Annotated in this window: 49 protein-coding genes (1 of these 49 cut by a window edge); 24 read left to right on the forward strand and 25 right to left on the reverse strand. The window is 69.2% G+C overall.

Translation table 11 applies throughout. The features are described from left to right. The 4 genes from D7X96_RS14505 to D7X96_RS14520 form a co-directional block, all read left to right on the forward strand. The coding region (locus D7X96_RS14505; protein WP_121769976.1) for a UTP--glucose-1-phosphate uridylyltransferase at nucleotides 1-843 on the forward strand (843 nt) is incomplete at its 5' end. 239 nt (nucleotides 844-1082) lie between these two features. Then, nucleotides 1083-2360, forward strand: coding sequence for a carboxypeptidase-like regulatory domain-containing protein (locus tag D7X96_RS14510; protein WP_147468303.1), 1278 nt, complete (start codon nucleotides 1083-1085; stop codon nucleotides 2358-2360). 235 nt (nucleotides 2361-2595) lie between these two features. Further along, nucleotides 2596-3366, forward strand: a complete 771-nt coding sequence (locus D7X96_RS39970; protein WP_158626581.1) for a P-loop NTPase family protein — start codon at nucleotides 2596-2598, stop codon at nucleotides 3364-3366. A gap of 1174 nt (nucleotides 3367-4540) precedes the next feature. Next, nucleotides 4541-5848: an agmatine deiminase family protein gene (locus D7X96_RS14520; protein ID WP_158626582.1), complete on the forward strand. Its 1308-nt coding sequence runs from the start codon at nucleotides 4541-4543 to the stop codon at nucleotides 5846-5848. Nucleotides 5849-5896: 48 nt separating this feature from the next. On the opposite strand, the gene D7X96_RS14525 is transcribed toward D7X96_RS14520, so the two are convergent. Together D7X96_RS14525 and D7X96_RS14530 are read right to left on the reverse strand one after the other, a co-directional pair. Next, a complete protein-coding gene (locus D7X96_RS14525; protein WP_121769979.1) occupies nucleotides 5897-6616 on the reverse strand; it encodes a lysophospholipid acyltransferase family protein in 720 nt (239 codons plus the stop codon). Nucleotides 6617-6773: 157 nt separating this feature from the next. After that, a complete protein-coding gene (locus D7X96_RS14530) occupies nucleotides 6774-7454 on the reverse strand; it encodes a MotA/TolQ/ExbB proton channel family protein (RefSeq protein ID WP_121722754.1) in 681 nt (226 codons plus the stop codon). 315 nt (nucleotides 7455-7769) lie between these two features. Between D7X96_RS14530 and D7X96_RS14535 the strand changes: the two genes are divergently transcribed. The 4 genes from D7X96_RS14535 to D7X96_RS39545 all read left to right on the forward strand — a co-directional run bounded on the left by D7X96_RS14535 (nucleotide 7770) and on the right by D7X96_RS39545 (nucleotide 10807). Continuing rightward, nucleotides 7770-8648, forward strand: coding sequence for a zinc metalloprotease (locus D7X96_RS14535; RefSeq protein ID WP_147468305.1), 879 nt, complete (start codon nucleotides 7770-7772; stop codon nucleotides 8646-8648). Nucleotides 8649-8998: 350 nt separating this feature from the next. Continuing rightward, nucleotides 8999-9307 carry a hypothetical protein gene (locus D7X96_RS39975; protein ID WP_158626338.1) on the forward strand — a complete coding sequence of 103 codons (309 nt, stop codon included), beginning with the start codon at nucleotides 8999-9001 and terminating at the stop codon, nucleotides 9305-9307. A gap of 89 nt (nucleotides 9308-9396) precedes the next feature. Next, the gene (locus tag D7X96_RS39980; RefSeq protein ID WP_158626583.1) at nucleotides 9397-9564 is read left to right on the forward strand and encodes a hypothetical protein; all 168 of its coding nucleotides are present in this window, start codon (nucleotides 9397-9399) and stop codon (nucleotides 9562-9564) included. A gap of 904 nt (nucleotides 9565-10468) precedes the next feature. Further along, the gene (locus tag D7X96_RS39545) at nucleotides 10469-10807 is read left to right on the forward strand and encodes a hypothetical protein (protein WP_147468306.1); all 339 of its coding nucleotides are present in this window, start codon (nucleotides 10469-10471) and stop codon (nucleotides 10805-10807) included. Here the strand turns inward: D7X96_RS39545 and D7X96_RS14545 are convergent. Together D7X96_RS14545 and D7X96_RS14550 are read right to left on the reverse strand one after the other, a co-directional pair. After that, entirely contained in the window at nucleotides 10767-16856 is a 6090-nt protein-coding gene (locus D7X96_RS14545; protein ID WP_370450122.1) for an ATP-binding protein, read from the reverse strand. The two genes, D7X96_RS39545 and D7X96_RS14545, sit on opposite strands and share 41 nt — an antisense overlap. A 129-nt stretch (nucleotides 16857-16985) precedes the next feature. Further along, nucleotides 16986-17477 carry a DUF2867 domain-containing protein gene (locus D7X96_RS14550; RefSeq protein WP_121769981.1) on the reverse strand — a complete coding sequence of 164 codons (492 nt, stop codon included), beginning with the start codon at nucleotides 17475-17477 and terminating at the stop codon, nucleotides 16986-16988. A gap of 84 nt (nucleotides 17478-17561) precedes the next feature. On the opposite strand from D7X96_RS14550, the gene D7X96_RS14555 reads away from it, so the two are divergent. Next, nucleotides 17562-18893, forward strand: coding sequence for a carotenoid oxygenase family protein (locus tag D7X96_RS14555; protein ID WP_121769982.1), 1332 nt, complete (start codon nucleotides 17562-17564; stop codon nucleotides 18891-18893). Between the two features lie 247 nt (nucleotides 18894-19140). On the opposite strand, the gene D7X96_RS14560 is transcribed toward D7X96_RS14555, so the two are convergent. Next, entirely contained in the window at nucleotides 19141-19527 is a 387-nt protein-coding gene (locus D7X96_RS14560) for a winged helix-turn-helix transcriptional regulator (RefSeq protein WP_120549493.1), read from the reverse strand. Between the two features lie 97 nt (nucleotides 19528-19624). On the opposite strand from D7X96_RS14560, the gene D7X96_RS14565 reads away from it, so the two are divergent. After that, entirely contained in the window at nucleotides 19625-20446 is an 822-nt protein-coding gene (locus D7X96_RS14565) for an alpha/beta fold hydrolase (protein WP_121770007.1), read from the forward strand. A 31-nt stretch (nucleotides 20447-20477) separates the two neighbouring features. Here the strand turns inward: D7X96_RS14565 and D7X96_RS40925 are convergent, their stop codons facing one another. Beyond that, nucleotides 20478-21413, reverse strand: coding sequence for a GNAT family N-acetyltransferase (locus D7X96_RS40925; protein WP_244219585.1), 936 nt, complete (start codon nucleotides 21411-21413; stop codon nucleotides 20478-20480). 74 nt (nucleotides 21414-21487) lie between these two features. Here D7X96_RS40925 and D7X96_RS14575 point away from each other — a divergent pair, with 74 nt between their 5' ends. The 4 genes from D7X96_RS14575 (at nucleotide 21488) to D7X96_RS14590 (ending at nucleotide 26642) form a co-directional block, all read left to right on the forward strand. Then, nucleotides 21488-22663 (forward strand): trypsin-like serine protease, encoded by a 1176-nt coding sequence (locus tag D7X96_RS14575; RefSeq protein WP_121769983.1) that lies wholly within the window; start codon nucleotides 21488-21490, stop codon nucleotides 22661-22663. 59 nt (nucleotides 22664-22722) lie between these two features. Next, nucleotides 22723-24453: a DNA primase gene (dnaG, locus tag D7X96_RS14580; protein ID WP_121769984.1), complete on the forward strand. Its 1731-nt coding sequence runs from the start codon at nucleotides 22723-22725 to the stop codon at nucleotides 24451-24453. A 75-nt stretch (nucleotides 24454-24528) separates the two neighbouring features. Then, nucleotides 24529-24840 (forward strand): MazG nucleotide pyrophosphohydrolase domain-containing protein, encoded by a 312-nt coding sequence (locus tag D7X96_RS14585; RefSeq protein ID WP_120549496.1) that lies wholly within the window; start codon nucleotides 24529-24531, stop codon nucleotides 24838-24840. Between the two features lie 77 nt (nucleotides 24841-24917). After that, entirely contained in the window at nucleotides 24918-26642 is a 1725-nt protein-coding gene (locus D7X96_RS14590) for a phospholipase D-like domain-containing protein (RefSeq protein ID WP_121722760.1), read from the forward strand. Between the two features lie 40 nt (nucleotides 26643-26682). On the opposite strand, the gene D7X96_RS14595 is transcribed toward D7X96_RS14590, so the two are convergent. The 3 genes from D7X96_RS14595 to D7X96_RS14605 form a co-directional block, all read right to left on the reverse strand. Continuing rightward, on the reverse strand, nucleotides 26683-26919 hold the full coding sequence (locus D7X96_RS14595) for a hypothetical protein (RefSeq protein ID WP_120549498.1): 237 nt from the start codon (nucleotides 26917-26919) through the stop codon (nucleotides 26683-26685). Between the two features lie 144 nt (nucleotides 26920-27063). Continuing rightward, complete coding sequence (locus tag D7X96_RS14600) at nucleotides 27064-28416, reverse strand: GON domain-containing protein (protein ID WP_121769985.1); 1353 nt, start codon at nucleotides 28414-28416, stop codon at nucleotides 27064-27066. Between the two features lie 189 nt (nucleotides 28417-28605). Further along, entirely contained in the window at nucleotides 28606-29553 is a 948-nt protein-coding gene (locus D7X96_RS14605) for an AraC family transcriptional regulator (RefSeq protein WP_120549500.1), read from the reverse strand. Between the two features lie 114 nt (nucleotides 29554-29667). Between D7X96_RS14605 and D7X96_RS14610 the strand changes: the two genes are divergently transcribed. The 4 genes from D7X96_RS14610 to D7X96_RS14625 all read left to right on the forward strand — a co-directional run bounded on the left by D7X96_RS14610 (nucleotide 29668) and on the right by D7X96_RS14625 (nucleotide 33507). After that, nucleotides 29668-30105 (forward strand): DUF4267 domain-containing protein, encoded by a 438-nt coding sequence (locus tag D7X96_RS14610; RefSeq protein ID WP_120549501.1) that lies wholly within the window; start codon nucleotides 29668-29670, stop codon nucleotides 30103-30105. A 42-nt stretch (nucleotides 30106-30147) separates the two neighbouring features. Next, nucleotides 30148-30402: a hypothetical protein gene (locus tag D7X96_RS14615; protein WP_120549502.1), complete on the forward strand. Its 255-nt coding sequence runs from the start codon at nucleotides 30148-30150 to the stop codon at nucleotides 30400-30402. Between the two features lie 183 nt (nucleotides 30403-30585). Continuing rightward, on the forward strand, nucleotides 30586-32307 hold the full coding sequence (locus D7X96_RS14620; protein ID WP_121769986.1) for an NADPH-dependent F420 reductase: 1722 nt from the start codon (nucleotides 30586-30588) through the stop codon (nucleotides 32305-32307). A 21-nt stretch (nucleotides 32308-32328) separates the two neighbouring features. After that, nucleotides 32329-33507, forward strand: a complete 1179-nt coding sequence (locus D7X96_RS14625; RefSeq protein WP_147468307.1) for a hypothetical protein — start codon at nucleotides 32329-32331, stop codon at nucleotides 33505-33507. A gap of 25 nt (nucleotides 33508-33532) precedes the next feature. Here the strand turns inward: D7X96_RS14625 and D7X96_RS14630 are convergent, their stop codons facing one another. The 4 genes from D7X96_RS14630 to D7X96_RS14645 form a co-directional block, all read right to left on the reverse strand. Beyond that, nucleotides 33533-36373 carry a phospholipase D-like domain-containing protein gene (locus D7X96_RS14630; RefSeq protein ID WP_208647318.1) on the reverse strand — a complete coding sequence of 947 codons (2841 nt, stop codon included), beginning with the start codon at nucleotides 36371-36373 and terminating at the stop codon, nucleotides 33533-33535. Between the two features lie 57 nt (nucleotides 36374-36430). Next, nucleotides 36431-37681 (reverse strand): Tat pathway signal protein, encoded by a 1251-nt coding sequence (locus tag D7X96_RS14635; RefSeq protein ID WP_121769988.1) that lies wholly within the window; start codon nucleotides 37679-37681, stop codon nucleotides 36431-36433. Nucleotides 37682-37769: 88 nt separating this feature from the next. Next, nucleotides 37770-39689, reverse strand: coding sequence for a serine/threonine-protein kinase (locus D7X96_RS14640; RefSeq protein WP_120549506.1), 1920 nt, complete (start codon nucleotides 39687-39689; stop codon nucleotides 37770-37772). Between the two features lie 53 nt (nucleotides 39690-39742). After that, a complete protein-coding gene (locus D7X96_RS14645) occupies nucleotides 39743-41083 on the reverse strand; it encodes a trypsin-like peptidase domain-containing protein (protein WP_121769989.1) in 1341 nt (446 codons plus the stop codon). Between the two features lie 258 nt (nucleotides 41084-41341). On the opposite strand from D7X96_RS14645, the gene D7X96_RS14650 reads away from it, so the two are divergent. Then, the gene (locus D7X96_RS14650) at nucleotides 41342-42349 is read left to right on the forward strand and encodes an ATP-binding response regulator (RefSeq protein WP_121723181.1); all 1008 of its coding nucleotides are present in this window, start codon (nucleotides 41342-41344) and stop codon (nucleotides 42347-42349) included. A gap of 5 nt (nucleotides 42350-42354) precedes the next feature. Here D7X96_RS14650 and speB read toward each other — a convergent pair whose 3' ends face one another. Further along, nucleotides 42355-43392: an agmatinase gene (gene speB / locus D7X96_RS14655; protein WP_120549509.1), complete on the reverse strand. Its 1038-nt coding sequence runs from the start codon at nucleotides 43390-43392 to the stop codon at nucleotides 42355-42357. A gap of 77 nt (nucleotides 43393-43469) precedes the next feature. Between speB and D7X96_RS14660 the strand changes: the two genes are divergently transcribed. Beyond that, on the forward strand, nucleotides 43470-43838 hold the full coding sequence (locus D7X96_RS14660; RefSeq protein WP_121769990.1) for an MmcQ/YjbR family DNA-binding protein: 369 nt from the start codon (nucleotides 43470-43472) through the stop codon (nucleotides 43836-43838). A gap of 6 nt (nucleotides 43839-43844) precedes the next feature. On the opposite strand, the gene D7X96_RS14665 is transcribed toward D7X96_RS14660, so the two are convergent. Beyond that, nucleotides 43845-44834 carry an NAD(P)H-quinone oxidoreductase gene (locus D7X96_RS14665; RefSeq protein ID WP_121770010.1) on the reverse strand — a complete coding sequence of 330 codons (990 nt, stop codon included), beginning with the start codon at nucleotides 44832-44834 and terminating at the stop codon, nucleotides 43845-43847. A 46-nt stretch (nucleotides 44835-44880) separates the two neighbouring features. Next, a complete protein-coding gene (locus D7X96_RS14670) occupies nucleotides 44881-45036 on the reverse strand; it encodes a hypothetical protein (RefSeq protein WP_244219586.1) in 156 nt (51 codons plus the stop codon). A 53-nt stretch (nucleotides 45037-45089) separates the two neighbouring features. Here D7X96_RS14670 and D7X96_RS14675 point away from each other — a divergent pair, with 53 nt between their 5' ends. After that, nucleotides 45090-45296 carry a DNA gyrase inhibitor YacG gene (locus D7X96_RS14675; protein ID WP_121723182.1) on the forward strand — a complete coding sequence of 69 codons (207 nt, stop codon included), beginning with the start codon at nucleotides 45090-45092 and terminating at the stop codon, nucleotides 45294-45296. A gap of 147 nt (nucleotides 45297-45443) precedes the next feature. Then, nucleotides 45444-46517 (forward strand): lysylphosphatidylglycerol synthase transmembrane domain-containing protein, encoded by a 1074-nt coding sequence (locus D7X96_RS14680; RefSeq protein WP_121769991.1) that lies wholly within the window; start codon nucleotides 45444-45446, stop codon nucleotides 46515-46517. Between the two features lie 13 nt (nucleotides 46518-46530). On the opposite strand, the gene D7X96_RS14685 is transcribed toward D7X96_RS14680, so the two are convergent. Together D7X96_RS14685 and D7X96_RS14690 are read right to left on the reverse strand one after the other, a co-directional pair. Next, nucleotides 46531-46995, reverse strand: a complete 465-nt coding sequence (locus D7X96_RS14685; protein ID WP_121769992.1) for a hypothetical protein — start codon at nucleotides 46993-46995, stop codon at nucleotides 46531-46533. Between the two features lie 167 nt (nucleotides 46996-47162). Further along, entirely contained in the window at nucleotides 47163-47417 is a 255-nt protein-coding gene (locus tag D7X96_RS14690; RefSeq protein ID WP_014396286.1) for a ribbon-helix-helix domain-containing protein, read from the reverse strand. 367 nt (nucleotides 47418-47784) lie between these two features. Between D7X96_RS14690 and D7X96_RS14695 the strand changes: the two genes are divergently transcribed. Next, nucleotides 47785-48351 (forward strand): TMEM165/GDT1 family protein, encoded by a 567-nt coding sequence (locus D7X96_RS14695; protein WP_121723187.1) that lies wholly within the window; start codon nucleotides 47785-47787, stop codon nucleotides 48349-48351. Between the two features lie 54 nt (nucleotides 48352-48405). Here the strand turns inward: D7X96_RS14695 and D7X96_RS14700 are convergent, their stop codons facing one another. Continuing rightward, nucleotides 48406-49449: an NAD(P)-dependent alcohol dehydrogenase gene (locus D7X96_RS14700; protein ID WP_121769993.1), complete on the reverse strand. Its 1044-nt coding sequence runs from the start codon at nucleotides 49447-49449 to the stop codon at nucleotides 48406-48408. Nucleotides 49450-49568: 119 nt separating this feature from the next. Between D7X96_RS14700 and D7X96_RS14705 the strand changes: the two genes are divergently transcribed. After that, nucleotides 49569-50069, forward strand: a complete 501-nt coding sequence (locus D7X96_RS14705; RefSeq protein WP_121770011.1) for a DUF1579 domain-containing protein — start codon at nucleotides 49569-49571, stop codon at nucleotides 50067-50069. A 50-nt stretch (nucleotides 50070-50119) separates the two neighbouring features. Here D7X96_RS14705 and D7X96_RS14710 read toward each other — a convergent pair whose 3' ends face one another. The 6 genes from D7X96_RS14710 to D7X96_RS14735 all read right to left on the reverse strand — a co-directional run. Beyond that, nucleotides 50120-51853 carry a PA14 domain-containing protein gene (locus D7X96_RS14710; RefSeq protein ID WP_158626453.1) on the reverse strand — a complete coding sequence of 578 codons (1734 nt, stop codon included), beginning with the start codon at nucleotides 51851-51853 and terminating at the stop codon, nucleotides 50120-50122. 503 nt (nucleotides 51854-52356) lie between these two features. Then, nucleotides 52357-53361 carry a hypothetical protein gene (locus D7X96_RS14715; protein ID WP_244219587.1) on the reverse strand — a complete coding sequence of 335 codons (1005 nt, stop codon included), beginning with the start codon at nucleotides 53359-53361 and terminating at the stop codon, nucleotides 52357-52359. Nucleotides 53362-53557: 196 nt separating this feature from the next. Next, nucleotides 53558-54130 (reverse strand): class I SAM-dependent methyltransferase, encoded by a 573-nt coding sequence (locus D7X96_RS14720; RefSeq protein WP_121769995.1) that lies wholly within the window; start codon nucleotides 54128-54130, stop codon nucleotides 53558-53560. Nucleotides 54131-54140: 10 nt separating this feature from the next. Next, nucleotides 54141-54956, reverse strand: a complete 816-nt coding sequence (locus D7X96_RS14725; RefSeq protein ID WP_121769996.1) for an isocitrate lyase/PEP mutase family protein — start codon at nucleotides 54954-54956, stop codon at nucleotides 54141-54143. A 25-nt stretch (nucleotides 54957-54981) separates the two neighbouring features. Further along, nucleotides 54982-55503 carry a methylated-DNA--[protein]-cysteine S-methyltransferase gene (ogt, locus tag D7X96_RS14730; RefSeq protein WP_233610206.1) on the reverse strand — a complete coding sequence of 174 codons (522 nt, stop codon included), beginning with the start codon at nucleotides 55501-55503 and terminating at the stop codon, nucleotides 54982-54984. Continuing rightward, nucleotides 55496-56929, reverse strand: the 3' portion of a protein-coding gene (locus D7X96_RS14735) for an AlkA N-terminal domain-containing protein (RefSeq protein WP_120551693.1). The gene runs 66 nt beyond the window's last position; only the last 1434 of its 1500 coding nucleotides appear in the window; the start codon falls outside the window, past its right edge; the stop codon is at nucleotides 55496-55498. Before D7X96_RS14735 ends, ogt begins: the two co-directional genes overlap by 8 nt.

A 56929-nucleotide genomic window follows, 5' to 3' on the forward strand; every position in this document is an offset into this window, starting at 1 on the left:
GGCGTGAAGGGGCTGGTGCCGGTCCTGGGGGAGCACACCTTCCTGGACCTCAAGCTCGCCGAGGCACGCCGGTGGGGCGAGCGGCTGGGCCGCCCGGTGCCGGTGGCGGTGATGACGTCCTTTCTCACTCACGACGCCATCGCCGCGCACCTGGAGGCCCGGGGGCTGGGGCGGGACGTGTTCCTGTTCCGCCAGCAGATGCTTCCCCGGCTCACGCCGGAGGGTGCCTTGTTCCGGGAGGCGGACGGGCAGCTGTCCTTCGCCCCTTCAGGGCACGGAGACGTGTTCCGCGCCCTGCGAGAGAGCGGGGTGGGGCAGACGCTGCGCGAGCGCGGTGTGCGCTGCATGTTCTTCGCCAACGTGGACAACCTGGCGGCGACGCTGGACCCGGTCGTCATCGGGATGCACCTGCAACGGGGCTGCGACATGACGGTGGAGGTGACGCCGCGGGCCAACCCCAGTGGCGCGCTGGACGCGGGCGCCGCGCCGGTGCGCGTGGGCGGCCACCTCCAGCTGGTGGAGAAGGTGGACCCGACGCGGCATGCCTTCATCTCCACCAACAACATCACCTTCCAGTTGAAGGCGATGCTGGACGAAGCGCTGCCCATTCCCTACCGGGTGGTCCCCAAGAAGGTGGACGGCGCGCCCGTCCTCCAGTTCGAGCAGGTGACGGCGGAGGCCAGCAGCCTGACGCGGCCGGATGGCCAGCCGCTCCTGTCGGTCGCCTTCATGGAGGTAGGGCGCACGGACCCCGCGACGAGCCGCTTCGAACCGGTGAAGGCCCCGGACGACCTTCCCCGGGTGGTGGAGCGCCTGCGGCCGCGACTGGAAGCCTTGCGTTAGAGGCTGCCCGGAAACCTGGCTGACACGACTGTCTTTGCTAAGAGGAACCCCGTACCCCGTGTCAGGGTATGGACATTGAAGCCAATCCATGTCCTTTCTATCAAGGCGCGCGCCGGAAGTCTGACGCGCTGCGTGGGGAAACCCAAATCACGCAGTCTGTGAATGATCGCCTTGAGTGAGGAGATGGAATGAGAGTGCCTGGTTACGAGGCATGCAGTCGTGCGTTCTTGAAGCCCCTGGTGGCCATGCTGTTGACGGTGTCTTCCGCCGCCGCGGCGGGTCCAGCGCGCCTTGATGAAGGATTGGTGCGCTCCAAGCAGCAGTCCGGCTCCGCGGCGATGGCGCCCGCCAAGGACATCGAGGCGCCCGGGATCTCCGGCATCGCGCTTCCGCACGGCTTCGTTCCAGGGAGTGGGATGGGCCTGCAAGGCCCGAACACCGGCCCGGGCACCGCCCAGTACCTCGACCTGAACACGCAGTGGAGTGACACGCTGGACGCCCAGAACGCGCAGGGCTGGTACTACGTCTACGTCCCCGCGAACGGGAAGGTCACCGCCTTCCTGCAGACCGTCGGCAACACCAGCATCGACTACGACCTGTACCTCTATAAGTTCAACCCGGTGGACGGCACGCTGACGCCCCAGGCGCAGTCCTTCTATGCCCCCGCCCACTACGAGCAGGTCAGCACCACCGCGGCCGCGGGGGACTACTACTTCGTCATGGTGCATGCGTACCAGGGAGCGGACCCGGTCAACCCGTACACGCTGGCCGTGATGTATTCCAATACGCCCGACAGCGACGAGCCCGATGACAACCCCTGGCAGGCCAGGAGCCTCAGCACGGCGGTCAGCGTCACCCGCACCCTGGACAATGCCTTTGACGAGGACTGGCGTGTCCTCACCGTCGCGCAGCAGAATACCTTTGCGTTTTCACTGAACACGGCGGCCACGGGGACGTATCAGGTGCAGATCTTCTCGAACCCGCATGGGACGCCTGCCGCGACCGTCAGCAAGAATACCCAGTCCAACTACCAGCTTCCCGCGGGCACCTGGTACGTGCGGGTGCTCTCGCTCGACACCGTGACTCCGGGGACGCCCTACACCCTGCGCATCGGGGCCGCGGCGAGCGCGATAACGCTGACCAGCGTGGACACCAATGGCGGCTATGGGGGCTATCTCGACTATGGCGCCGGAAACGCCTGGCGCGTGTACCGGACGGCCACGGTCAACGGGCGCGTCGTCGACAAGTTCGGCAATGGTGTTCCGAATGCTCCGGTCACTGTCGTGGTCTACACCCCCAGCACCTATCAATCTCAATCGCAGGCCAGCGGGGTCAGCGGGGCCGACGGCTTCTTCTCCGTCTACGTCAACCTTCCGGCGGCCGCGGGGAGGTACTCCTATGACAACTGGGTCAGCATGCACTACTTCGACCTGGCGTCAGTCAGCATTCAGGCGGACGTCGCGAGCACAAGCACCGTGCTCTACCACTTCGCCTATTCCATCTATCAGCCCCACTGACCTTCCGGGGGCCGGGCGGGTGGGGTGAGGGAGGGCCCAAGGGCGTCGCCCGGCGCCCGTCAGGGCAGCGGCCATCTCTGAACACAACACCTGCCCCGCCCGGCGATTGGAGTTGGCCGCTTTTCGCCCTCTATTCCGGAGGTCAAGCCGTCACTGGGGGGAAGGCGACATGGACCTTGCAGACACTCCGCGGAGGCGTCGTGTCCCGGCAACGTGGCCCGGCGGGTGGCTGCTCTTGATGTTGCTCGCCTTGCCTGTCAGCGCTGAACCTCCTGCCCTCAATCCCCACCTCCAGGCCGCGTTCAGCCTCTATGACGCGCTTGAGTATGACGAGGCCCTGCGCTCGCTCGGAAGGGCCAGGCAATGGCAGTCGAACACCCGGGAGGACCGGATTGCCATTGAGTTGCTGGAAGGAATCCTGGCCTTCGAATTCAGTCAGGCGAAGCGGGGACGAAGCGCCTTCGCGCGCGCGCTCGCGTTGGATCCGAAGGCAACGCTGCCGCTACCCGTATCACCGAAAGTGACTGCCGCGCTCGAACAGGTGCGCGCCAGCCTCCCCGCCAGTGCGCCGCCACCCGTGCCCGTACCGAGCGAGCCTGCTCCGGCGCCCATTGCCGTGGTGAGCGAAGCTCCCCGTGCGCCGGTGACGCAACCACCCCTGACCGGGGTCGAGCGCGGAGCCGGTATGCGCTCCCGCCTCCGGCTGCCGGTCGCCATTGGCGGTGGCGTCGTGGCGGTGGGAGGTGTGCTGGCCTGGGGAAGGGCCCGTTCGCTCGGGGCCCAGGTGCGCGACGCGGACCCGTCCATCAAGACCCGGGCGCGGCTGGACGCCACCCTTCAGCAGGGGAGGACCTTCGAGAAGGTGGGATGGGCCCTGATGGGCCTGGGCGCCGCGACCGTCGCGGGGAGCTTCCTCTTCCTCGGTGAGAGTTCGCCGGGGGCCCAGGCGTCGCTCCTGCCCACGCCGGAAGGTGCACAGTTGTCCCTCTCCTGGAGCCTCCGATGAGCCGTCATCCGGGATTGATGCGTTGCGCGCTGTTCGCGCTCTGCCTGACATGGAGTGCCTGCCTCCCGTTTGACGAGGACCGGGATGCGTTCTGCGCGAACGTGGACCCAGGTCGTCTGGAGGAGCTCTGTCCTCCCGTGCCGGCCCCTGCCGGCGGTGCGTCGACCGATGCCGGCGCATCAGGGGATGCGGGGGCTGACGCAGGTCTTGAGGAAGACGCAGGTCCTGAACAGGACGCAGGTTCTGAACAAGACGCAGGTCCCGAGGAAGACGCGGGTGTTGACGGAGGCGCCGTCGGCGAGTGTTTCACGGCGGCCGATTGCCCGGAACGCCCGGCGACATGTCAGAACTTTCGTGTCTGCGTTGACCAGCGATGCGAATACCGACCGCAGGAAGACGGGGCACCGTGCAGCGGAACGCCCGCGGCGCAGTGCCGTGAAACCACCGGCACGTGCAAGAGTGGCGTCTGTCAGTACACGCCAAGGGTCACGGGGTCCTGCAATGACGCGGATGCCTGCACCATAGGTGACGTATGCAACGGCGCTGGCACATGCGTCGGCCAGCCGCTGACCTGCGCGAACACAGCCAATGTGACCGCCACGGGCTGCTCGGTGGGTTCCTGCACTATCACTACCTGCGCCGCGGGTTGGGACGATTGCGATGGGGTTTACAGTAACGGCTGCGAGACGAACCTCTATTCTTCGAACAGTAACTGCGGGACATGCGGCCACCATTGTAGCTGGCCTGATAGTAGCTGTGCTGGGGGGACCTGCGTGACGTCATGCAGTGACTGCAGTGGCTGCAGTGACTGCAATGGCATCGAGTGCTGCGCTCCGAAGGAGTGCCGTAGAAGGCCCACCGGCGTGGAATACTGCAATTAGCTGTGTTGAATCGGTGGAGAGGACCCGCACGGAGTGTCCGTGTGCGTCCTCCCCGGCGCCGAGCCCCACCCCTCGCCCACTCGCTTGAAGCTTCTGCGCACCCGCGGTGATGCAATCCACTCGCAGGGTTCCAGAGGGCACATTGACCCGGTTGAAGCCCTCGGTGACACTCGACCGCGTTGTATGGGGCGGGTGCGACTCCCTTCGATTTCACAACTGAGCAGGCGACCTGGCAGCGCGCGCAAGGGCCCCGTCGCGAGTGCGCTGGGGGGGACAAACGAATGAAGCGGTGGATGAGCGGTTGCCTTGCGGCCACGGCCCTGTTTTCGGGCGCGTGCGGTCCCACGGACGAGTCACAGCGCGTGGCCGCGCAGGAGGCCGCGCCGGCGGACCAGGTGCTCCCGCGCTACGAGACGGCGAATGAGAACAGGGTACGCGCGCTCGCCGCGGGTGATGCGTTCTGGGCATGGCAGTGCGACCCGAACACCTACGGCTTCACCGCCGTGAGCACCGTCGCGCGCTTCCCCACCGAGGCCGAGAGCACCACGGGCGTGTTGATCGGCTGGCCGGACTACGGCTGCACGGTGCCGGAGCTCGCTGGCCTGGTGAAGGCGGGCCTGCAGGGCAACACCCAGGTGAGCATCCTCACCGCGCCGAACAACAACAACGGCGTGACGAGCTGCCTGCGCCGTGCGGGCCTCACGGACGCGCAGCTCGCGCGCGTGGAGTACGTGCCGGTGGACGTGGACTCCGTGTGGATCCGCGACTACGGCCCGGAGATCCTCATCAAGCCGGACGGCAGCCGCCGCTTCGTGGACATGAGCTACTACCCGCTCACCTCCAGCACCTGCGGCAACATGCAGGGCCGCGTGCGTGATGACGCCTCGCCCAGCCGGCTCGCGGCGCTGTGGAACACCGAGGTGGTGCGCCCCAAGGTGCGGCTCGAGGGCGGCAACCTGCAGACGGACGGCAAGGGCACCTGCTTCCGCGCGCAGCGCAACGCCGAGGCGCGCAACAACTTCAGCGAGTGGCAGTACACCCCGGACGAGCTGAACGAGGTCATCGGCGCCGCGCACCACTGCAAGGTGCAGGTGATGGAGTCGCTGGTGGGCGGTGTCATCGACCACATCGACATGTTCATGACCGTCATCTCCTCGAAGACCCTCCTCGTGGGCCAGTACGACCCGGCGGATGACGCGACCAACGCGGCCATCCTGGACCGCAACGCCGCCAGGCTCGCGGGCCTTGGCTACCGCGTGGTGCGCGTGCCCATGCCCAAGAGCTACTGCCGCAAGGTGCTCTCCGGCTGCACCGGCCAGCCGCAGCAGATCCAGCCCTGCGACGGCACCAACGAGCGCATCTGGGCCACGTACATGAACAGCATCCGGCTCGGCAACGTGGTGGCGGTGCCCGTGTACAAGTGGGTTCCCGAGGCCGACAAGGCCACCGTCGCGGCACAGGAGGCGCAGGCGCTCTCCATCTACCAGTCCGAGCTGGACCGCGAGTTCGGCAAGGGCAAGGTCAAGGTCGTGACCGTGCAGGGGGACAGCCTCATTCCCTGCCAGGGCTCGCTGCACTGCACCACGATGACCTACAAGTGAGCCCACGCTCCGGCGCACCCAGCGCGTCGGGCGTGACGGTGAACAGCTTCACCCCCGTGCGGCACGGGGGGCTCTGTCACGCCCCGCTGAGCGTTCGGCCTCCATGCGCGCCTTCTCGCGGACCATGAGGTCGCGCACGTGGTCGCGCAGGGCGTGCACATCCCCCGCGAAGTCCGCGGGGTCGATGGGCTCCAGCACGCGCACCCGGGCGTGGACGGCCTGCTGGAAGACGCGCGCGTGCTTCGGCACGGTCAGCGCGGTACCGGTGAGGACGATGGGGATGATGGGGCAGCGCTGCTGGACGGAGAGCGTGAAGGCGCCGTCCTTGAAGGCCTTCATCTTGCCGTCCCGGGAGCGGGTGCCTTCGGGGAACATCAGGATGGGGACGCCGCGTGACAACCAGCGCTCACACCTGGCCATCATCTGGAGGACGCTCTCACGGTCTCCGCGGATGATCGGCACATAGCGGTTGAGGCGCATGTTCCAGCCAATGAGTGGCAGCTTGAAGTTCTCCGCCTTGGAGACCCACTTGAACGGCCGGTAGAGACCGAAGAGGACCAGGATGTCCCCCAGCGACTCATGGTTGGACACCAGCACCGCCGCGCCCTTCCAGGGCAGGCGTTCGCGGCCCTCCACCCGCAGGTGCCATCCCGGGTTCAGGTAGAAATACAGCTGTGCCCAGAAGCACGAGTACAGGTGCAGCGCCCGCCCGTTCGCGTCGAACGGGCGGGTGAGCGCCCACAGCAGGAGCGCTCCCAGGAACAGCACCGCGCTGGACAGCGCGAGGAAGGCCCAGAGCGCGCTAGAGAGGAGGACTCGAACGGTCCCCGGACTGTCATGGTTGGATGGCTCCACACCTGTCAGGTGTGCATTGCCACGGAATGAATAGCAACCCCCATCCCCCATGGGGGCCGAGTCGTGCTGCTCACCGCGCGGTGACGCGTGCGCGCTTGAGGGCGCGGGACGCGGCGTCGAGGAACTCGTTGCTCGCCTCGGAGAGGTCCACCGCGCGGGCGTCCACCCAGCCCTGCAGGGAGTTGTAGCCCATGACCGCGGGGATGGCGACGAGCAGTCCGAAAGCGGTGGTGACGAGCGCCTCGGAGATGCCCGTGGAGATGGTGCCGATGCCGCCCGAGTTCGCGGCGCCCATCTCCTGGAACGCGGTGACGATGCCGATGGTGGTGCCGAGCAGGCCCACGAAGGGTGCGGTGGAGCCCACCGTGGCGAGGTGGCCCAGGCCGCGCTTGAGGCTCTGGAGTTCGCGCTGCGCCTGTCGCTCCAGGCTGCGCGCCACGGACTCCATGACCTCGTCACGGCTGTCGGTGGCGCTGATGCTGTAGGCCGTCAGCCCCGCGCGGATGGTCCTCCCCAGGTAGCCCACGTCCTTCTCCGTCTTCACGTCGGCGGCGGCGTCGAAGTCGCCATTGGCGAGCAGGGACTCCAGCTGCGCGGCGTACCTGCGCGAGTGGATGCGGGAGGCGCGGAAGACGATGGTGCGCTCGGCGAGGATGAGGAGGGACACCATCGACATCACGCCCATGGCGATGACGATGAGTTGTGCGACCGGGCCCATGTGGGTCCACAGACCCGCGAGTGTGAAGTTCATGGCGGGAACGAGACGCGCCTCCGTGCGCGTGGGCCACGGTGTGGCCCCAGAGGGAACGGCGGTGACGGGAACGGTGTCCAAGGTACGCAGGCGCAGGGCCGAGAGGGTGGGCGCGCGTCCATGCGTTGGTCATCGTTCTGTCATTGCGCCCGCAGCGCGCGTTGTCCCCGCCAGCGGCTCATCGTCTCTGGCGCAAAGCCGACACCGGCCCTCCAGGGCAGGAGGCTCGTCGCGAAGCGGTGGCCATGCTCCCGCGCGCGCTCCATCCAGGAGCGGGCCCGCGGGAGCTCCTCGCGGTTCGTAGGCGGGGTGACCATGGCTCGGAAGTTTCTTACGGCAGCCGAGTGCCGGCTGTGTGTGGATCGCGTCGTACCTCTTGAGCTGAAGCGGGAGGCCGCGGCGCGCTCCATCGAGGTGAACCCGGAGAACGATCCGGCGCCCGTGCTGGCCCGGGTGAAGCGCGCGGGCGCCTCGTGGCATCCGCTCAAGCTGGCGCTCGAGACGGGCAAGCGCTGGAAGCCGGGGCAGACGCTGCGCATCCGTTTCCTCGACGGCAGCCCGACGCAGCGCCGGCGCGTCATGGAGATGGCGAACCAGTGGACGCAGTTCGCGAACATCCGGTTCGACTGGAAGGGCGGCCCGGGGGCGGAGATCCGCATCTCGTTCTCTGCGGATGCGGGCTCGTGGTCCGCCGTGGGCACGGACTGCCTCATCACGCGGTACTTCCCGAGGAACGAGCCGACCATGAACTTCGGCTGGCTCGAGGACGACACGGACGACGACGAGTTCCGCCGCGTCACCGTGCACGAGTTCGGTCACGCGCTCGGCTGCATCCACGAGCACCAGAACCCGAAGGGCGGCATCCAGTGGAACGTGCCCGCGGTCATCGCGGCCTTCAGCGGCCCGCCCAACAACTGGTCCGAGGAGGAGATCCGCTTCAACATCATCGACAAGTACTCGGTCGATCAGCTCAACGCGACGCGGTTCGACAAGAACTCCATCATGCTCTACGGCTTCCCGAAGGAGCTCATCAAGGGGCCGCCGTCACTGGTGCGCAGCGGAACGCCGGACAACACGCGGCTGTCGGCTCGGGACAAGGCCTTCATCCGGAAGATGTACCGGCCCGCGAACGGCAAGGCGCACCGGGCCGTCGGGCGGTGGACCGGCGTGTCCCAGCACGGCCCGCTGATGTAGCGGCTCCGGCGGCTCCGGAGCGGGCCGCCCGGATGCACGGGAGGTCCGCCGCCGCGTCAGGGAACGCGCGGTGGGCCGCCGCCGAGGGAGTACCGCCCGGCAATCGTTGTCACCGGTTGCCAGATTCTTGATTGACGGATGTGCGCCAGGGATTGGCCAGGCCGCGACAAGCACTGCCTGGCTCCGGGCTCGCCCGGAAAGGGCGCGGCCTCGGGCGGCACGGACATTGGGGGACGTTGACGGCCCGGGGCCGCCATCCGTCCTGAGGGTTGGCTCTCGCGCGGTGTACCTCCGGAGAATGACCGGAGGTCCTTTCCCTTCAGCCTGAGCCTTGCGGTAGATAGCCACCCATGCGCACCAACTTCTGGGTTCTCGTCCTTCTCTCCTCCGCCACCGGCTGTGCCACCGTCAGCAAGCAGCAGTATGCGAACCTCTCCGCGGGTGCCATTGGTTGCCCTGCCGAGGAGTTGGTGATCTCCGGGGAGAAGAACTCGTATGGCCTTGGCGAGATGCCGGCACCCTGGAACGCTGAATGCCGTGGGCACCGCTTCATCTGCAGCGCCGCCGGCCAGACCGTGAGCTGCAAGGAGGAGCTGAAGGCGGTCGAAGCGCCGTCGACGGCGCCGGCTGCCGCGCAAGCCGAGGAGGGGCCGCTATAGCGTCGTGCTTCGCCTTCCACCGCCGCCCTACGCTGGCTGAAGGGGCGGCCGTCCACCAGAGCGTCCACGGGGCGGTGTCCTTCTGCCGCGTGCGGTCCTGGATACCCAGGCGCTTCCTCGCCATCGCGTCCACGCGGACGGAGGTGCGCTGCATCGCGGCTTCCAGCTCCGCGTCGCGGACGCGGATCGTCGGCACCGACACGTCACCGGGCTCGCGCCGCTCGACGGAGTCGATGGGCCTGTACCGCGCCGAATGATTGAAGGCCGCCACCGACAGGCTCGCCGCCTGCACCGCCCCCCAGCGTCGCGTGCGACAGGGACAGGAAAGGGGAGGCATTGTGATCAAAAAGGAGAAGGCAATTCATTGGCAACGCCTCGCCCGACTTTGCCGTGACGAAAGACGGATGACGTGCGCACATGAACGCTCGAGACGAACCGGAATCAAAGTGGTGATTCCAGTGGATGTATTACGTCAACTGCCTTGCTTCTGACCAGCCTTCTGTTCATCCAGGCCGACATCCAAGCCCTGCCATGTCAGTCACGTGCGGCTCGCAATGGCTGTAGGCAGGTTGGGATTGATGACAGGAGGTGGCAAATGAACATGAAATCAAAAGCACGGACACTCCATTTTGCGATCGCCACACTGATTGCTCTCGCGCCCTTGCTGGCCTTCCCACAGGTCCCCAATCCCAATAAATTGAAGAATCCAAACAAGCCGAACCCTCTATTGAGCATCCCTGGGCTCGGGAGCGGTCCCTGTAAAGTGGACTGCGACTCGTGCAATTTCGGGGAATTCCAGGGATGCCTCCTGAAGAGTTGCCCAATGGCGAACTCCGGAGCTGCAGTGCCTGGCAACGCCAGGTGCCAGATCGACGCATCAAGCCAGCGCGCAATGGCAGAGGTGGCATGCAAGCAGCAGCAGAAATGCTGCAACAGAAAGGATAACACAAGTCGCGAGGGGTTCGAGACCGGCGTTGAGGCGGGCTTTGCTGAACTCAGTACGAAATCCATGTTTGATTCCTACATGGGGACTGACACACGGAACGCGCGTCATTCAAAATACCTGCGACCCCAATTCCAAGTCCCAGCTCTTTTGGGTAAGGCAGTGTTGAGTGTGCCCAGGCGTCGAAATGGGCGAGCCCAACGCAACTGCACTGGGCGGTGATTGGAGTTCCTCGTCCGAGCCCGCCGTCACAGTGGGTTCGGACGCGGAGTTCTAGTTTCGCGGCCATCCTCACCCGGCTGGACCAGCTGGTGCCCGGCCCCGGCGCCCTGGGCGAACGTGTGCAGCGCTTCCACCAACGCTTCGTCTGGTTCAAAGGCCATGCGACCAGCGTCATCCAGCGCAACACCGACCTGCCGGGCTTCATCTGGCGCGCCGTCCTGCTCGCCGCGCGCGAGGGCTATCCCAGCAACCACGTCTCCAACTCGCTGCTGGATCGGCACCTGCCACCAGACGTCAACCTACCGGGGGCACGTCCAGCGGCAACACCGTGGTGAAGGTGGCGCCTCCGCCCTCCGTGGGCTCCAGGTGGAGGCTTCCCCCGTGGGCCTCCGCGATGTGGCGGGCCATCCACAGGCCCAGCCCGAAGCCGCCGTGGTGGTTCGCGGGCACCGCGCGCTCGAAGCGCCCGAAGACGCGCTCCTGGTCCTCCTGTCCGACGCCGTCGCCGTGGTCCCGGACCGCCAGGCTCACCCGGCTCGCCGCGCGCGCCACGCGCACCTCCACGGGTTTTCCCGTCCCGAACTTGAGCGCGTTGTCCACGAGGCTGTCGAGCAGCTGATCCATCCTCGCGCGGTCGTAGTGCCCCACCACCGGCAGGGGCGCCTCCAGCGTCAGCACGCAGTCCGCGCGAAGGGCCTTCTCCCTTGAGCGCTCCACCACGGCGGCCGCGAGCTGTGCCAGGTCGACCTCCTCGCGTGAGAGGTCCAGCGGCCCGGTGACGAACTCCGACACGTCCACCAGCTGCTCCACCAGGCGCGCCAGGCGCTGGAGGTGTTTCTCCGTCGTCCGCGCCTTGAGCCGCGTGGTGTCTGGCGCCGCGTCCGCGGCCGGGACGTCCAGGCCGCGCACCAGGGACTGGATGTTGAGCGACAGGGCGCTCACGGGCGTGCGCAGCTCATGGCTGACCAGCCGGAGGAACTCGTCCCGCGTCCGCACGGACTCGCGCAGCGCGTCCCGCTCCACCTCGTTGCGGACCACCTCCCGGCGCACGCGGGCCATCTCCAGCTGGGTGCGCACCCGCCCCAGGAGCTCGCGCGCGGAGAAGGGCTTCACCAGGTAGTCATCCGCGCCGATCCCCAGGCCCTCCACCGTGGCCTCGTCGCCTGCTCGCGCGGACAGCAGGATGATGGGGATGGCGCGCGTGCGCTCGTCGGCGCGCAGCGCGCGCACCAGGCCAAAGCCATCCAGCACCGGCATCATCACGTCGGAGAGGATGAGGTCCGGCGGCCGGACGCGCGCCTGCTCCAGCGCGTCCTGCCCGTCGCGGGCGGTCTCCACGTGGCGGAAGACGTGCTTGAGCAGCCCCGTGACGTAGATGCGCAGGTCGGCGTTGTCGTCCACGAGGAGGATGCGGGAGCGCGAGAGCTCCTCGGGAACCTCCGGAGCCACCGGAGCCAGGGCCCCGGACGCGGGAGTGGCCACGGCGTCCGTGACGACGACGTCCGTGGACCAGCGGCGCGCCTCCTCCACGAACGGTGTGGCGCCCGAGGCCACCGGATGGGGCCGGGACGTGCGCTCGACGCGCTCCGGGGGCAGGTGGGCCGTCCCCCGGGGCAGCCGCACGGTGAAGGTGGTGCCCCTGCCCAGCTGGCTCGTCACCGCGACGCCGCCCCCGTGCAGCTTCAACAGCTCCTGCACCAGCGCGAGCCCGATGCCCGTCCCCTCGTGGCTGCGGCCCTGGGTGACGCGGACGCGGTAGAAGCGCTCGAAGACGCGCGGGAGTTCCTCCTCGGGGATGCCCACCCCCGTGTCCTCGACGCTCAACACGGCCTGCGCGTCCTCCCAGCGCAGGCTCACGCGGATCTCCCCGTGGTGGGTGTACTTCACCGCGTTGGAGAGCAGGTTGAGGACAACCTTCTCCCACATCTCCGGGTCCACGTAGACGGGCTCGGGCAGGGGCGGGCAGTCCACCTCCAGCCGCAGGCCCGCGCTCTCCACCGCGGACCGGAAGGCGCTCGCGAGGCTCGTGGTGAAGGCGGACAGGTCCACGGGCGCGTAGCGGGCCTGGGCCCGGCCCGCCTCCATCCGGGAGAAGTCGAGCAGCGTGTTGACCAGCTTGTAGAGCCGCAAGGCATTGCGGCGCACGAGGTCGAGCGGCTCTCCCTCCAGTGCCTTTTCAGGCTTCGCCAGCGCGTCCTCGACGGGGCCGAGGATGAGCGTGAGCGGCGTGCGGAACTCGTGACTCACGTTGCTGAAGAACGCCGTCTTGGCCGCGTCCAGCCGGGCCAGCTCCTCGGCCCGCTGCTTCTCCTGCTCGTAGGCGCGGGCACTGGAGATGCTCGCGGCCAGCTGCCGCGCCAGCAGTTGCAGGAAGCCCCGGTACTCGTCGTCCAGCGCGCGCAGCGGGCTCAGGCCGGCCACGAGCACGGCCATGGTGTCCGCCTCCGCGCCCATGGGCACCGGGAGGAGCAGGGCGCGCGTCGTGGGCTCGGGCCAGGGTCCGCCGGGGAGGGGACCGAAGCGCCGCGCCAGGTCCTCCAGCAGGACCTCCTGCCGCGCCTCGGTGACGCTCGAAAGAGGCCACGAGGATGTATCGCCCGCCGCCAGCGTCACGGGCGCGGCGGCCGCGCCGCGCTCCAGGCCCGCGCAGCTGACCAGGCGCGCCTGATCCGCCTTCACCAGGTAGAGCAGCGCGAAGGGCGCGTCGTGCGCCGCCTGCGCGAGCACGCCCTCCAGCGAGCGGAAGATGCCCTCGACCGTCTTGTCCAGCGCCGTGCGGATGGACAGCTCCCGGAGGATGGCCAGCCGGCGGTCGCCCACCACCTGCCGCGTCGTCTCGCTCGCGATGGCGAACATCCCGGCGATCTCCCCCGACTCGCCGATGGTCGGGTTGTAGGACCAGGTGAAGTACGACTCCTCCCGCAGGCCGCCGGGACGGCGCGCGAAGTTGACGTTGCCGTCCTCGATGTAGATGGGCTCGCCCGTGTCCTGGGCGCGCTTGATCAACGGGCCCAGCTGCCCCCACTCCTCGACGAGCGCCTCGCTGCCGCGCGCGCCCAGCGTCTGGGGATGCTTCGCGCCCAGGATGGGCCGGAACGGATCGTTGTAGAGCATCCGCAGCTCCGGGCCCCAGAAGAGGATGATGGGGTAGGGCGAGCGCAGCATCGTGCTGACGGACGTGCGCAGGGACTGCGGCCATTGCTCCAGCAAGCCCAGTGAGTTCGTGGACCAGTCATGGGCCCGCATCATGGCGCCCATGTCGCCGCCCTGCTGGATGAAGGGCTCCTCCGCGGCCGGTAGCGCGGACGGCATGGGCTCTCGCGGTGCAACGCGTGGGACGGGCGCGGCGAGGGCCCGGGGCCCCGGTTCGCGCGGAAGGGTGAAGTGGAAGGTGGTGCCCTGGCCGGGCTCGCTCTCCACCCAGATGTGCCCGCCGTGGCTCTCCACGATGCCCTTCGTGATGGAGAGGCCCAGGCCATGTCCGTCGCGCCGCCGCTGAGATGTGTGCCAGTAGCGGTCGAACAGGTGCGGCTGCATGCTGGGGGGGATGCCCGGGCCGGTGTCCGCCACGCTGAAGCGCAGCGCGTCCGCGCCGGGCGCGCGCTCCACCCGGAGGTGGAGGCTGCCACCGGCGGGGGTGAACGACAGCGCGTTGGCCAGGAGATTCCCGAGCGCTTGAAGCACGCGCTCCCTGTCACACTCCAGGGTGAGCCCGGGCTCCTGCTCCACGACGAACGCCAGGCCCTTCTCCGCCGCCTGGGGCTCGAAGAGCTCCCGGACGTCGCGCAGCAGCTCCTCCACCGGCTGCGGGCGGACTTCGATGGCGAGCGTTCCCGCGTCGATGCTCGCCAGGTCGAGCAGGTCCTCGATGAGCCGGTTCATCCGCTCCACGGAGCGGCGGATGGCGTCGGCCTGCTTGCGCGCGCGGGCGGTCGCCTCGGATTCGGGCGGCAGCCGCTGGAGCAGCTCCGTGGCGGCGCGGATGGCCGTCAGCGGCGAGCGCAAATCGTGGCTGACGACGGCGAGCGTCTCCTCACGCAGGCGCGTGGCGCGGCGGGACGCCTCGAGCAGCCGCTGGGTCTCCGCCGCGTGCGCGCGCTCCGCGGCCAGGGCCTCCTGGCGCAGCCGCGCCAACATGAGCTGGGCGTTGACGCGCGCGATGAGCTCGTTCGCGGAGAAGGGCTTGACGAGGTAGTCGTCCGCGCCGCTGTCGAGCCCCGCGATGGTGGCCTCCTCCCCCGCGCGCGCGGACAGCAGGATGATGGGAATGGCGCGGGTGCGCTCGTCCGTGCGCAGGGCCTGGACCAGCTGAAGGCCATTCATCCCCGGCATCATCACGTCGGAGAGGATGAGGTCGGGCGCATGAGCGCGCGCGGCGGCGAGCGCGGCTTCGCCCTCGTTCACCGCCTCCACGCTCCAGCGGGGTTCCAGGAGCCGGGTGAGGTAGGCGCGCATGTCCGCGTTGTCGTCCACCACCAGGATGCGGGCGTCCGCGCCAACAGTGGGCCGCGGCGCGACGTGCGCGGGCCCGCTCCACTGCGAGAGCTCCGCGAGGAACGCATCGGGGCCGATGCTGGTGGCCGGGAGCGCCGGCGCGTCCGGCTTGCGGGGCAGGTGCGCGGAGCCGGTGGGCAGGAGGACGCGGAAGGTGCTCCCCTGGCCCGGCGCGCTGGTCACCGTCACCTGTCCGCCGAGCAGGTGCACCAGCTCCCGCACCAGCGACAGGCCAATGCCTGTGCCCTCGTGGCTGCGCCCTCGCGCGCCCTCCACGCGGTGGAAGCGCTCGAAGACGCGCTGCTGCTCCTCCTCCGGGATGCCAATGCCCGTGTCCTGGACGGTGAACTCCACCTGTTCGCCCAGCCACTTCAGCGCGAGGCGGATCTCTCCCTCGAGGGTGAACTTGAAGGCGTTGGAGAGGAGGTTGAGGACGATCTTCTCCCAGAGCGAAGGGTCCACCTGGACGGGCTCGGGCAGGTCAGGGCAGTCCACGCGCAGCGAGAGCCCGGCGGCCGCGGTCGCGGAGGTGAAGTGGCTCGCGAGGTCCACGGTGAGCGCGGAGAGGTCCGTCGGGACGAAGGACACCTGGGCGCGCCCTGCCTCCAGGCGGGCGAAGTCGAGCAGCGTGTTGACCAGCTTCTGGAGGCGCAGGCCGTTGCGGCGCACCGCCTCCTGGCGCTCCCGCTGCGCCGGAGGCAGGGGCTGCCGGTCATCCGCGAGGCCCTCCTCGATGGGGCCCAGCATCAGGGTCAGCGGCGTGCGGAACTCGTGGCTGACATTGGAGAAGAAGGCCGTCTTCGCGCGGTCGAGCTCCGCCAGGGCCTCCGCCCGCTTCTTCTCCTCTTCGTAGGCGCGGGCATTGCCGAGCGCCGTCGCGAGGTGATCCGCCACCAGCCCCAGGAACCCGCGGTAGTCGTCGTCCGGAGCGCGCCTCGCGCTCACACCCGCGACGAGGAAGCCATAGGGGCGCTCGGCGCCGGCGCGCGTGATGGGGAAGAGCCACGCCGTGCCGGGGGACTCCGGCCACCTTCCGCCGGGCAGCGGCCCGAAGCGCGCCTGCACGTCCGGGACGAACACGGGCCCCTGGGCGTCGCTCGCCTCCGCGAAGGGCCACGCGGCGCCGGCCGGGTCCGTGCCGAAGAGCGCGGCGGGCGTGGCGGTGTCCTGCCCCCAGCCCGTCGCCGCCACCAGCTCCTGGCCCGCGTCCCCCTGGCGGTAGAGCAGGGCGAAGGGGATGTCGAAGCCGTTGGTCTCCAGCGCGGCCGCCGCTTCGCGCCAGGCGTCCTCTTCGCGCTTCACCGTCCCCGTCCGTGCCGCCAGGTCCCGCAGCGTCCGCAGCCGCCGCTCGCCCAGCACCCGGCCGGTGGTCTCCGTGAGGGTGACGAGCACGCCCCCGACGCCGCCGGTCTCATCCCGGATGGGGCTGTAGGAATAGGTGAAGTAGCACTCCTCGAGGTAGCCATTGCGGTCCAAGGGCAGCATCCAGTCCTCGGAGCCGACCGCCGTGCCCTGCCTGACGCCCTCGAACATCGGGCCGATGATGTGCCAGCTCTCCGCGAACGTGCTCTGCGCGCTGTGGCCCATGGCGGCCGGGTGCTTCGTCGCGCCCAGCACCGGACGGTAGCCGTCGTTGTAGAACTGGACCATCTGGGGTCCCCACGCGATGTACATGGGGAAGCGCGACTCGAGCAGGATGCTCACCGCCGTGCGCAGGGACTGGGGCCACGTCCCGGGCGCTCCCACGGGAGTCCGCGTCCAGTCGATGGAGCGCATGAGCGCGCCCATCTCGCCTCCACCTTCGAGCACCGCTGCCGCCTCGCGGCGGTGAACGTCCGAAGTCTTTGAATCACCGGAGGCCGGCGTGCCCGTGCGGGTCGAGGAGCTCATCAAGAGCATCCGTTAACACACGCAAAACAGGGCCGGGCGGAGCCTGTGACGCGAAGGTTGGCCCCTCGACGCCGGCCCGGGAGGGCGACCGTCCGGACCCCTTCCCCGGGAGGTTGCTCGCACTCTGCGTCAGGGCCGGCGGACGGACCTCGCCGCGTGGCGGGCCATGCGGGCAACGACGAGGTGATGGAATGGCCGGATGACGTTGAAATACACGGGGCCGGCCCAGTTCCGGTAATGCACCAGCGTCACCACGTGGAAGCGCCGGCGGGGGCCTTCCGAGGGCTCCACGACCACGGCCAGCGTGGCCTCCAGGTGCGTGTCCACGGCCGACACCACCCACACGTGCTCTTCCTCGGCATGGCGCACGGTGAAGAACGAGGCCGCGCTGCCCGGCGTCATCGGAATGTCCTCGGGCCGCGACAGGCGCTGCTGGGGGATGCCTTGCTGCCGCATCCCGAGCAGCCGCACGAACACGGCGCGAACCCGGTACAGCGCGCTCACCCACGCGGGCTGGTAGGACATGAGGCCTGCCAGGAACTGGCGCAACGTGGCCTGGGACTCCACCGTCTTCACATCCACGTGATCCGCATCCTGCGCGAAGGAGGTGCGGACGCTCATTCCGGTGTGAGAGCCGCCGCGCTCGCCTCTTATTCTACCCGGGTGATATTGACGGGGTATTTATACCCGGATAGAAATAGCGCCATGACTGCCTTCGATTTGAGCCGTGGCGCGGGCGCGCCGGTCGCCGACGAGGTCGACCTCGTTGAACTGCGCGTCACCGGGAGCATCCCGCGCGAGCTTGATGGAACGCTGCTGCGCAACGGTCCGAACCCGCTGCGCGGCCGCTTCGAGGGCAACGACGTGCTGTCGTGGTGGCCGGAAGCCGCGATGCTGCATGCGATCGCGTTCGAGGACGGCCGCGCGGTCAGCTACCGGAACCGCTGGGTGCGCACGCGCCGCTGGGCGGACGTGTACGCGCCCGAGCAGGCGCCGCAGTTGACCGACACCAATCCGAACGTGAACGTGTTGCTGCACGCGGGCGAATTGCTGGCGTTGGCGGAGGGTGGGGCGCCGCTCGCGATCACCGCCGGGCTCGATTCACTCGGCGCGCCCCAGCGGCACGCAGTGCCTGGCGGCGGGATGACCGCGCATCCCAAGGTCGATCCGCTGACGGGCGAGCTCATTGCGTTTCGAGCGGACTGGCGCGCGCCGTGGCTGCGCTATGGCGTCGTGGACGCGCAGGGTGTGCAGCGCGTTGACGTCGTTGTCGACGTGCCAGCGCCGTCCATGATGCATGACATTGCCATCACCGCGACCCGCAGCCTGCTGCTCGACGTGAACGTCGGGTACGACTTTTCGATGCTGAAGCAGGGCCACCGGATGCCGTTGCGCTGGCACGACGACCGGCAGGCGCGCATCGGGGTCATCCCGAGGCACGGCGGCGACGTGCGCTGGTTTGGCATCGAGCCCTGCTTCCTCATGCACGTCGTCAATGCGTATGACCGCGACGAAGCATGTGTCGTGCTCGATGTGGTCCGCTACCCGTGGTACCTGCGGCTCGACGCGAGCACGGGCAGGTTCGCCGACAACCCCGTCGGCGTGCTCTGGCGCTATGTGATTGATACGGCGAACGGCCGGGTCGACGAAGGGCCGCTCACCGATGGCGGGCTCGAACTGCCGCGCATCAACGAGAGCCGGACCGGGCGCCACTACCGCTACCTGTATGCGACCGAGCAGCCGAACCCCGCTGAGATGCGCGGCGTGGTCCGCTTCGATCACGAGCGCGGTGAGACGACGCGCTACGCGGTCCCGGAAGGCGACCAGAACAGCGAGCCCGTGTTCGTGCCGCGCCCGGGAGGCGTCGACGAGGACGACGGCTGGTTGATGGTGATGGTGTATCGCGCGGCGACGGACTCCAGTGACCTCGTGATTCTCGACGCACGTGCGATCCACGACGAGCCCGTCGCGACCGTTCACCTGCCGCGCCGGGTGCCCGCCGGTTTTCACGGCGCGTGGGTGCCTCGGGTGCGCTGAAAGGAAGGGGGCGTTGGCCGCCCGCCCTGGATCCGACCGGAGGATTTGCGCAATCCAGGGGGGCCGATGTGCCGTCGCCCAGCTACAAGCGCAACGCCCTGGTGCCCCTCACGACGCTCGTGACGCGAGGAACAGGCTCCGCGACGGCCAGCGTGCGGTTCAGTGTCCTCCGTCCGGATGGCCTCACGGACGCGCTCCCCGTGTCCACGGATGCCAGGGGCAAGGCGGCGTGGAGCTACGGCAGCTCTCACGACGCGTGCTCGCGGTCGTGGGTGGAGTCAAAGCGCTCGCGGGCCTTCTTGACGACGCCGATGTGGTCGATGGACCAGTTCCTGAGCGCGTCAACGATGCCGTAGAGCGAGCGGCCCAGCGGCGTCACCTCGTATTCCACCGTGACGGGGACCGTCGCGAAGACGCGGCGCTCGACAAGGCCGTTGCGCTCGAGCCGGCGCAGCGTCTGGCCGAGCATCTTCTGCGTGATGCCTTCCACCTTGCGCTTCAGTGCATTGAAGCGCACCGGTCCGTCGGAGAGCGCGAGCAGCAGCAGCACCGACCACTTGTCAGCGAGCTGGTCGAGCAGCTCCCGCGTCGGGCACGTCGCGACGAAGGGGCCTCCCGGTTTGCGTGTGGCCATCGTGGTCTCCTCCAGGTGCCTTGGTCCCATCCAAGTACCCTGGTCGCCTCCTGGTATCCTCTTGATACCACCCAGCCCCGGGCACATGGTGGGTCCCATGAACGACTTCCAGCATGACGTCGTCGAGGCCAACGGGATTGCCATCCACGTCGCATCGGCCGGCAGGGGGCCGCCGCTCCTCTTCCTCCACGGGTTTCCGCACACCTGGTTCGTCTGGAGGAACGTGATGCGGGAGCTCGCCAGCGAGCATCACGTCATCGCACCGGACCTCCGGGGGCTCGGGGCCACGACCCGGGCGGCGTCGGGCTATGACCTCGACACGCTCGTCGCCGACACGCTCGCAGTGCTCGACGCGCACACGCAGGAGCCCGCGGTCATCATCGGCCTCGACCTCGGCGCGCCGATCGCGTTCCTCACCGCCGCGCGCCACCCCGAACGTGTGAAGAAGCTCGTCGTCATGGAGGCGCTGCTCGGTGGGCTGCCTGGCGCGGAGACGTTCCGTCCGCCGTGGTGGTTCGCGTTCCATGCCATCCCCGGCATGCCGGAGGAGGTCATCTCGGGCCGCGAGGAGGCGTATCTCGACCACTTCTTCACCATCGGCACGAAGCGCGGCCTCCCTGTCGAGGCGCGCGCCGCATTCCTGGAGGCATACCGTGGCAGGGACTCACTCCGCTGCGCCTTCGCGCACTACCGCGCGCTCCCTGAAAACGCACAGCGCCTTGCGAAGGTCGAACGCCTGACCGTCCCGGCGCTCGCGATCTCCGGGGGCGTCGTCGGCGACTCACTCGCGCGTCAAGTCGCTCCGCTGTGCGACCACCTCCAGACCGCGCGCCTCGCCGACGCCGCGCACATCCTGCCCGAGGATCAACCCGCGGCGCTCGCGGCGCTCCTGCGAGGCTTCGCCCTGCCTCGGGGCTGAGCGTGCCGTCCTCGACGCCCCAAAGACCGGGCTACAACAGGCGGCAGAGCCACACGCTGGGAATGGCGGCATGGAAGCCGGCCTTCTCGTAGGCGCGCCGTGCCGCCGCGTGACTCGCATCGCCACCGGTCGCCACGGTGGCGACCCTGGCGCCCGCGCGCTTCATGTGGCCGAGCGCGTATTCGTAGAGCCTCGTCCCGACCCCATGGCCGGCGTGAGCGGGATGGACCGCATTCAGGCCTATCTCGCCAATGAGCGTCTCCGGGTCGACCTTCACCGCGACGAAGCCGACCACGTGCAGCTGGACCACGGCCACGAACACGTCCCAGCCCGAGTCCGGAGCGATGAGTCCCCGAAGTATGTCGGCCTGGACTGCGTCCTGCTTCGCTTGCGCAAGCTCGTAGATCTCGTCGCCCAGGAGCGAACGGAACGACGCGAACACGGGCTCGAAGGCGGCTCGGCGGATGTCCTCGAGAGTCATTCCGTCGGCGTTCGCTGCGTGCCTGATGTGGAATCGCCGCCGCGCGCTGTCGCGATTGAAGGAATTCCAGATGTAGTCACGGGCCTCGTCGCTCAACCCCAGCGCCTCGGCGCGCTCGAGCAGCGACTTCAGCTCCTCGGCGCTCAACAACTGCCGCAGCTCCGCGTGGTACTCCTGCCGCCAGAACTGGTGCACCAGCACCCGGGCCGCCACCTCACGCAATTCCTGCTCGTCGCCGACGACGAGGGCCTTCGCTATCCGCTCCAGGACGGTGCTCCGCTCCAGCAGGGCCCCCCGCTTCATGCACAGGTCGCTCAGCGCCCGGAGCGCATTCGCTCGCTGCCGGGCGGAGAGCTGGCCCTGTTCAAGTATCTCCACCAGTGCGTCGAACACCTCGGGTCCGCGCTTTCGGAACTCCAAAAGGTCGACGGGGACCCGCCACTTGTCCAACTCATTGATGAGCCAGCGATACGCCTTCGCGTCCATGACGGATACACTCTCAGTCCAGGCGGTGAAAACAAGCCTGCTCGCACCTCAAGGACGAACCATAGAGTGGCCGCATGACCTCTTCCCGCGCGTCCTTCCCGTGGTTCCTTTCCCTGCGTGCCGCCGTCGCGCTGGGCTTCCTGTCCCTGGGAGCTGGCTGTGGCCCCGAAGCGGTCAGTGGCCGGCCCGCCGTGACGGAGTCCGCTCAGCCGCTCCTGGGGGCCACGCCCGCCGCCGCCGGTGAGTTCCCCTGGATGGTGTCCCTCCAGGACTCGGCCGGGAATCACCTGTGTGGCGGCACCATCCTCAACACCCACTGGGTCCTCACCTCCCGTCAGTGCGTGCTGGGGACCGGCACCGTGACGCCCCCGCATCCCAGCACCCTGCGCGTCGCTGCGGGGAGCAACAGCCTGGCGTTGATGAGCATCGCGGTGCAGGTGAGCACGGTGCTGGACATCATTCCCTTCCCTGACTCGTGGAACGCGGCGCAGGGCAAGGACGTGGCGCTCCTGCGGTTGCTCACCCCGCTGACGCTCAATGGCACCACAGTGGCGGCCCTGCCGGTGGCGACGGCCGCGGATGTCTCCGCTGGCTACACGGACCCGGGCGTCATCGCCACGCTCTCAGGCTGGGGACAGACGGCCCCGGGCAGCGCAATCCCAGACGCATTGATGAAGATGAGCGTGCCGCTGATGTCCAACGCGGATGCCTCCCTGGCGCTGGGGCAGCCCGTCACGGTCGACCAACTGGCGGCGGATGGTTCAGCGCAGGGCAACGCCTTCTGCACCGGGGACGTGGGCAGCCCGCTGGTGGTGGACGGAGCCTCCGGGAAGAAGCTGGTCGGCGTCGCCAGCTACAACCCGGGCTGCTCGGCGCCGAACATGTTCGCGCGGGCCTCGTACTTCAAGGGGTTCATCGACATGATCACCCCGCGGCTGAATACCGCGCCCCGGGCGACGCTGAGCTACGTCAGCGCGCCCCAGGGCGGCTGGAAGCATTATTCCCTGACGCTGCCGTCGGGCATCCCCGCGTTCACCGTGTCGCTCCAGAAGGGCACCGGCAATGGCACCCTCTACGTGCGCTACAACGGAGCGCCCACGCTGACGAACTACACCTGCCGCTCCGGCGCCACGGACAGCAACCTGGAGTACTGCTCCATCTTCTATCCAAGCCAGGGGACCTGGTACATCTCCGTGTATGGCGAGACGGCTGTCACCAACGCCTCCATGCTCGGACGTACTTTCTATTGAGGGCTGCGCGGCAGGGGCGTAGGGCGGGTCCGGGGTAGAGTGGCCCTCCGGAACAACCCATGGCATCGCGGCGCATCTCTCCCCAGACCCTCGAAGAGCTGCGCCACCGGGTGGACCTGCCCGGCCTCATCTCACGTCACGTGGCGCTCACTCCGAGCGGGAAGGATTTTCGCGGCCGGTGCCCCTTCCACGAGGAGCGCACCCCGTCCTTCTTCGTCGTCCCGGCAAAGGGCTTCTTCTTCTGCCACGGGTGCCGCGCGCACGGAGACGCGGTGGACTTCCTCCGGCGCATGCTCGGGCTCTCCTTCGGGGAGGCCGTGCGTGAGCTGGCGCGGGAGGTGGGTCTGACGGTGTCCGAAACCGAGGACCCGGCGGCGGACTCAAGCCAGCGCTTGCGCGACGTGACGAGGCTGGCCCAGGAACACTTCCAGACCCAGCTCTGGGGCAGTGAAGGCGCGGCGGCGAGGGCCTATCTGGAGGCGCGGGGCGTCACGGAGGAGACGGCGCGCGCGTTCGGGTTGGGCTGGGCTCCCGAGGCCTGGGACCGGCTCGCGGAGCGGCTCGAGCGCGCGGGGCTGCGGGAGGCGGGACTGGAGACGGGGCTTTTGCAGCCGCGCAAGAAGGGCGCGGGCTGCTACGACTTCTTCCGGGGCCGGGTGATGTTGCCGCTGCGTTCGCCGGACGGCCGCCCCGTGGGCTTCGGAGGACGGCTCCTGTCCGGTGGCGCTGGGGGACCGAAGTACCTCAACTCGAAGGACAGCCCGCTCTTCCACAAGGCGGACACGCTGTTCGGGATGGACCTCGCGCGGGCGGAGATCCGCCGGCTGCATCGCGCGGTGCTGGTGGAGGGCTACTTCGACTGCGTCCTCCTGCACCAGGTGGGGGTGCGCCATGCCGTGGCGCTCTGCTCCACGCACCTGACGCCAGGCCACCTCCAGGTGCTCGCGAGAGCGGAGGCCCGCGAGCTGGTGCTGCTTCTGGACGGGGACGCAGCGGGGCTCGCCGCGGTGGAGCGGCTGTCAGGGCCGCTGCTCGCCGCTGGCGTGGCCACCCGCGTGGCGCTCCTGCCCCAGGGAGAGGATCCAGACACCTTCGCGCTGCGGGAGGGCGCGGCGGGAGTGTCCCGTCTCTTCGACGACGCCCGTCCGCTCACGCGCCACCTCTTCACCTCCGTGCTGCCCGAGGGACGTGAAGCCAGCTTCGAGGAGAAGATGCTCGCGTTGGGACGGCTGCGCGACGTCGTGGCGAAGCTCCCCCCGGGCCTCATGCGCACGGCCTTCCTCGACGCGCTGTCCGCCCACATGGGGCTGCCCTCCTCGGAGCTGGAGGGCGTGCTCTCCGGGCCCCGGCTTCCGGCGCAACCCGCCGCCGTCACGCCCGCCGAGCGCGGCGTGGATGCGCTGGAGGCCCGCGCGGTCGCCTGCGTGCTGCGCAATCCCAGCGTGCGGGACCAGGACGCCTTCGGGGCGTTGGATCATCTTCGGGAGGCGGGGCTGCGAATGGCGCTGGGCACCGCGACCCACGGAGGCATCGCGGCCACCGGCGCGGTGGCGCGGGCCCTCGCGAGCGCCACGCGTTCCCTGCCCACGGAGGAGGACGCGCTGGTGAAGGTCTTCCGCGTCACCTGCTGTGAGCTGTCCCTTCGCCGGCTGGACGCGGAGCTGGCGAAGCTGACCGGGCTCGCTCGCGAACCCCGCCCCAGTGGCGCGACCCTCGCGCGGCTCTCCCAGCGCTCGGAGTTGCGGGCCCTGCGCCACCGGGTGCTCCAGGTGCTCCAGGGCCTTCGCTGAAGACGCCAGCGGACAGCGCGTCCACCGTCACCGTTCGGAGTTGACAGCCACTCGCCGCTGACGGAGCACAAGGGCATGATCGAGCTCCCCGAGCGCGCCGCGATGCCGGACTACCAGCGGTACATCCACGACCTGGAGTCGCTGCACGGCTGGCTCCAGCAGGACCTGGTCCACAACTGCTTCCGGATGGGCGAGGAGGTGGGCGAGCTCTTCAAGGCGGTGCGCCAGTACGAGAAGCGGCCCTCCGAGGCGACGGCTCGCGAGCACGTGGGGGAGGAGCTGGTGGACGTGCTCAACTACCTGCTGGCCATCGCCAACCGCACGGGCGTGGACCTGGAGCAGGCCTTCCGGGAGAAGAACGCGCGGAATCAACAGCGCACCTGGTAAGGCTCGTCACGGCATGGACCGTGCTGACAAGGAGTCCCCACTGATCGTGTTTCACTGGGAACGTGTAGGCTCCGGAAATGAGCAAGCGGACCAGCGACCACAACAGCGCGACCTTCCTGATGGATGGCGAGGAGTTCTTCGGCACCTTCGCCGCCTGTCTGGAGGAGGTGATGCGCAGCGCCACCGAGCCCGTCGAGGTCGAGCCCCTGTCGAAGGGCGAGGGCAAGAAGGTCGCGGACAAGCCGGCTCCCGTGCCCCCGACGACCTACGTGCGGCTGGCCTACTGGGCGATGGAGAAGGGTCTTGTGCTGAAGAAGGACGACCACCACTTCACGATGGAGGCCGCCCTCAAGCAATTGGCGGATGCGGGCGTCCACGTGGAGATCATCCTCTGGGACCCGGACGCCGTGTCCGCGAACGCGGGTGGCGATGACAACTTCGCGAAGAAGGTGGCTCGCGGGAACAAGGCGGTCCACACGGCGCTCCACGGGTACAAGGAAAAGATCCTGGTCTACCTGGAGAGCCACCCGAAGCCCGGGGTGGGCTATGGCTTGCACCAGAAGATGTCTCTCTTCTCCATCGGCGGAAAGCTCAAGGCCCTGGTCGGCGGCTTCAACATGGAGGAGGAGTACTGGGACACCGGCTATCACTGGGGAAAGCACCCCATCCATGGGCACAACCACACCCTGCACGACACGGCGGTGCTGGTGGAGGGGCCCGTGACGTGTGACATCGAGGAGGAGTGGCTGCGCCGCTGGAAGCGGCAGAGCTCGCTGAAGCTCTTCGGGCCCACGCCACCCCATGTGGTGCGAGCGGGAGTCCGGGGGCTCGTGGCGAGCCAGCCGACGGACGGCGGGCACCGCATCTCCGTGCTGACGACGGGCGTGTCGACCCTGTCCACCGACCACAGCATCCGCGATGAGATCAAGACCCTCATCCAGGGCGCCACGACGTATCTCTATGCGGAGAACTACCAGTTCTTCGACCCGGACATCGTCCGCGAGGTCTGCCGGAAGCTGAAGGCGTGGAAGCCCTTCGAGGTCTGCGTGGTGATTCCAGACCCTGTCTGCGATCCAACCCACGCGAACACGCAGCTGTCGCGCATCGCGTACGCGCGGATGCTCCTGGCGAGCTTCAAGGAAAAGGATGGCGTCAAGGGCAAGCTCGACGACGCGCTGCAGGCCATCAAGCTCCAGGGCAGCACCGTGCCAGTGCCCAACGACCCGGCGATGTATCACAAGGTCGTCAACAAGAAGTCCGGCAAGTGGATGGAGGAGGCCAGCCTCCAGGTGGCACCCCGGCCCGTCGAGGGCGTGAAGGTCCAGGCCAGGCCGGTGCAGGTCGCGCTGGAGGCAATTGACAGTCTGGACCTCGCGGAAGGGGTGACGCCGCGTGTCCAGTTCTACTGCCCGGTCCGCTTCCCGGGGCACTCCGGCAACTACGACGACAGCACGAAGATCTACGTGCACTCGAAGCTGATGCTCATCGACTCGAAGCACGTCATCGTGGGCAGCGCCAACTTCGGCTACCGCAGCATGGAGTACGACGGCGAGATGAGCCTGCACATCCAGAGCGATGAGTTCGCGGTCTCGGTGAAGCAGAAGCTCTTCCCTCACTACAACGTGAACTCCCCCAAGGAAGTGCCCGCCGCGCTCCGCGATGGCTCATACGGTGAGGCGGACCGGGTGAAGCTCATTGCCCGGAGTCCGGGACAGCTGGGCATGACCTCCGTCCACGTGAAGGGCTACATGAAGGAGACGATGAAGAGCGCGAGCGTCGCGATGAACTACGAATGGTACTGAGGGTTGGCGTGAGGCGTAGAGGACGCTCGCTCACGTCCGTTCAGGGCGCGGAGCGCCGTTCTTCCAACGCGGCCTCGCCCAGCGCACTGGGGGCGCGGCAGTAGTCGATGCACAGTTGCTCGTTGCCGCAGGTGGTGACGACGGCGCCGATGTTGCAGCGGCGTTCGCAGGGCACGCCGCAGCCACAGACGCCTTGGCATTGAGCCGCGGCGGCCGGCAGCGGCGCGAGGGCCAGGAACGAGGCGGAGGCGAGCAGCGACTTGATCACGGTACGCATGGACAGCTCCCTTGGGTGGACTGCCGCGTCAGCCTCAAGCGATTGTGATTGGGAGTAGATACGTACTTCCGCGTAATGGGGCAGGCTCGTTACCAGACACCCCTGCCGCTCACCGGATGGGAGGGCGGCAGGGGGCAGGAGACCTCACGGCTGCGGCGGGTTGAGCGTCAGCTGCAGCAGGGTGCCGAACTGGTTGTAGGGGTTGTAGCTGCCCTGGGGGCCCGCCCAGCCGCAGCTGCCACCGCCCGACAGGCTGAAGACCTGGTTGGACGCGCTGGGAGTGACGGAGCCACCAGCGCGGTAGCCGCCCACGCCAAAGCGCGAGGGCTGCACGGAGAAGCGCGTGCCGCGCAGGTCCACGTTGGCCTGGGTCTGGATGCCATTGCAGGACATGGCGGCGCCGTAGGTCATGGCCGTCACCGTGTGCGGCGAGTGCGTCAGCTGCCCGGTGGACGTGGCGAAGGTCTGATCACCGGTGTCCACCTGGAGCGTGGCCGGGAGCACGCGCACGCGGGTGTAGCGCGTGCGCACGGTGGTGCCGGGCGAGGGCGAGCCGGCGAGGTACTGCGAGAAGTTGGCGCCTTCCTCCGTGTGCTGGAGCGTGAGGTACTCGCGCGGCGCAGCCCCGTCCATGCCGTGGCACCAGGCGGTCCAGCACTGGTTGGGATCGCGCCCGACGCACAGCGTGTACTCGCCGTCGTGGGTGAGGGAGTAGTCCGTCTGGAGGTCCTTGCAGGTGGCCGGCAGGCGGACCGGGGGGCGGTACTTCAGCTGCAGCAGCGAACCGGTCTGGTTGTAGGGGTTGTAGCTGCCCAGCGGGCCCGTCCAGCCGCAGAAGCCTCCGCCGGAGAGGGTGACGGCCTGTCCACCGTCGCTGGAGACCGCGGTGCCGGAGGCGTCGAAGCCCCCCACGCCGAACAGACTCGAGTCCACCTCGAAGCTCGTGCCGACGAGGTTGATGTTGGCCTGGGCCTGTTCGCCATCGCAGGACATGGCGACGCCAAAGGGCACGGCGCGCACGGTGTCCGGCGAGTGCGTCAGCTCTCCGGTGGAGGTCGCGAAGGTCTGGTCGCCGGTGTCCACCTGGAACGTGTCCGGGTGCAGGCGCACGCGGGTGTAGCGCGTGATCACGCTGGTGCCGGGCGAGGCCCCGCCCGCGAGGTAGCGCGACACGTTGGTGTCCTCCATCTGGAAGGGGAGGGTGAGGTACTCCCGGGGCGTGCCGGCCATGTCGTGGCAGTACGCGGTCCAGTACGCGTCGGGGTCATTGCCCACGTACAGGCCATAGTTCCCGTCCGGAGCGTTCGGGTGGGCGGCATGCACGTCCGCGCACGTCGCGGGCAGCGGGGTGAGCGCCTGGGACGCAGAAGCTTTGGGCGGAGACTCGGAGTCGTTCGCGCCACAGCCCACGGCGAGCGCGGTGAGGCTCCAGGCCAGGGCGCGGGTCGCGCGCTGATGCGAGGTGGAGACGGCGAAGGACTTCGGGGTGGGCTTCATGGGGGTGAGGCTCCTTTGAGGTGGCTGCGGAGCCCTTCCATGGCAAGGGCGGGGCCAGCGGCGAGGCGCGCGGGCTCCAGCTGGGATTTCACGGTGTTGCGCGGGCTGACGGGCTCCCGGCGGAGGCGGCTCCCGAGCGAACGTGCCAGGACTGGCACGCGCGTGGGGGCGCCCCAGGGGACGCGGATGTCAGGGCCCTTGGACTTCCTCACGCGCCTTGCGCCGGTACTCGCCGGGCGGCATGCCCATCTCCCGCCGGAAGGCGCGATTGAAGGCGAACTCGGACTCGTAACCCACGCGGACCGCGATGGCCGCGAGCCCGTCCTGTCCCTCGCGCAGCGCCTGCGCGGCCTCCTGCATCCGAAGCCGCGTGAGGTACTCATGCGGCGCCACGCCCACCTCGCTCGCGAAGCGCCGCGCGAGCGTCGCCCTGGAGGTCCCCGAGCGCTGAGCCAGCTCTCCCACGGTCCAATTCCGCCCCGGCTCCGCGTGCATCCAACCCAGGGCGCTGGCGAGCGTCCTGTCGCCGAGCGCCCCCAACCAGCCCGCACCGCCCGGCGGCTGCGCGTCCGCCCAGGCACGGAGCACCTGCACCAGGAGGATGTCGAGCAACCGGGAGACGATGACCGAGGAGCCCCGCTCGCCCCGCGCGTACTCCTGTTCGAGCATCGACACCGTGGGCAACAGCGCACGCGCGTCCTCGGAGGCCCCTCGCAGGTGGACCCGCTCGGGAAGCAGCCGCAACACGGGATGTGCCCCCGGCTCGTCGAACGCGAAGAAGCCGCAGAGCATCCGCGACTCCACGCCGGAGCCGCCCAGCACATACCCGGAAGCTCCTTCACCTCGTGACGCCAACCAATCCTCGACCCGCTGCTTGGGACTGCGAGGCGAGTCCGCCACGGCATGCCCGTCGCCGCGCGGCAGCAGCACGACATCCCCCGGCCCCAGCGCGACGGAGTCCCGGCCCTGCGTGAGGTGACAGGTGCCCGCGATGACCAGGTGCAGGGTCGCCGTGGTCGTGGGCGCGAAGCGCAGCCCCCAGGGGGCCCGCGCCACGGTGCGGCAGTAGAGCTGCCCCCGCAGACGGGTTCGCTCGAGGATCTGCCCCAGCAGATCGGAAGCATGCGTGAGGTCCATGCCCTCGAAGCTAGCAGCGGGCTGTCCCCGACGCTCGCGGCCTGAGCGTTTCAGACAAAAGGTTGAGCCGTCCGCGAATGGCGTCTCCGGGGCCAGAACGTCACATTTCCAGGCATGAACGACACACGCACGAACCCCTCGCGGTTGTCCTGGAAGCTCACCTCGCCCACGGCCTTGTTCACGTTGCTGCTGGGCGCGTTCATGCTGTTCCTCAGCCTCCGGGCCGCGCTGGGCCCGGTCAGCGCGGCCAGGGGCTTCGGTCTGCCCGACTCCGGAAGCGAGGTGATTCCCCTGATGTACGTCAAGGCGGGCAGGGACCTGGGCCTGGCACTGGCAATGTTCGCCCTGGTGGCCATCCGGCAGCGCAAGGCCGCGGGCGTCTTCGTCCTCGCCTGCATCGTGATGCCCACTGTGGACGCGCTGACCGTGATGCATGGCGGCGCGTCGCTCGCCTTCGCGCTCGCGGTCCATGGAAGCGCGGCGGTCTACGGAGCCGTGCTGGCCGCGGCGCTGCTGCGCCCCTATTTCTCTCCTGCCCTGGATTTGCGCTGATTACACGGCTCTAATCACGCCAGTCCAATCCAGGAGAAACACATGGCAACGCGAATCCTTGCCTCGCTCGCTGTCGCGTCTGTCTTCCTGAGCGCCAGCCCCGCCAGCGCCGGCTACCGGGAAGCCGCTTACGTGACGACGCTCTACAGTGACGCCACCTACACCACGGTGGTCGGGCACATCTATCCGGAGTGTGGCTTCAGATACGTCCAGTACCATCTCGTGGGGACGTACTCGTACTTCGCCGTCGACGAGTTCGTCGGTTACTGCACCGAGAACGGCTGGGAACCGCTCTGACGCGGTCATGAACGCAGGGGCCACGCGTTTGGCCCCTGCGCGCGTTCGCCTAATGTCGGGGTCGTGAGCTTGCCCTTTGTTGGAGGAGAGTCCGCGCCAGACCCCAAGCGCGAGGCGTGGCCCCTGAGACTGCGCCGTGACCCGGATGGGGGCTGCCTGCTCGAGCTTGTGAACTCGGGCGGTGTGCACCCGATCCACGCGATCCACGAACGTCTTCGCGGTGTCCTGGAGCGGCTGCCGGACGGCCTTGAGCTGGCCTACCTGTGCCGGGTCGCCCCGGGACGGCACTACAACGTCTCGCACCTGATCGCGGTCGAGATCTGCGAGCGCCAGACGCGACTCGCGAACGTCACCGCGCTGTTGCCGGAAGACTTCATCGCGGCGCGGACCTGGCTTCTTCTTGCCCGTGCCCAGGCACGATTGAAGGCGGGCGAGATGGGGGGCTGCGTCGCGGATGCGCGTCATGCCTTTCAGCGTGGAGTCGAAGCGGAGGATGCGTCTGGCGTCCCGGAGCTCTTCTCCTGGCTGCCGCCGGAAGGCCGCGAGGCCCTTCGTCCGGAGTACCTGGCCTGGTTCGAGCGGCAGCCCGTCGCGCAGCTCAGGCAATGGAAGATAGACCTCCCCTGGTGGTCGGACCGCCAGCTCCTGGAGCACGCGGCCGCCCTGGCCCCGTACTCGTACTGGGAGGAGCGTGATGAAGCGTCGCGCGTCGTCGCGGAGCTGCGCCGTCGCGGCTCCGGAGAGGCTGCACGGCTCGAAGCGCAACTCGGCGCCACCGCCGCGCCTCAGGGCATGGCCGCCGGCGAGGTGCCTGTGCCCCGCACCGACAGGCCGCTCCGCATCGGGATCATCGGCGGGGGACGGATCGGCGTGCGGCTCGGCACGCTGTGGGCGAAGGCGGGGCACGACGTCCGCATCGGGGTCCGGCGGCCGTGGCAGGTGTCCGTGGAGCCACCGGTCGCGGTGGGCGACGTTTCACGGGCGCTGTCTCACGGGGAGGTCATCGTGCTGGCGACGCCCTCCTCGGCCCTCAAGAGCGTCGCCGAAGCCGCGCGACAGGCGCTGTCCGGGGTGGTCGTGATCGACGTGACGAACCCCGAGGACTCCCACTACGCAGCCAGGTGGGGCAATTCCCAGCGCGGCTCCGGGTCGTTGACCGGGGCGCTGTTCCCGGGCGCGCGAACGGTGAAGGCCTTCAACACGCTCAACGAGCGAGCCTTGTTCGGCCCGGCGGTCGCGCTCGTGACCCCCGCGGTTCCGATCGCCTCGGATGATCCGGAGGCAGCGGCCACGGCGGCGCGGCTCGCGCGCGATGCGGGCTTCGAACCCGTCGTCGTCGGGCCGCTCTCCGCCTCGGCGCGCTTCGACCGTGGGACCGCGCTCTGGGGCTCGCTCGCCAGTCCCGCACAGGTGTGCGCCGCGCTTGGCATTGAGTCCCCCGCGCGGCCATCGCACGAACAGCTCCCGACCCGCACGCTGGTCGACGCCGTGCTCTCCCTGACCATTCCGAAGGAAGCGCTCGAGCCCGACTTCGAGGAGGACCTCCAGCCATTCGGGGATGCCTGGCGCCGGCAGTACGCCGAGTGGCGGCTTCCGTGTCCGGAGGGGCTGGCCGAGCTGGCGGACGGCGCGGGGGAGAGGTTGATCGATATCGACGGCTGGGGACTCTTCGAGCCCCAGGACGATTCCGACCTTCGCGAGTATCTTCGAGACCTCATCCCGGATGCGCACCTTGCCGGCATGGCTCCCTTGTTCGGCCGCGATAGCGACCTCTTGCTGGTGGACGCGGAGGGACGCATCCACCGCTGGATTCATGGGGAAGGGGATGAGCCCCGGGTGATCGCCAGGGACTTCCGCGCGCTCCTCGCGATCTTCGCGGCACGCATCGAACCAGGCCTGCTCTGACCCGCTTCGCTTGATGCGGGCGTGTTAGCGTTCCGCGCGATGAGCGGGCAAAAAGGGACGATTGTCGAGCTCAACCCCAACGACGCCCTCGGGTGGATCGAGCTCGACGAAGGCGGGCGGGTGCGCTTCGGCGGCACCGCGCTCAAGAGCTTCGCCGTGAGCCCCGGGGTCGGCACCCGGGTCGAGGTGCACGGCACCGCGCCGGGCTACAACGGCGTGCCCAAGGCGGTGATGGTGACGCCGCTCGTTGTCGCTCCCGCGGTCACCGAGGAGCCCAAGACCGAGCCGAGCCGCGCGCCGCGAACCCCATGGCCGACCTTCGTGCGCGAGCACCCGCGCTGGAGCGACGTCGCCGAGACCTGCGTGCCCTGCGCGCGCAAGGCGCCTCGCCCCGAGCTCCCCGAGCACCCGTTGTTCGAGCCCTGGCGCCGCGAGCTCTGCGAGACCGCGCCCACCTGCGTCGATCTGAAGGTGCCGCATTACCTGAAGCCCGAGAGCTTCGATCCTGGCCCCGGCGATTGCTTCGCGCACGGCTCCGTCGCCTGGCTCGATGAGCCGCGCTGGCCGAGCTGCGGCCTCTGCGCTCGCCCGCTGGAGATGTGCGTCCAGATTCCGCCGGCGGTGCTCGCGGACTTCCTCCCCGGCGGCCGCGGCCTCGTCGCGCTCTTCTGCTTTCACTGCGGCATCGAGAATGCCAGCGATCAGCGCATCGGGTACGTGCGGCTGGTGGAGCCCAAGCACCGTGTGATCAGTCCCAAGGTATGGCCACCGGAGTCGATGGACTGGAAGCGCGAGAGCCAGCGGGTGACGCCGGGCTCCCCGGCGACCGAGCTACCGCCGGTGAGCTGGTACCGCTGTCGCCAGGAGATCACGCCGGACACCGCGTCGAGCGCGCTCTTCGTCCTCGATGCGCTCGATTTCGACGGGCCGTTCCCCGAGGGCTTCGATCCGGATCCGAGCAACGGTGCCGACGAGGCGTACGACGACTGGGTCGCGCAGCGGCGCAACGGCGTGCGCTGGGGCGGAGCTCGCCTCGGCGGCGTGGCGAACTGGGAGATTGCCGACGAGACGCCGGGCTGCGCGCACGGCGAGATGCTGCACCTGCTCGACTACGAGGGCGGACAGTTCCTCGAAGGGGCCCTGCACGTGTTCTCGTGTCGCGAGCGGGTCTGCGAGCTGGCGTTCGTCGCGACGTTCTGAGGCGCCGGGGCTGGCATCCTGGAGGTCAGTCCACGTCGACCATGAGGCCGTTCAACGTGTCGATGACGCTCTGGTGCGTGGCTCGCAGCCGCACCGCGGCGTCGCGGGGATCCACCGGCGGGGCAGGCATGAGGTCCTGTTGGGTCGCCAGGTGCCTCGACAGGTAGACCACCCAGGCGCCGCAGCTGTGCTGGAAGTCGTTCTCGTCTCCGCTGCCGTTGACGTCGTTCTGGTAGCGGACGGTGCTCCGCTCGGCGGTGAGGCTGGGGAAGGCCCGGCGCAGGCCGCTGAGGTCCGGCACCTCGTCCGGATGGAGCGGGTCGACGTAGAGCACCCGGGCCTTGCGCTGCTGCGCGTCCGTGGGCGGCGTCACCTTGATGTAGAGCAGCCCCCAATGGTTGCCATTGACGTTGTAGGGCTGGACCAGGGTGAGCGTGGTGCCGTTGACCGGGTTGGCCGGGACGGCGTCACGGTACGCCTCCGGCCCGATGCGCTGGAGCTCATCCCTGCCGAGCCCGTGCAGCACGACCACGTTCGGGAGCTGGCCAAGGTAGTGCTCCATGAGCCGGAACATCTGGAAGCTGGTGTAGTTGTGGCTTCCGCTCAGGTCGTCTCCATTCTCGAAGGGATCCACCCACGGCGCCTCCTCCTTGGACTTGTCCTGGGACTTCTCCTGCGGCTTGGAAACGTCCGGGAGCTTTGGAGACGCTTCCTTGCGGCGCCGCCGCTCCTCCACGCCCTTCAACGCGAGCGCCTCGTCCTGCCGGAGGATGTCCTCCAGGGGTGTCGGCTGCTCGACGGGGATTCGCTTGACCCGCGCGAAGTTGAGAGGGTGCAGGGAGGCCCCCGACTTGAGGCCGAAGGGCATGGACGGCGGCATGGGGACGCCGAAGCGTGAGGCGCCGAGCAGGCCGAGCCCCAGGGGCAGGGGGTAGTGGAGCTTCGGGGCCGATGGAGCGGCCTTGCATCCCCCCAGGCAGCGCGGGTTGACGCAGTGCTTGCTGGAGTACATCCACAGCGGCGCCCAGTAGGACTTCAGCAGCTCGCCCACGGCGGCCTCGCCCTCCACGAGGTAGTTGAACTCGGAGAGGAAGCCTGGATAGAGGTTGTCCGAGCCGACGACGTAGGCCTGCTCGTCCACGATCATGATCTTCGCGTGATTGCCGGGCGCGGACTGCACCTTGTCCTTGCCCGTGGCGCTGGCCATCTTGACGGCCTTCACCGCGTCGCCAATCACGCCGCCCTTCGGCGGGCTGTCCTGCAGCGAAGGCTGCTTCAGGGTGGCCGTGTAGCCCTCCGGCGTGAGGTCGGGCCACTTGTAGGTCTTGCCCTCGACGGTCAGGCGATCCGGCACGTCCGTGAAGTAGAGCGGCGCGAGGTGCAGCCGGTCCAGCGCGGCCTCGCGCAGCTCGGCGTCATCGAGCTCCGCGTCCGTCCTCATGTCATGGGTCATGTAGTAGCGGAACAGGTCGAACGTGCGGCAGGCGCCGGACCCGAACGAGTACTGGTCGCCCTCCGCGCCCGCCCCCGCGTCCAGCGGAGACACCACCGCCTTGACGACCAGGTTCTGGTTCGCGAGCAGGGCCTCCATGATCCAATGACACACCACGTGCGAGGACCAGTTCTTCTTCCACGCGCTGACCAGGTCCATCTGCGACAGATACAGGGTGCGCTTCGCGCCCTTGATGAGCGCCTCCTTCATCACCTCGGAGGCCTTCTCGTAGTCGGAGTCCATGCTCGAGCCCGACCAGTACTTGCCGACCGACAGGACCCGGGTCGCCCTGCGGTACTCCCCCAGCTGCTCGTACGCCGCGACCTGCTTCGGCTGGAAGACGGGCTCCTCCAGGTCCTTCAGCGTCTGGAGGTCCTCGCGGCGGATCTCGTCGATGCTGGACTCCGCCATCCGCGGCGGCGCGTTCTTCTTCTGCCGGGCCTGCTGGACCGCGTTGGGGACCGGGAGTCCTCCCCCGTGCAGGTGCGCGAAGCCCTCGTGGCGCTCCTGCATGTAGACGGCGCCTTCCCCGGTCAGCGGATCCGTGAGCACGGGCGCGTTGCTGGCGCTGCCGTCCTTCCACTGGAACGTCTGGGGGTCCAGGTACTCCCGCTTCACCAGGTCGGTCCCGCACTCCCACATCTTGTTCAGGTACAGCTGCGCTCCGTGCGCCGCAGACCCGTGCATGACGACCGACACGTCGTGCACGGGCGGGTAGCTGGTGAACAGGTCCATGTTCAGGTTGTGCCCGCCCACCAGCGCCTCGGCGCCGTCCACGGCGACGATCTTCGAGTGGTTCCACGTCATCTTGGTGGACGCGTCATCGCCCTCCGCCGAGAACCACCGGGCCAGCGTGCTGCTCATGTACGCCATGACGCCGGAGAGCAGGCCCTCGCGGATCCGGTAGAACTTCGCCATCCAGATGTCTGGCATCACCTTCCACTGCCTGGAGCGCGTCCGCTCCCGCGCCAGGCGGATGAGCGCGCCCTGGAAGTCCACCAGGGGTGGGGACATGAGGCCGTTGACGATGATCATCGGCGTCTGGCCGAAGAGGAACCGGAACTGGATGGGCGGCATCCCCTCGGGCTGGTCGCTCAGCGCCTTGTCCATGGCGCGCAGGACGACCTGGGCCCAGGCCTTGTCCGGGCTGTTCAGCGAGGCCAGGTCACAGCGGTAGCGTGACTTCTGGATGATCTCCACCAGGGCCGTCTCGAAGTCCTGCGTCCGCGCCAGGGCGCCGGGCATGATGCCCGCCTTGCTGAAGGGCTTGCCCCAGACGTGCGGCGTGTCCAGGACGCGCACGTGGCAGTCCTCGGCCAGGTGGCTGAAGTAGCGTGGATGGACCTTGCCTCGCACCAGCTCGATGAAGCTCATCGTCCCTCGACTCCTCGCTCACGCGACTGCCTGGGCCCTCCCGGAGCGCCCACTGGCTCACAGGAACTTCCACTTCACCCAGCCGCCGTGCTGCTGCTCGATGGTGCAGGGGTAGGCCAGGTCGTACGGAGGCGTCCCCACGACGTCCTCCAGGTAGTAGCGGTTCCAGCCGAGCCGGCCGGAGATGGACGAGACGCGCCGCACGGCGGGGCGCCCCGTCCGCACGGCGGTGCGCATCTCGCCGCCGCCCATCGTGTCGAAGTGGGTGTGCGCGGTGTGGATCCTCCGCCGCAGTTCCCGGGCGTCCTCCCGCACGCGGCACCGGGTGCGGAAGACCGTCTCCCACTGGGTGAGGTAGGCGCGGGCGAGCTTGTAGACCAGCCGAGGCACGGCCCCGACGTCCGCGCTGACCGTGTTGGGGTCGTAGCGGCCGTCCCGGGTGGCGATGCCCGCGACGGTGCCATGCCGCCCCCTGCAGGCGTAGAGGTGGTAGCCCATGGGCTGGCGCAGGGTGTTGGCGACCAGCGGATCCGCCAGCTGGCGGTTGTCCGCGAGCGACCACCAATGGGTGCCCAGGCCCCGGTCCTCGATGGCCATCTGGGCCCGGTCCAGGGTCATCCGTCCGTTGGGGCGCGGGATGACCGCGGCGAAGCCTTCATCCAGGTGGTCCCACGCGTAGACGCCGACGTAGTTGTGCACGTTGGGCGCCAGCTGGGTCTGGATGCCGTACCACTCCCCGGTGCCGGGGACGGGATCGATGGCGAAGATGCTGACGGGCTTCCTGCGCACCTCGCTGGAGCCATAGGCATGCAGGAACCAGGCGGCCATGATGGCCGCGACCCCGCCGCGGCTGTGCCCCAGCAGGTTGATGCGCGAGGCCCCGCTCCGGGCGGCGAGGTTCGCGCCATGCAGCGCGAGCGCGACCATGGACCACCCCGACGCCTGGCTGTAGAGCTGCCGCTGATTGCCCTGGGAGTAGCTTGCGACGTAGTCGAGCAGTTCCTTGGGCGCGAGGAGCGGCTGGGTGAGCAGGGGATCGCAGGTGTCCATCTGGTGGTGCCAGTCGTTCTCACCCACGCCCCGCACCGTTTCACTCAGGTCCGTGCCGAGCAGCGTGCCGGAGATGTCCTGGTGGATCCGCACGGGGATGTAGCCGGTGTCCCGGTCGAAGATCCCCTTGTCGCTCACGAGCTTCTGCTCGCTGCCGAGCAGGGAGCCGATGAGCTTGGGGTCCCATTTCCGGGTCTTCTCCCCCTCGTCCCGCGCGCAGGCGGTTCCGCAGAAGCACACCGTGTAGGCCGTGGGCATGGCGCGGATTGGACCACGGCCGTGAAACAAAACGGAATGTGTCAGGATCCACCCCGCGCCCAGGGTGGACCCCTGCCTGCCCGGGGGCCTACTCCTCCACGGCCTCCTGGGGCTCCTGGAAGTTCACGTCGAAGTTGACGCGCTGGCCGGGCTCGATGGTGAAGGTCTTCTGCCAGTGTGACGGTCCCACGGTGACGTTGAGGCGGTGGTAGCCCTCGTAGACGTCCAGCTCCTCCACGGGGACGACGCCCACCGGCTTGCCGTCCACGGAGACGTTGGCGCCGGCGGGGCCGCGCACGTTGATGAAGGCCTTGTTGAGGAAGAACTGGTAGGCGGAGCGGCCCGTGGGGGCCACCGTCACCGTGCGCGACACGGAGATGCCCAGCGCGCCGTTGGTGAAGGTGAGCAGGTGCTTGCCCGGAGGCAGCGACGCGGACAGCGGCGTGCGGCCCAGGAGCGCGTTGTTGAGCGTGACCTCCACGCGCGGCTCCACGGTGAGGTCCAGGATGCCCATCGTCGGGCCCGCGTCCACACCGGCGTCCACGCCCGCATCCTCGATGCCCGCGTCGAAGGGCTCGGCCACCACCACCGCCGGCAGGCCCGCGTCGAAGGTCTCCACCGTCATCGTGCCCTGGAGCTGGCGCTGGACGATCACCGCGCCCGCGCCGAGCGTCAGCACGAGACCGCCCACCACGAAGGGCACCCAGGAACGCGAAGGCTTCTGCGCGGCCGGGGCCTGCACCGTGGGGCTCGCAGCGCCGCCGAAGATGGGACCCGCGGGCCGCGTCTCAGTGGAAGCCGCCGGAGCAGGGGAGGGCGCAGCAGTGCCACCCTGAACCGTGGCGGCGCTTGGGGGGCTCGGAACCACAGGCTGCGGAGGCGCCGCGACCGGAGCCGGTGACGGACTCTGCACGGGCGCGGGGACAGGAGCCTGCGGCGCGGCCACCCCGGGCTGCGCGGGCGCCGGCTTGGGGCTCTCCGCCGTGGAGATCTCCGGCACCTTGCTCTTCACGGGCTCCACGAGCCCCGCGCCGTTCGCGATGAGCTCCGCGATCTGCGGCGCGGGCATGCCCGCCTTCGCCAGCGCCTCCGCGATGCCCTTCTCGATCGTCGCCCGCCGCGCCGCTCTCGCCTCGGCCTCCGGCGGGAACAGCTTCGCCAGGTGCTCCGCGAACTCCTCGTGCGTCGGCAGCTTGCCAACGGCCTCCACCAGCGCTTCACGGAACGCGAGCGCCGACGGGTAGCGCTCCAGCGCGCGCTTCGTCGTCGCGCGGCGCACCACGGCATCCAGCTTCAGCGGCACGTCCGCCGGCATCGGGGGCAGGGCGCGGTTGAGCACCGCCTTGTCCGGATCCGCCGACTCCTTGAACGGCATCTTCCCCGTGAGGCACTCGTGCAGCGTGAGGCCCAGCAGGAACACGTCCGACTGCACGTTGACCGCTTCACGCCCACCCAAGAGCTGCTCCGGGGACGTGTACGCGCGGCGGTTCTTCACGCGCTTGCCACCGCGCTCGCGCGGCGCCACGGACAGCGCGCCGTAGCCCGTCACCTTCGTGTAGCCGCTGAAGGACACCATCAGCGTCTCGGGCCGGATGTCTCCGTGCACCAGCGGCGAGCCGTCGTCGTTGCCCGCCACGTGCGCGTAGTGCAGACCCATGGCCGCGTCCGCCACCACCAGCGCGGCGAACCCCGGCGTCATGCGCGGGTTGGCTTCCAGCACGCGCCGCAGCGGCTCGCCGTCGGCGAACTCGGTGACGCGCGCCAGGCCCCCGTCCAGCTTCTCCAGGCCGTGGACGCGCAGGATGTTCGGGTGCTCGAAGACGATGGCGCGGTTCGTCTCGCGCTCCAGGCGCGCCACCAGCTCCGGGTTCTGGGCAATCTCAGGCGGTGCCCAGATGAGCACCACGGGGCGGGGCGTGGCGCCTTCCTCCAGCGCCAGTCCGAGGAAGGCACGCGAGCCCTCGCCAGCGAGGAGGGGGCCGAGTGACTGATAGCGAGGCGAACTCATGGGAACGGCATGCTAGTGCCCTTCCCGTCGATCCTGGAATCCCCGGGTCGTACCTAGAGCCGCTGGCCTTCGAAAGGCAGCGTCAGGTGGTAGCCGTAACGCCCGCGCCGCACGAGCAACAGCACGCTACGTCCCCGTCGCGCCGTCAGCAGGGCTTCACGGAAAGTGTCACCCGTGGAAACCGGCTGGTTGTTCATCCGCAACAGCACGTCCCCCGGCTCCAGGCCAATCTCCGAGGCAGCGGAGCCCGGCCGGACGGAAGCGATGGCCATCCCGCCCTTGCTCTCCTTCACTCGCAGTCCCAGCTTCTCCCACGCCAGGGACTCGAGCAGGCGAGCAGGAAATTCAACCGGTGTGACCTGCACCGTGCGGTTGCCGCCTGCTCGGAAGAGCACCAGGGGGAAGACCGAGCGCGCCGGATATCCGCGCACGCGCGACTCGAAGTCCTCCGCGTCCTGGATGCGCGAGCCGCCCAGCTCCGCGACCACGTCACCGCGCTGCACGCCGGCCTGTGCGGCGGGGCTGTCCGGATCCACGTTCGTCACGATGACGCCGTACGTGCGGTCCCACCCGAGCCGCGCGGCCACCTGCGCGGGCAGGTCCGCCGTGTCCATGCCCACCCACGCGGGACGCACCTTCCCGAAGCGCGTGAGCTCTTCCACGATGCGCCGCACCTTGTCCGCGGGGATGGCGAACCCGATGCCCTGGCCGTTGGCGTAGATGGCCGTGTTGATGCCGATGATCTCCCCGTCCACGTTGAGCAGCGGCCCGCCGGAGTTGCCCGGGTTGATGGCCGCGTCCGTCTGGAGGAAGTCGTTGTAGACGCGGTCGTCCGCGCGGAACGTGCGCCCCGTGGCGGACACCACGCCCGCCGTCACCGTCTTGCTCAGGCCGAACGGGCTGCCAATGGCCACCACCGTCTCGCCAATCATCAAGTCACTGCTGGTGCCCAGCTTCGCGGTGGGCAGGGGCTCCTTCGCGTTGACCTTCAGGACGGCCAGGTCGTTGTTCGCGTCGCTGCCCATCACCTCCGCGTCGAACGTGCGCCCGTCCGCGAGCACCACGTGGATGGCGGACGCGCCCCGGATGACGTGGTCGTTGGTGACGATGATGCCGGACGGGTCGATGATGGCCCCGCTGCCCAGGCCGGTGATCCGCTGGCGCGTCTGGGGCTGATTCATCCCCTGGCCGAAGAACTCCTCCAGCGGTGAGCGCGGCCGGCCCCGGAAGCGCGACTCCACCTCCTGCTCGGTGCCGATGTAGACGACCGCCGGGGAGACCTTCTGCACCACCTCCACCACGTCGCTGCGGCGCCGGGACAGGTCCGCCTGCGCCGGTAGCGCCAGCACGAGCCCTACCCACATGAGCCCCCACCGGATGTGTGCTGCCCTCATGCCCTTCCTCCGTACGCCGCCGGGAATTGTCTCCCGGAAGACAGTCTGAATGTCGGGAAGGCCTCAGCCATTCCCTGGGTATCTGGAAGCGGCGTCCGGCTCTTCATAGACCAGATGGCGCGGCCGTGATCGAACGCACTTTCAGGCAGAACGTCCTTGCCCTGGGCCGATTGCGGCGTTGGGGGCGCAGGGGCGGCCCTGGGAGTCCCGGCGCGGCGTGATGCTTGCTGCCCGCGGGGGCCGAGGGAGTGGTTTCACATGAGTCTCGTCCTGGTCGCGGATGATGAACCCGCGGTGCTGGAGGTCCTGAGCCAGGTGATTGAGGACCTGGGGCACGACGTGGTGCGCGCGCGCGACGGCCAGGAGGCCCTGGCGCTCGCCCGGCTCCACCGTCCTCGGCTGGTGGTGACGGACCACATGATGCCGCGCATGAGCGGCATGGAGCTGTGCAGCCGGCTGAAGCAGGAGCCGGGCCTGCGCGAGGTGCCCATCATCCTGTTGAGCGCGGTGCTCCAGCAGGGTTCGCCGGATGCGGCAGCGTTCCTCAACAAGCCCTTTGAAATCACCGACTTCGAGACGCTGATCCACGACGTGCTGGAGAAGGCCCCACCGGTGCAGCCAGAGCCCGCCACGCCCGTGGAGGCGCTGGGCCGGTGGGTGGCGCGGTCGCTCCAGGGGCCGCTGGAGGCCGCGAGGGATCAGCTGCGCGCGCTCGGGGACCTGCCGCCGCCGGGCAAGGGCGCGGTGGAGGCACTGGGCGCGCAGCTCCAGTCGTTGGAGCGGATGGGGCGCTATCTCCAGGACGCCGTCCGGCTGAGCGCGGGCAGCGTGACGCTGCGGCCGGTGGAGGGCGACCTGCGCCCGCACCTGGAGGCCTCCATCGCCAGGTGCCGCACCCTGGGGCCGGGTGTGCCGGTGGAGGTGACGGTGCCCGCGGAGGCGGTGGGCCTCAAGTTCGACCCGGAGCGCCTGGGGCAGGTGTTTGACGTGCTGCTGTCGAACGCGGCCCGGCAGGGCGGGGTGCGCGTGGAGCTGCAGGCGTCCGCGGAAGAGGTGCGGGTGCGCGTGAGCGACCCGGGGCCGGGCATCCCCGAAGCAGAGCTGCCCGGGCTGTTCCAGCCCTTCCCGGAGGGCCCCGCGCAAGGTGAGGCGCTGGGGCTCTACGTGGCGTCGGAGCTGGCGAAGCTGCACGGCGGCGCGCTCTCCGCCGAGTCGCGCCCCGGGCAGGGCGCGACGTTCAGCGTGTCACTGCCGCGCGTGGCCTGAGGGCTTCAGGCCTTCTGCGACTTCAGCATCCAGCCAATCATCTTGTAGAGCATGCGGGCGCCCACGTTGGCGTCCCACTCGCTGCCGTCGGGGCCGGGGGCCACCTCGGTCAGATCGAAGCCGACGATGGTGCGGCCCGAGCGCACGACGCCCGCGACGAGCGCGATGGCCTCCGGGAAGGACAGGCCGCCGGGGACGGGGGTGCCGGTGTTGGGGCACAGCACGGGGTCCAGCCCGTCGATGTCGAAGGACAGGTAGACCTGCTGCGGCAGCTTGTCGACGATCTGCTTCACCTGCTGGTTCCACGGCAGGCCGTCGAAGCGGTTCTGCTGGAGGACGGCGTCGTAGAAGGCGTGGATTCGGCCGCCGGAGTCCTCGATGTAGCGGTGCTCGTTCTCGCTCATGTCGCGCAGGCCCACCTGGACCAGCGTCTTCACGCCCGGGATGCGCTCGCACACGTTGTAGAAGATGGACGCGTGCGACCAGGTGAAGCCCTCGTACGCAACGCGCAGGTCCGCGTGCGCGTCCAGGTGCAGCACGCCCATGCCGGGGTACTTCTCCGCGTGCGCCTGGATGATGCCGAAGGAGATGGCGTGGTCTCCGCCCACGGCGGCCACGCGCTTGCCCTGCTCCAGCCAGTGCTTCGTGGTGCGGTAGACGTGTTCGTTGAGCTTCTCGCTGAAGCCGTTCACGTCCTTGGCGGCGGCGAGCAGCTCGGCCTCGCCGGAGTCGATGCCGCCCGCTTCGATGACGAGCAGGGCGCGCTCCCTGGCGCGCTCGTTCCACTCGTGGAGTTCGGCGGGGGCCTCCAGCATGGCGATGCCGCGCTCGTAGGGCCGGCCGGTCTCCACGTCGAAAAGGTCCACCTGCTTGCTGGCCTCCAGCAGGGCGGCGGGGCCGTTGGACGTGCCACCGCCGTAGCTGGTGGTGGCCTCGAAGGGCACGGGGATGACGACGACGTGGGCCTCGTCAGGGGAGTGGGGGAGGCCGAAGATGCCGGAGCCCGGCTGCGCGGCGGCGGCGGGGTCGAAGTGGGTAGCCATGGCGGCGCAGGATACGGTTCCGCTCCCCGGGCGCAATGGCTTCGGTGGTGCCTGGCGGCAGGGCAGGGAGGAAACGGATGGCGACCCGGAAGAAGACGGTGGCGAAGCGCAAGGCACGGCTCACGGTGGACGACGTGCGCGAAATGGCGCTGGCCCTGCCATCGACGGAGGAGCGCCCCTCCTACGGCACGCCCGGGTTCCGGGTAAGCAACAAGCTCTTCGCGCGGGTGCTGGATGAAGACTCCATCGTCATCAAGGTGGACTTCGAGCACCGCGAGGCCTTGCTGGATTCCAAGCCAGACATGTTCGAAGTGACGCCGCATTATCAAGACTGGCCCATGGTCATCGTGCGTCTGAAGACCGTGGACCGGCGCCTGCTGGATGCCCTGCTCAAGGAGGCCTGGCGGAGGTGTGCCTCCGCCAGGGTGCTCAAGGCGAGCGTGTAGCCGCTTTCAGTCCCAGCGCACCACGACCTTGCCCACGGTGCCGTTGCCCGCCATCCGCTCCAGCCCGGAGCGGATCTCCGTCATGGGCAGGACGGCATCCACCACGGCGCGCAGCGCGCCGGAGTCGAACAGGGGCAACAGCTGCCGCTCCGCCACCTGCGTGAGCAGCATCTTCTCCTCCGCGGGCCGGCTGCGCAGCACCGTCCCCTTGAGCGTGAGCCGCTTGCGCATCACCGGCCCCAGGTCCAGCTCCGCGCGCACGCCCGCCACCGAGCCCACCTGCATCAGCCGCCCCAGCGGCGCCATGGCCTTCACCGACTCCGGCAGGTACGCGCCGCCCACCAGGTCCAGGCACACGTCCGCGCCCCGGCCGCCTGTCGCCGCGAGCACCGCGTCCGCGAACACCGGCGGGTTGCTCTCGCACAGCACCGTGTGGCCCACGCCCCACCCGGAGGCCCGCGCCAGCTTGTCCTGGCTGCGCCCCGTGCCCACCACCCGCACGCCCATCGCCTTGCAGAGCAGCGCCGCCGCGGAACCCACGCCGCTCGCCACCGCGTGCACCAGCACCGTCTCCCCGGGCCTCAGGTCCGCCTGGAGCACCAGCGCGTCGTACGCCGTCAGGTACGCCTCCGGCAGCGCCGCCGCGTCCGCGAAGTCCAGGCCCCTGGGCATGTGCAGCACCTCGCGCTCGTGCGTGGTGATGACCTCGCTCCACGCGCCTCCGCCGACGAGGCCCATCACCCGGTCGCCCACTTGGAACTTCCGTGCACGCGGGCCCACCGCCACCACCTCGCCCGCGTACTCCAGGCCCGGCACGTCCTGGGGCGCATCCGGCGGCGGCGGATAGGCGCCGCGCACCTGGAGCAGGTCCGCCCGGTTCAGCGCGCTCGCCCGCACCCGCACCTGCACGTCGTAGGGGCCCGGCACCGGCTCCGGCCGCTCGTCGAACGCGAGGACCTCTGGACCGCCCGGCTTCGTGATGCGCACGACCTTCATGACCTGCCCCTTGCGCTGGAGAATCACCGTGACAACAACAACCGCGTCACCAATCCGGAGTACGCCAGCAGTGGGCGCGCAGCTTCTCCAGCGCCTGGGCGGCCGTGTCCTCCACGCCCACGGCGGTGAAGTCGCGCGGCAACCGGCCGCCCCGCAACAACGTGTGAGCGCTCTCCGGAGGTGTCTGCACGAGGCGGGGCACGAAACGTCCTGGCCCGCTGGAGCGTCAAGGCTTATCTAGGACTCCAGACCGCCATGCCTCTCTCGCCGTGTCCCATCTGTCAGAAGCCCGTGCCTCCGCGTCCGGAGAACACCTCCCATCCCTTCTGCTCGCGCCGCTGCCGCGCCGTCGACCTGGGCCGCTGGCTGGGCGAGGAGTACCGCGTGCCCGACCGTCAGGCCGAACAGCAGGAGGACGAGCTGCCCTCCGACGGTGAGCCGACGCGCCGCCACGACGCCTGAGCCGTCGGCCGGTGGAAGATTCCCGGCCCGTTCGAACGACAGGGCAGGGGAGCGTGCCGCCGGAGGGCCTGCGTCCGTGCACCCCGGAGGGCAGGGAGCAGGCGTCCCGCTGGAGTCGCGGGGAGAGTGACGGTATACCCGCCTGCCGTGAAACGCGCCGTCAACCTCATCGCCAGCCTGCTCGTCACCGTAGCCTTCATGTGGTGGGCCTTCCGGGACACGGACGTGTCCACGCAGATCGCCAGCCTCAAGGCGGCCAACTACGCGTGGATCCTCCCGTACTTCGTGTGCCTCACCTTCGTGCACATCTTCCGCACGCTGCGCTGGGGGGCGCTGCTGTCGGGCCTGGAGCACGTCCCGTTCCGCAAGCTGAATGAGGCGTCCGGCATCGGCTTCATGATGCTGCTGGTGCTGCCCTTCCGCCTGGGGGAGTTCGCCCGGCCCTTCCTCATCGCGCAGCGCAGCTCCATCCGCCGCAGCGCGGCCATGACGTCCGTGGTGCTGGAGCGCATCGTGGACGGCCTCTTCGTGGCGGCGCTCTTCCGCGTGCTGCTCTTCTTCGTGCCGACGGAGACCCCCGAGGTCCGGTACGTGAAGCTGGGCTCGTGGCTGATGTTCGCCGTGTTCGGCGGCGGCCTGGTGTTCCTGCTGCTGGGCCTGTGGCAGCAGGAGCGCACGGTGCGGCTGGTGCGCGCCACCGTGGGCCGCTTCTCCCCGGGCATCGCGGACAAGGTGGCGGACATCGTGGACACCTTCGTCGGGGCCATGCGCCAGCTGCCCGACCGCAAGCACATCGTCCTCTTCTTCCTCTACACGTTCGCGTACTGGGGCGTGAACGGCCTGGGCATGGCGCTGCTCGCGCGCGCCTTCGACTGCTCCGGCGCGTCGGCGGGCATGGCCTGCGAGCCCATGAACCTGTCGCTGTTCCAGTCCTACATCGTGATGTGCGTGCTGGTGGTGGGCGTGATGATCCCCGCCGCGCCCGGGATGATGGGCACCTTCCAGGCCGCCACCAAGGTGGGCCTGGGGCTGTTCCTGCCCGCGGCGATGGTGAACGCGCACGGGCTCGCGTACGCGAACGTGCTGTGGCTGTGCCAGACGGTGCAGCAGATCGCCTTCGGCCTCATCCTGCTGTCCATCAGCCACATGTCCTTCCGTGAGCTGGCGGGGAAGATGAAGAAGGACGACGACACGGCGGTCACCCGCTCGTCGGTGGCCTGAAGGCCCTCCGCCGCTACGGGGCGGGCTCCAGGGCCTGGCCTCCGTCGGCGGCGGGCGGCACCTGCTGGACGCGCACGCTGTTGCGCACCTGTTCGGTGACGGCGGCCGGGTCCACGGTGCCCTTGAAGGTGCCGAAGGGCGTCTCCAGGCGCTGCTCGTGCTTGCCGTCGCTGCCCGGCGGGCCGCACCAGGCCTTGGACTGACTCTTGAGGCTGGCCACGGGCGTGTGCAACTCGGTGCGCGTCTCGGTGGTGGACTTGGCCACCAGCACGTGGTCGCGCATCAGCACGCAGTGGTCCTCGTCGAAGTACCAGGCGGACGAGCCGTCCGTGAACTCCTGCGCCCTCGCCGGCCCCTTGCCCATGGTGTCCGCCACCTGGGCGGCCGTCATGCCGGGGTAGAGCTTCTCGAAGCCGGGGGTGGCACAGCCGGTGGCGGCCAGCACGAGGAGGGCGGACAGCAGGGTGTCGCGACGCATCCGGAAGCGCTCCTGACGAAGGAGGGACGACCAGACCCTAACGTGTTCCTCCCGGTCGTCTCCAGGGAGGCCCTGGAGACGCTGACGGGCGGATTACAGCTCCTGTTCCAGCCACTGCCTCAGCCGTTCGCGCAGCGAGCGGGCGCGGCGGCGGAGCAGGGGGCTGCTCACGACTCGCCTTCCGTCTTGGCGGGCATGCGGCCGTACTTGGACAGCAGGTCCTCCACCGCTTCACGCAGGTACTCGCTCTGGTGGATGCGGGTGCGCCGCGCCAGCTCGCGCAGCTTGTGCACCTGCTCCTCGGGGACGAGGACGTGGGTGGAGACGATGTCGGCCTCGGGGCTGCGGACCTCGCCGGGTTCCACCGCGGACGGGGACGACGGAGCGTCGGGGCTCAGCGGGCTGGCGCTTCCATCCTGCATCGGGCTTCCTCCAGGAATGCTGCTACAGGCCGCTACCGACCTGGCGTGGGCATTAGGGGGTCGGCCTCTCGTGCCGTCAAAAAAAGGAACACCGGACGTGGAGGGTTGACTTGGCACCCGGGGCGCTGTTACTCGCGCACCCACGTAAGGGGAGTAGTTCCCGCCCGGCAGCGAGGGGCGGAGGGGCGCTCGACACACTGGCTGGTGACAGCCCGGGCCCCCATCTCGCGACGCGCGAGACGAACGAGACCTTCGGACAGGGATTCAATTCTCCCTGGCCGAGGTCCGTCGTGCGCGCTCCTCCCTGAAGCGCTCCACTCCACGACAGCCTCCGCGCCAGGGACTGGGATGGGGTGCCATCGTGTCGTTGGAAGCCGTTGTCGGATCATTCGTCCTCGTCGCCGCCAGTGAGATGGGGGACAAGACGCAGCTGCTCGCGTTCTCGCTGGCGTCCAGGTTCCGCAAGCCGTGGGCGGTGCTGGGCGGCATCTTCGTGGCCACGGTGGCCAACCACGCGCTGGCGTCATCCGTCGGCACGTGGGTGTCCGAGCACGTCCCCTCGCGGGTGATGGCGCTGCTCCTGGCGGTGATGTTCCTGGGCTTCGGCCTGTGGACGCTCAAGCCGGACACGCTGGATGAGGACGGCGGCAAGCCCCCGCGCTTCGGCGCCTTCCTCACCACGGTGGGGCTCTTCTTCATCGCGGAGATGGGGGACAAGACGCAGCTGGCCACCATGGCGGTGGCCGCGCGCTACCAGGCTCCGGTGCTGGTGACGCTGGGCACCACCGCGGGGATGCTGCTGTCGGACGGGCTCGCGGTGTTCCTGGGCGACCGGCTGTCCGGCCGCGTGAACATGAAGTACGTGCGCTGGGTGACGGCCGCGCTCTTCTTCCTCTTCGGCTTCGTGTCGCTCTGGACGGCCTGGCGCGGCTGAGGTTTCACGAAGAGGCCCCGGCGTGCAGGGACGCCGGGGCTTTCGTGCGAACGGCTACTTCAGGCTCGCCGTGTCGATGACGAAGCGGTAGCGCACGTCGTTCTTGAGCATGCGCTCGTAGGCCTCGTTGATCTTCTGGATGGGGATGACCTCCACGTCCGAGGCCACCTGGTGCCGGGCGCAGAAGTCGAGCATCTCCTGCGTCTCCCGGATGCCGCCAATCATCGAGCCGCCCAGCTTGAGCCGGCGGGGGATGAGCGAGAAGGCCGCCAGGGGCGTCGGGTTCTCCGGCGCGCCGACGAGGATCATCGTGCCGTCCGTCTTCAGGAGGCTCAGGTAGGCGTTGTAGTCGTGCTGCGCGGAGACGGTGTCCAGGATGAAGTCGAAGGACCGGCGCAGCTTCTTGAACGTCGCCTTGTCGGACGTGGCCTCGAAGTGCGAGGCGCCCAGGGCGAGCGCGTCGTCGCGCTTGGACGGCGAGGTGCTGAGCACCGTCACTTCCGCGCCCATCGCCTTCGCCAGCTTCACGGCCATGTGGCCAAGGCCGCCCAGGCCCACGACGGCCAGCTTGCTGCCGGTTTTCACGCCGTAATAGCGCAGCGGCGAGTACGTGGTGATGCCCGCGCACAAGAGCGGCGCGGCGCGATCCAGGGGGATGCCCTCCGGGATGCGCACCACGTACTTCGCGTCCACGGTGATGCGCGTGGAGTAGCCGCCGTAGGTGGGCTGGCCGTCGTAATCACGGGCGTTATACGTGTTCACCGCGCCGCGCTCGCAGTACTGCTCTTCGCCCTTGAGGCACTGGGGGCACTCGCGGCACGAGTCCACGAAGCAGCCCACGCCCACGCTGTCGCCCACCTTGAAGGTGGTGACGGCGCTGCCCACCTGGGACACCTTGCCCACGATTTCGTGGCCCGGGACCATGGGGAAGAGGGCGCCGCCCCACTCGTCGCGGGCCTGGTGGATGTCCGAGTGGCACACGCCGCAGTACTGGATGTCGATGAGCACGTCCTGGGGACGCGGCTCGCGGCGCTCCACGGTGAAGGGGCCGAGCGCGGCCTTCGCGCTGGGGGCGGCATAGGCGGGGGTGGTGGGCAAGGAGGGCTCCTGAAGAGGGAAACGAAACAGGCGCCAATGTAATGACGCGGGAGGACGGCCGCAGGGGAAAGCATGAAGGGGTGGACCTGCCTGGTGGGCGTCCGGGAGACTCCGCGCCCATGAGCCAGGAACGTCTCCAGCAATCCCTGTCCGCCGGTCCCCATCAGCTCCTCTCCCGCCTGGTCGGCACCTGGGAGGGCGTGGCGCGCACGTGGTTCCAGCCCGACAAGGTGGAGGACGAGTCGCCCAGCACCGGCACCTTCCGGAGCGTGCTGGACGGCCGCTTCGTCGTGTACGAGTACACGTCCGCCTTTGGCGGCAAGCCGCTGTCCGGCATCGCGACGCTGGGTCACCACCTGGACGGGAAGCAGTTCACCATGTCGTGGGTGGACACCTTCCACGTCGGCACGGACATCATGTCGCTGCACGGAGAGGCCGGAGTGAACGACCGCATCTCCGTCACGGGCAGCTACTCCACCGGTGAGCAGACGCCCCGCTGGGGCTGGCGCGTGGACGTCGAGCTGAAGGGCCCGGATGCGCTGGTCATCACGCACTTCAACATCGAGCCCGGTGCGGCGCCGCAGAAGGCCATCGAGCTTCAGTACAAGCGCCGGAGCTGAAGGGAGGCCTGGCGAGGATGGCCCGCTTGCCATCCTCGACAGACGTTGCGTCAGGGGGCGCAGACGATGACCGAGTCGACTTCCAGGTCATCCGGGTCATAGGTCGCCGCGGCGTCCGGCCCGATGTGCCAGGTGTCATCCGGCTGCACGGCGAAGTCGATGTAGGGCCGCCATCCGTCGGCGAGCGCCGTGCGGAACGCCTCGTCGGTCACCTTCCCGTTGAAGCCGGCGGTCTGGTGGTTCACGGTCCGCAGGAGGATGCGCGAGGCCCCCAGGCCGTCACGGTAGTAGTACCGGGCGACCGCCGGCACCGCGGTGGCGTCCCACTCGACCTCCCAGACGTGGAAGGCGGTCACCAGATTGGCGAAGGGGCCCACTTCGTTGCCCGAGGTGTGGATCATCGGGCTAGAGCCCAGGTGCGTGGTGATCGAGAACTTGTTGGGATTGTTGACCGTGCCCTTGGGGCTGTCCCACCAGGTCTCGATGAGATCAAGCTCGCCATAGCGTGCATCGCCGAAGCTGTTGCGGGCCCAGAGAGCAGGGAACGTGCCCGGCATGGGCGCCGGAATCCTGGCGTGGAAGGCCATCACTCCCTTGCCCGGAGCGAAGGTGTTGTTTGCCTTCAGCCACGCGCCCGAATAGTAGTTCGTCCCCGTGCACTTCGCAGGGTGCTCCGGCGTGATGTTGGGATACGGGTCCTCGCAGTGACGCTTGGAGGAGACCTTCAACCTGCCGTCCTCCACCTTCACGTTGGCTCGGAGCATCTTGGTGAGCTGCGTGAACGTGCCGTTGGTGGGGCTGTTGTTGCCCTGGACGATGTTCCACTTCGAGGTGTCGAGCGCGGTGCCGTCGAAGTCGTCGCGGAAGAGTTCGCGGCTGAAGCCCGTGGGGCAGGCCAGCACCGTGACCGGAGGCGGAGTGCTCACGGGCCCCGGGAAGAGGTTCTCCTTGGGGATGACACCCTTCGGCGTCGAGGGGGATGACCACGCGAGCTTGATCACGGAGCTGCCCGTGTTCTCGTAGTACTCGAGCACGAGGTCGTAGGACTCGCCGGCCTGGAGGGCGAGGGTCCCGGAGTTCTCGACAGCGCCGTGGTGGGTCCAGTTGTCGATGATGCGCGTGCCGTTGACCGTCAGGCGAACGCCATCGTCGCTGGTCGTATAGAAGGTATAGGTCTCCGTGTGGTCCGCGCTGACCTTGCCCGTCCAGCGCGCGCTGAAGCCATCCGCGTTGACGCCAGAGAGGGGCGCGCCCGCTCCCCAGTTGAAATCAACGGTGGGGTCGACGCGGTTCACCGGGAGGCCGGTGAGGTCGATGCTGTTGAAGTACTGCCCCTGGAGCCCGGTGCCGCGGCGGCTGGTGACGTCCAGCCAGATGATGGAGGACACCAGCGAGCCGGCTGCCGCGCTGTTCTCGAAGATGAGTTCGGTGCGGAGCTGCCGGGCATCCACGACATCCAGGTTGGCGAAGGTATCGCTGAAGTTCGCAGGAGAGGGGGTGAGCGCGTGGACGGGACCGGTGGCGAGCAAGGTCGCGCCGTCGTAGAGCTTCACGAGGAGCGAGCCGGCACCGCCGTTGATTGCCCACCCGTCGTAGTTCACGACGACCGTCGAGGCGCCGCCCGGCTTCGCGGTGTCCTGATATCCCAACGTCAGGGTCGATGACACCCGCCCGGGGGCGCTGCGCGCGAACGTGCCGCCGCGATCGCTCGCCGCGAAGGACACTCCGTCATCCATCAGGCCGTGGATGGGCGTGCTTCCGCCCCCCGCCCAGATGCCACTCATGGCGACGTCGCTGCTGGGAGACGCGCTCGACGAGACGAGCTCCGACGAAGCCCGACCCGCTTCGAGGGTGTCACCCTCCTCGGGAGCGGGGCCCTCGCAGGCCGCGAGGAGGGAGAGGGAGAAAACGGAGAGGGCCCGGAGGGGAAACATCGCTCTGCTCATGAAAGGCACCTTGATCAGTGACGGAGTCAAGAACTCCGACCATACCGAATCTTCCTGTGAAAACCAGGATTTCCTGTCGATACTGTATCACTGTATCAAGGGCGGTCGCGGGCCCGCCGAAGTCGCGAGTCGGCCTGTGGTGATCACCTCATCGCCAACAACGCGACGCTCGCGGCGGACCAGGCCAACTGGGAGACCCGCTTCGGCTACCTCACCGCCACGCACCCCGTCATCGCCACCGAGTGGAACGCCAACAGCGAGAACTGCAAGCGTCTTTTCCGGTACGGTCAGGCCTGCCCGCGAAACACGGGCAGGCCCTTGCGACTCCCACCGCGGGCCCGCTACAGCAGACTGGCCAGCCAGGTGAGCTGCGCGTCAATCGTCTCTGAAATGGCGAGCGGCTGATCCGACGTGCGCGGCTCGGTGTACGGATTGCCAATCTCCTTGTGCTCCCACTTCACCCAGGTCTGCTTGTACCAGCCCCAGTCCAGGTCGGTGCCCTTCGAGGGAGGCGTGGTGCCCGCGTACCCGGAGAAGGCGCGGATGCCGGTGGCCGGCGCGACCTCCTGGCCTCCCACCACCTGATACAGGTGCAGCCGCGCGCGGCGGGGGAACTCGGCGGACAGGTGGGTGGCCCACGCGCCGTAGAACGTGCCCGAGGGGCGCACGGGGTTGTTCACCTTGGTGTCGAACGTGCCCAGCTCGCCCTGGCTGTGCTTGCACACACCATCCAGCGAGGACACGTAGAGGGTGATGCCATCCAGCGCCGTGTTGGCGCGGAGCGCCTGGGCCATTCGCATCACCAGACACCCGCCCCGGGAGCTTCCCGCCAGGTAGATGGACCGCGTCTCGGGCCGGATCTGGGCCTGGAGCCAGTGGACGAACCCGTTGACGATGCGCTGCTTCGTGTCGCTGTCGAGCAGGTGGTCGAAGTTGTTGTCGTTGACCACGGACAGGTGCGTCTTCCCCGCCGGGAACCAGCCCAGGGCATTGAGCTTCATGGCCAGGGAGCGGCCATCCAGGACCACGTTGGGGCAGGAGACGCCGTCACAGGACGCGTCCCAGTTGGAGGACTGGCCCGTCACGCCGCTGGAATGCCCGCTGCTTGAGATCTTCTGCCCGGCGGTCATGAAGACGATGGCCTCGCGCACGCTCGGGGCCTCCACCTGGGCGATGCGGATGGCGTGCAGCGTGCTGTCGGTGGCACCGGCCGCGCGGAACTGCTCGAAGCCCGGCGCCGCCTGGTAGCCACCGGAGGCGTTCTTGTAGACGACGCGCCGTGACACCACCGTCCGGCTGCTCCCGTTGGGATAGGCCAGCGCCTGGGATTGTGAGTCCAGGGTCACCTGGGGCTCCCCGGTCGAGTCTTCCGGCCCTGGCGGAGCACAGCCCGTGAGAGTGCCAACCAGCGCCAGGGCAACGCCTGCCCAGAGAGAGATGCGACGAGGGATACCCGAGCTGTGGGCCATGGACTGATCCTGGATTCTGGAGGGAGCTGCGCGGAGCGCAGCGAGGACCATGTCACTACTGCGGCCGTCCCGCCTACGGCACCTGCTGGAGCTTCTGAGCCACCACGCGCGCCTCGTGACGTCCGGCGTCCGTCCAGTCCTCGGTGAGTGAGAGGGATTGGAGGCCCTGGAGCAGGGTGGGCAGCTCCCCCTCCTCCAGGAGGAAGCGCGCGGACGGGTGCGGATGGCGTTGCAGGTTTCGCCGGGTGGGCTGGGCGAAGACGAACAGCCCACCCGGTGCGAGCAGTGGGGGCACGGCGGCGAGGAGCGGCCGCCAGAGGTAGTTCAAGCACACGACCAGGTCGAACGGCCCCGGAGGCGGCGCGTCCGTCTCCAGGTCCAGGCGCAGGCGCGTGAGGGACACGCCCGCGTCTCGTGCCAGGCCTTCCGCCTGCGCCAGCGCCACGTCGGAGAGGTCCACCAGGGTCACGTCCAGCCCGCGCTGCGCAAGCCAGCATGCGTCGTGGCCCGCGCCTCCGGCCAGGTCCAGCGCCCGGCCCGTGGAGGGCAGTTGGTCCGCGAGTGAGCGGAGGAAGCTGGAGGCCTCCCTGGACGCGGAGGCCTGCTGGTGCTTGTCGTTCCAGCGCTGGCGATCCTCCTGGGACATGGCGCGGCTCCTACTTCCGGGTCATCAGCCCGTTGAGGGACGGATAGCTGGCGGCGGCTTCGAAGAGGCTCGCGGAGTGTCCCTCGCGGAGGAACGTGGAGGCGAGCGCCCCGGCCCGGCCCCAGATGGACTCCGAGATGGCGGAGCCTGCGCTGAGCCGCCGCACACCCAGCCGCTGGAGCTCCGCCGGAGCGGGCAGGTCCTGCCGCGCGAGCACGTTCACGGGCAGCGACGTGCCCCGGGTGAGGGCCTGGATCTCCGCCGCATCCGTGACGCCCGCGGCGAAGAGGCCATCCGCGCCGGCCTGCTGGTAGCGGGCGGCACGGGACAGGGTCTCCTCCACGCGGCGCTCGGGCGGCACCAGCTTGCGCAGGTACACGTCCGTGCGCGCGTTGACGAAGACGTCGATGCCCAGGCGCGCACCGGCCTGCTTCACGCGCTCAATCTTCGCGGCGAGCAGCTCCGGAGGACCGCTGCCGTCCTCCAGGTTGCAGCCCACGGCGCCCTCGGACAGGAGGCGGGCCACGTTCTCCGCGGCGGTGGCCGGGTCGTCGGAGTAGCCCGCTTCGGCGTCCACGGTGAGGGGGACCTGGATGGCGCGCGCGATGGTGCGCACGGTGTGGACGAGCGCGTCCACGGGCAGCGCGTTGCCGTCCGGGTAGCCCAGGGCCCACGCGATGCCGGCGCTGGTGGTGGCGATGGCCTTCGCGCCCAGGCTCTCGAAGAGGCGGGCACTGCCGGCATCCCAGACATTCGGGAGCATGAGCAGGTCAGGGCCCTGGTGCAGCGCGCGGAAGGTGGGGGCGGTGTCGGGACGGGCGGTCATGCGTGGGAACTCCGGTGAGAGGGATTCAGGCGTGCGTCTGCTCATGATTGAGCAGCCAGCGTTTGCGTTCCAGGCCTCCGGCATAGCCGGTGAGAGAGGCATTGGCACCGACGACGCGGTGGCACGGAACGACGATGCTGATGGGATTGGCGCCATTGGCCAGGCCCACGGCGCGGATGGCCCTGGGACGTCCGATGCGATGGGCGAGCTGGCCATACGTGGTCGTCGTTCCCGCCGGAATCTCCCGGAGGGCGCGCCAGACCTCGCGCTGGAAGGGCGTGCCGCCGGTCTCCACGGGAAGCGCGGAGATGGCGCTCAGGTCCCCGCGCAGATAGGCCTGGAGCGCGGACGTGCGGCCGGACGGGTCGCGCGCGGACTCCAGGACGCAGCCGTTCTCGCCGTAGTGCAGGCGCAGGAGCCGGTGCATGCGGGCCTCGTAGCCCTCCCAGTCCAGCGCGCGCAGGCGGCCCTCTTCATCGCAGACGAGGAGCGCCACTCCGGCGGGAGTGGGCGTGGAATCCATGAAGAAGCGCGGACGGTCAGGCATGGGTGTTCCGGTGGGAGGGAGTGAGGGCCGCCAGGGTCCAGAGGTGCTGGGCGGCGTAGGCGCGCCACGGGCTCCAGGCTTCGGCGCGACGCAGGAGCGCTTCGGGCGTGGGGCGTGGGCCTCCGCCCTCCGTCGCGGCGCGAAGCAGGGCGACGTCGGAGGCGGGAAAGGCATCCGTCTCCCGCACGGCGCGGAGGGCGATGTACTGGGCGGTCCATTCGCCAATGCCGGGCAGCCGCGTGAAGCGGGCGACGGTGTCCGAGAGCGACGGTCCGGGCTGGAACAGCGAGGGATCCGCCACGGCCGCCGCGGCGAGCTGGGAGAGCGCCCGGGCGCGAGCGGCCGGCATGCCCATGCCCGTGAGGTCCGCCGAAGCCAGGACCTCGGGGCGGGGGAAGGCGCGCTGGAGCCGGACATCACCGGTGATCGCCGGGTCCAGGTCTTCTCCATGCGTGGCGAGGAGCCGCTGTCCCAGCTGTCGCGCGGCGGTGGTGCTCACCTGCTGGCCCAGGATGGCGCGAACGGCCAGCTCGAACCCGTCCCAGCCCCCGGGTGCGCGAAGGCCGGGGCGCGCGGCGAGCAGGGGCGCGAGCAGGGCGTCCGTCGACAGGTGCGCGCGGATGGCCTCCACGTCCGCGCCCACGTCGAAGACGCGCCGGACCTGGGCGACGACGGCGGGCAGCATCCTCACGTCGCTGACGCGCAGGGTGGCACGCAGGGCGTCGAGCCCCGGAGCCGGCGACACCTCCACGGCCCCCCGGCCCCAGGCGTTCGTGAAGGTGCGCAGGTAGCGCCCGGGCTCCACGTGCTCCATGCCGGTGAGCGCGCGGGCGGACAGCCAGGCCTCCATCGCGGCCCAGTCATACGGCGGCCGGTAGGGGATGAGCAGCGTCACCTCGGGGACGGCGGACGTCGCGGGTGCGGCGCGGGTGCGGCGGAGGACGCCGGGGGGACGGCCATAGAGCGACCGGAAGACGGCGTTGAAGCGCCGGACGCTGCCGAAGCCGGACGCGAGGGCGACCTCGGCCATGGACAGGGAGGTCTCGTGGATGAGCTGCCGGGCGAAGAGCACGCGGCGCGTCTGCGCGACCGCCACCGGGGAGGCCCCCAGGTGCTGCTGGAACAGCCGCCGCAGCTGCCGGTCCCCCACGCCGAGCCGGTCCGCCAGCACCTCGACGCTGGCCTCGTCGGCGTCCAGCAGGCCGTCCGCGATGAGGGCCAGGGCGCGCGAGACGGTGGCGGAGGTGCCGCGCCAGGGCGCCAGGGAGGGGGAGGCCTCGGGGCGGCAGCGGAGGCAGGGGCGGAAGCCGGCTTCCTGCGCGGCGGCGGCGGAAGGGTAGAAGGTGCAGTTCTCGAAGCGGGGCGCGCGGGCCGGGCAGATGGGGCGGCAGTAGATGCGCGTCGTCTTCACGGCGGTGAAGAACCG

It is taken from the genome of Corallococcus interemptor (genome assembly GCF_003668875.1).
Lineage (GTDB): Bacteria > Myxococcota > Myxococcia > Myxococcales > Myxococcaceae > Corallococcus > Corallococcus interemptor.

Coding starts and splice junctions, on each gene's coding strand:
- D7X96_RS14520 (WP_158626582.1), top strand. CDS start 4,541: ATGAGCGGTTGCCTTGCGGCCACGGCCCTGTTTTCGGGCGCGTGCGGT.
- D7X96_RS14530 (WP_121722754.1), bottom strand. CDS start 7,454: ATGAACTTCACACTCGCGGGTCTGTGGACCCACATGGGCCCGGTCGCA.
- D7X96_RS14535 (WP_147468305.1), top strand. CDS start 7,770: ATGGCTCGGAAGTTTCTTACGGCAGCCGAGTGCCGGCTGTGTGTGGAT.
- D7X96_RS39975 (WP_158626338.1), top strand. CDS start 8,999: ATGCGCACCAACTTCTGGGTTCTCGTCCTTCTCTCCTCCGCCACCGGC.
- D7X96_RS14545 (WP_370450122.1), bottom strand. CDS start 16,856: ATGAGCTCCTCGACCCGCACGGGCACGCCGGCCTCCGGTGATTCAAAG.
- D7X96_RS14550 (WP_121769981.1), bottom strand. CDS start 17,477: ATGAGCGTCCGCACCTCCTTCGCGCAGGATGCGGATCACGTGGATGTG.
- D7X96_RS14555 (WP_121769982.1), top strand. CDS start 17,562: ATGACTGCCTTCGATTTGAGCCGTGGCGCGGGCGCGCCGGTCGCCGAC.
- D7X96_RS14560 (WP_120549493.1), bottom strand. CDS start 19,527: ATGGCCACACGCAAACCGGGAGGCCCCTTCGTCGCGACGTGCCCGACG.
- D7X96_RS14565 (WP_121770007.1), top strand. CDS start 19,625: ATGAACGACTTCCAGCATGACGTCGTCGAGGCCAACGGGATTGCCATC.
- D7X96_RS40925 (WP_244219585.1), bottom strand. CDS start 21,413: ATGGACGCGAAGGCGTATCGCTGGCTCATCAATGAGTTGGACAAGTGG.
- D7X96_RS14575 (WP_121769983.1), top strand. CDS start 21,488: ATGACCTCTTCCCGCGCGTCCTTCCCGTGGTTCCTTTCCCTGCGTGCC.
- dnaG (WP_121769984.1), top strand. CDS start 22,723: ATGGCATCGCGGCGCATCTCTCCCCAGACCCTCGAAGAGCTGCGCCAC.
- D7X96_RS14585 (WP_120549496.1), top strand. CDS start 24,529: ATGATCGAGCTCCCCGAGCGCGCCGCGATGCCGGACTACCAGCGGTAC.
- D7X96_RS14590 (WP_121722760.1), top strand. CDS start 24,918: ATGAGCAAGCGGACCAGCGACCACAACAGCGCGACCTTCCTGATGGAT.
- D7X96_RS14595 (WP_120549498.1), bottom strand. CDS start 26,919: ATGCGTACCGTGATCAAGTCGCTGCTCGCCTCCGCCTCGTTCCTGGCC.
- D7X96_RS14600 (WP_121769985.1), bottom strand. CDS start 28,416: ATGAAGCCCACCCCGAAGTCCTTCGCCGTCTCCACCTCGCATCAGCGC.
- D7X96_RS14605 (WP_120549500.1), bottom strand. CDS start 29,553: ATGGACCTCACGCATGCTTCCGATCTGCTGGGGCAGATCCTCGAGCGA.
- D7X96_RS14610 (WP_120549501.1), top strand. CDS start 29,668: ATGAACGACACACGCACGAACCCCTCGCGGTTGTCCTGGAAGCTCACC.
- D7X96_RS14615 (WP_120549502.1), top strand. CDS start 30,148: ATGGCAACGCGAATCCTTGCCTCGCTCGCTGTCGCGTCTGTCTTCCTG.
- D7X96_RS14630 (WP_208647318.1), bottom strand. CDS start 36,373: ATGAGCTTCATCGAGCTGGTGCGAGGCAAGGTCCATCCACGCTACTTC.
- D7X96_RS14635 (WP_121769988.1), bottom strand. CDS start 37,681: ATGCCCACGGCCTACACGGTGTGCTTCTGCGGAACCGCCTGCGCGCGG.
- D7X96_RS14640 (WP_120549506.1), bottom strand. CDS start 39,689: ATGAGTTCGCCTCGCTATCAGTCACTCGGCCCCCTCCTCGCTGGCGAG.
- D7X96_RS14645 (WP_121769989.1), bottom strand. CDS start 41,083: ATGAGGGCAGCACACATCCGGTGGGGGCTCATGTGGGTAGGGCTCGTG.
- D7X96_RS14650 (WP_121723181.1), top strand. CDS start 41,342: ATGAGTCTCGTCCTGGTCGCGGATGATGAACCCGCGGTGCTGGAGGTC.
- speB (WP_120549509.1), bottom strand. CDS start 43,392: ATGGCTACCCACTTCGACCCCGCCGCCGCCGCGCAGCCGGGCTCCGGC.
- D7X96_RS14660 (WP_121769990.1), top strand. CDS start 43,470: ATGGCGACCCGGAAGAAGACGGTGGCGAAGCGCAAGGCACGGCTCACG.
- D7X96_RS14665 (WP_121770010.1), bottom strand. CDS start 44,834: ATGAAGGTCGTGCGCATCACGAAGCCGGGCGGTCCAGAGGTCCTCGCG.
- D7X96_RS14675 (WP_121723182.1), top strand. CDS start 45,090: ATGCCTCTCTCGCCGTGTCCCATCTGTCAGAAGCCCGTGCCTCCGCGT.
- D7X96_RS14685 (WP_121769992.1), bottom strand. CDS start 46,995: ATGCGTCGCGACACCCTGCTGTCCGCCCTCCTCGTGCTGGCCGCCACC.
- D7X96_RS14690 (WP_014396286.1), bottom strand. CDS start 47,417: ATGCAGGATGGAAGCGCCAGCCCGCTGAGCCCCGACGCTCCGTCGTCC.
- D7X96_RS14705 (WP_121770011.1), top strand. CDS start 49,569: ATGAGCCAGGAACGTCTCCAGCAATCCCTGTCCGCCGGTCCCCATCAG.
- D7X96_RS14710 (WP_158626453.1), bottom strand. CDS start 51,853: ATGAGTGGCATCTGGGCGGGGGGCGGAAGCACGCCCATCCACGGCCTG.
- D7X96_RS14720 (WP_121769995.1), bottom strand. CDS start 54,130: ATGTCCCAGGAGGATCGCCAGCGCTGGAACGACAAGCACCAGCAGGCC.
- D7X96_RS14725 (WP_121769996.1), bottom strand. CDS start 54,956: ATGACCGCCCGTCCCGACACCGCCCCCACCTTCCGCGCGCTGCACCAG.
- ogt (WP_233610206.1), bottom strand. CDS start 55,503: ATGCCTGACCGTCCGCGCTTCTTCATGGATTCCACGCCCACTCCCGCC.